The sequence below is a fragment of the Mesomycoplasma molare genome, from assembly GCF_024918955.1.
Lineage (GTDB): Bacteria > Bacillota_I > Bacilli_A > Mycoplasmatales > Metamycoplasmataceae > Mesomycoplasma_A > Mesomycoplasma_A molare.
Window position 1 is genome coordinate 288358 of record NZ_CP103423.1, and the last position, 57671, is coordinate 346028.

A 57671-nucleotide genomic window follows, 5' to 3' on the forward strand; every position below is an offset into this window, starting at 1 on the left:
AAGATTCAAATATAATGGTTTCCACATTAAATGAAATTAAAATAATAGATTTAGGTATAGCAATAGATAATGAGTCGGAAAGATTAACGCAAGAAAATAAAGTTATAGGATCCGTTCATTATATGCCAGGTGAAATTGCAGATTATAAAGAAAAAGGATCAGAAAAGATAGATATATACTCTGTTGGAATAGTTATGTATCAAATGCTAATTGGATCAGTGCCTTTTACTGGCTATTCACATGTTAAAATTATAAGTAAACATAAATATAATCCTGTTCCTAAAATTCAAGTTTTAAAACAAACAACTTCTCATGGTTTAATCAATATTATTAATAGATGTTTAGCAAAAAATCCTGATAATAGATATAGAGATATGAGTGAATTATATAGAGATTTATCCACTTGTTTAAGACCAGATCGTTTAGCTGAAAAAATAATTGATTATAATAAACCTGAAAAGAAAACTTTTTTAGATTTTTGAACTGGAAAAATGGGTAATTTTATACTTTACACATCATTAGTTATTGTTTTAATTTTATTAATCATTGTTATAATTTTATTATTAATAGAATAGATGGGAAGTTATGGAAAAAGGAAAAGTAATAAGAATAATTGCGGGTTTTTATGACATTTTAGATCAAAATAATAATGTTATCAGATTAAGAGGGAGTGGAAAATTAAGAAATTCCGATGTATTACCCGTTGTTGGTGATATTGTAGAATACGAAAAAAATGGAATGGTAAATAAAATTTTAGAAAGAAAAAACTTTTTTATTAGACCTAAAATTGCAAACATTGATCAAGTTATAGTTGTTATCTCGCTTAAAGAACCTGACTTTAGTTCTTTTCTTTTAGATAAATTTTTATTAATTATAGAATCTAAAAAAATAAAGCCCATAATAATTTTTACAAAAGTAGATTTATTTTTAGATTTTGATCTTATTGCAAAAGACTATAAAAAAATGAATTATGATTTTTTCTTTATAAATAACAAAGAAAAAGAAAGTGAAAACATAAAAAAACTTAAGCCATTATTTAAGAACAAAATTTCAGTTTTTATGGGCCAAACAGGAGTTGGCAAAACAAGTTTAATTAATAATTTATCAGATCAAGATTTTCAAACACAAGAAATATCGAAATCTTTAAACAGAGGAAAACACACTACTAGAGTTGTTCAAATGATTGAATGAAATGGTGGATTTTTGATAGACACTCCCGGGTTTTCTTCTTTTTCGCTAGATATTAATAAAGAAGAAATAAATCAATCTTTTGCTATATTTAGAGAAAATTTTATTTATTGCAAATATAGAAGTTGCCTACATTACAAAGAAAACGAAGAAGATTGTAAAATTAAATTAATGGTAAAACAAGAAGAAATACCTTTATTCAGGTACGAAAATTACATAAATTTATTAAAGGAATTTTTGAAAGGTAAAAATGAAAAAAATTAGTCCATCATTATTAAGCATCGAAAAAGAAAAAAGGTTAGATATGACTCATACACTTTTAAATATGGGTATTGATTGAATTCATTATGATTACATGGATGCTAAATTTGTAGAAAATAGAGCTATTGAAATAAAAGAAATAAAAGAAATAAAAAATAATTCCCAAAATCATATTATGGATATTCATATAATGGCCTATGAGCCAAAAAAAATAGTTGAGCAAGTGATCGGTGTAGTTGATTATGCAACTGTTCATTATGAAGTTTTTAAAGATCAAAATGAATTATTGGATTTTGTAAAAGAATATCAAAATAAAATTAAATTAGGTTTATCAATAAAACCTAATACAGATTTTTTAGAAGTACAAAATATTTTAAAACATTTTGATTTATTACTAATAATGTCTGTAGAACCAGGAAAAGGCGGACAAACTTTTATTGAACATTCGCTAGATAAAATTAAATCAGCTAGAGATTTTATAAACAAAAATAATTTAGATATTTTGATACAAGTAGATGGTGGAATAAATAATTTCACAGCTTCTAAGTGTTTTAATGCAGGAGCTGATGTTTTAGTATCGGGTTCATATTTAACTTTAGAACCATCAGTCCAAAAACTTAAAAATTTACTTGATTAGCATAAAATATTTTTTAATATATCAAAGAAATAATTTTTTTTCGATACACTCGGGTAAGTTGTTATATAATTAATAAGCTTAATTTATCCTATAATATAAATTTTGTAAATTAAGAGATAAAATTTTAATTATTTTTAAATAAGAAAGGAATAAGAATGCCTACAATAGCACAATTAGTTAGCCAAGGGCGTGTAAATAAAGTTAGAAAAACTAAAGCTCCTGCGCTAATCGTTGGTTACAACTCTTTACAAAAAAAAGAGACAAAATTGCCTTCTCCATTTAAACGTGGAGTATGTACAAGGGTAGCAACAATGACACCTAAAAAACCTAACTCAGCTTTAAGAAAATATGCAAGGGTTAAATTATCAAACGGAATGGAAGTAACAGCTTATATTCCAGGAGAGGGTCATAATTTACAAGAACACTCAGTAGTTTTAATTCGTGGAGGTAAAGTAAAAGACTTACCAGGGGTTAGATATCACATTGTTAGAGGTACACAAGATACAGCTGGAGTTAATAAGAGAAATCAAGCTAGATCAAAATATGGTGCCAAAAAACCTAAAAAATAATTTTTAATATAAAATAAAGGAGAAAAATATGTCAAGAAGAAAACAAGCACCTATTCGTGATGTTTTAGCAGATCCAATTTTTAACTCAAAATTAGTTACTAAATTAGTTAATGCTATTATGTTAGATGGTAAAAAATCAACAGCTCAAACAATTTTATATTCAGCTTTTGATATTGTTAAAGAAAAAACAGGAAAAGATCCATTAGAAGTTTTTCAACAAGCAATTAATAATATAACTCCACAACTTGAAATTAGATCAAGACGTGTTGGAGGAACAAACTACCAAGTTCCAATGGAAGTTTCAGCTAGAAGAAAACAAACATTATCTTTAAGATGATTAATAAATTACTCAAGATTAAGAGCTGAAAAAACAATGGATTTAAGATTAGCTAATGAAATCATTGATGCATCAAATAATACAGGTGGAGCAATTAAGAAGAAAGAAGATACACACAAAATGGCAGAAGCTAATAAAGCATTTGCTCATTTTAGATGATAATTATGGCAAGAAAATTCGACTTAAAAGATTATCGTAATATCGGTATAATGGCTCACATTGATGCAGGTAAAACTACTACCACAGAAAGAATCTTATTTCATACAGGAAAAATACATAAAATAGGTGAAACACACGATGGTGGTTCACAAATGGACTGAATGGAACAAGAAAAAGAAAGAGGTATCACTATAACCTCTGCTGCTACAACAGCGTTTTGAAAAGATAAAAGAATTAATATAATCGATACTCCAGGGCACGTTGACTTTACTGTTGAAGTTGAACGTTCACTAAGAGTTTTAGATGGAGCAGTTGCTGTTCTAGATGCTCAATCTGGTGTTGAACCACAAACAGAAACAGTTTGAAGACAAGCGACAAATTACAAAGTACCTAGAATTGTTTACGTAAACAAAATGGACAAAGCAGGAGCTGATTTTGAAGCTTCAATTCGTTCAGTTAAAGAAAGATTAGGTGGAAATGCGGTTGCTATCCAATTAAATATTGGAGCAGAATCTGATTATAGAGGACTAATCGATTTAGTTGAAATGAAAGCTTTCGAATACGATGGTGAAAAAGAAGAAAACGCAAAGGAAATTGAAATTCCTGCTGAATTATTAGATAAAGCTAAATTAATGAGAAATCAATTAGTAGAAGCTGTGGCAGATTTTGATGAAGATGTTATGATGATGGCTTTAGATGGATCTGAAGTAGATTCAGAAACATTAAGAGCAGCTATTAGAAAAGCAACTTTAACTTCAGAATTTTTCCCTGTAGTTTGTGGTACATCATTTAAAAATAAAGGTGTTAAAAAAATGATAGATGCAGTTGTGGACTATCTACCTTCACCATTAGATGTTCCAGCTATAAAAGGTTATGCAGATGATGAATCAGTTATTGAAGTTCCTGCTTCAGATGATTTTGATTTTTCAGCGTTAGCTTTTAAAATAATGAACGATCCATTTGTTGGTACATTAACATTTTTTAGGGTTTATTCAGGAGTTTTACAAAAAGGTTCCTATGTTTATAACTCTACCAAAGATAAAAAAGAAAGAGTTGGGCGTATTTTGGAAATGCACGCTAATTCAAGAGAAGAAATTGATGAAGTTAGAGCAGGAGATATTGGTGCAGCTGTTGGGTTAAAAGATACAATTACAGGAGATACTCTAATTTCAGAAAAAGCTAAACGTTTTGTTTTAGAAAGAATGGTTTTTCCAGAACCTGTTATTTCTCAAGCTTTAGAACCAGCTTCTAAAGCAGCTACTGAAAAATTATCTTTAGGTTTACAAAAATTAGCAAATGAAGATCCTACATTTAAAACATGAACAGATGAAGAAACAGGACAAACTATAATTGCAGGTATGGGTGAATTACATCTAGATATTATTGTTGATCGTTTAAAAAGAGAATTTGGTGTAGAAGCAACTGTTGGAGCTCCTCAAGTTTCATATCGTGAAACAATAACTAAATCTGCTGAAGTTGAAGGTAAACATATTAAACAATCTGGTGGTAAAGGACAATATGGTCATGTGTGAATTAAATTTGAACCAAATCCAGATGGTGGTTTTGAATTTGTTGATAAAATTGTTGGTGGTAAAATTCCAAAAGAGTATATAAAATCAATTCAAAAAGGTCTTGAAGATAAAATGGCAGCAGGTATATTAGCCGGATATCCTATGATTAATATTAAAGCTACATTATTTGATGGATCATACCATGATGTTGACTCCTCAGAAATGGCTTATAAAATTGCGGCATCAAAAGCATTAACAAAAGCTAAAGATGCTATAGGAACTGTTTTATTAGAACCAATTATGGATGTTTCTGTTGTTGTTCCAGCAGATTATTCTGGTGATGTAATGGGAGATTTATCACGTAGAAGAGGGCAAGTTAAAGAGCAAGAAACAAGAAGTGATGGAGCTAATATTATAAGAGCCGATGTTCCATTATCAGAAATGTTTGGTTACTCAACACAATTAAGATCTATGACTTCAGGTCGTGGAACATATCAAATGCAATTCGATCATTATGAAGTAACTCCAAAACAAATCGCTGATGTTATTATTAAAAAACGTGCTATTAAAGTTGATGAAGAATAGCATTTATAATGCATAGAATTATTAATTTTTTAAATTAAAATTCTATGTTTTTTTAACACTAAATTAAAGGGGAAATTTATGAAATTAAAAAAATTAAAGCTAAAATTATTAGGAACTATTTCTTCACTAACATTATTTTCTTTAATTTCTTGTCAAAGCGGAGAAGTTATAGCGGCAGATCAAGAAAATAGTACTGAAAAAGAAGTTAAAAATACAGAAAAAGAAAGTAATATAGTTGAAGCAAGTTACGATGCTAATTTTGATTATTCAAATGCTTTAGTTTTTAAAGACGAAAATTCTCAAACAAAATTCTATGATTTGATTAATTCAAGAGGGTTTACGGGAATTCAATTTTATGAAACTAATAATTTCTTTGGATTATTAGGAATAGGAAGAGATAATAATGATATATTTATTACTAAAGAAGGACTTGATTCTAAATTAATTAGACAAATCACTATCCCTAGTGATACAAGAGATATAAAAAGATATAGAGATGCCGAATGAAAAGAAGAAACTAGAACTTTAGTTTTTAAATATAAAATTAAAGGAGATCCAACAGATAAAGATTATACACAGGAAATAATTTTTACTAAAGAAAATAAAAAAGCAGAAATTGATGAAACATTGTATGAAAATATTCTTGTACCTGCTTCAAGCGAATGAAAAACTTTATTTAAAAATAAAGTAGATAGTAAAGGTGATTTTTACGGTTTACAATTTTATCCTAAACAAAATTTCATTGGTATTATAAGTGGAAATTCTAAAGATGACAATAAAATTTTTGTTGCAAAAGAAGGAACAGATTTTAAAAATATTTCCCGTGTTTCAGAAATAGATAAAAGCGATAAGTTTGATAGCTCTAATAAATTTCCTACAAAAACATTAGACACCATATATGATTCAGTGACGGGTAATTTAACATTTAAATATAAAATAAAGAATTCAGTAAGTAATAAAGTATTTTCTCAAACAATTAATGTAAAATTAGAAACTAGCTCTGCAGCTTCAGAGTCAGAAAGTGCAAGTGGTTCAAATGATTCTGTAAGTAGTGTTTCTTCTGGTGAATCAAATAATATGGATAATAGCACTTCTATGTCAGATGATGATCAAAATCTTTTTGAAAATGCTTTTAAACCCGCTAGTGATAACTGAAAAGAATTATTTCATGCAAAACTAGCTAAATTAAAAAATGGTTTTAGAGGAATGCAATATTATAAAAGAGCAAAATTTATTGGATTGTTAGGAGGAAATTCTAAAGATGATAATAAAATCTTAGTCTTAAAAGATGGTTTAAATTTTACCCAAATACAGACCGTTAATAATCATGAAACAAACTTTTCTGATGCAACCTACTCTGAAGAAACAAAAATTCTAACTATTAAATATAAATCTAAATCAAATACCGAAAGAATTTATACACAGACCTTTGATTTAAACTAAAAAACATCAACTTTCTAATTACTAGTTGATGTTTTTTTTATATTCTTCTTTTAATAATTCTTTAGGTATACTATAAAGATTAATATGACAATATCCAAGAGGATTTTTTTCTAAATATTTTTGGTGATATTCTTCAGCTTTAGTTTGATCATATACAGGTAAAAATTCTAAAAAATTATTTTTATTTTCTTTTTTAACAAATTGAGAGTTTAATTTTTTGTACTTATCAAGTAGTTCTTCATCATTAGAATATATTCCAACTCTATATTGGGTTCCTATATCATTACCTTGTTTATTTAAAGAATAAGGATCCACAATATTTAAATAAAGATTTCATATTATTTCTTCTGAAATTTGACTATCTTCATATATGATTTTCACTGCTTCTGCATGTTTTGTAGTAGTGCACACTTCTTTATAAGTAACGCCTTCAAAACCTCCATTTATATAAAAAGATTCAGCTTTTTCTATACCTAATACTCTAGAAAAATAAGCTTCCACACCTCAAAAACAACCTCCAGCAATAAAAATTTCTTTTTTCATTTTTTTCTCCTTCAGATAAAAATTATGTCTAATAAATAAATGATATATGACAAAATGAAATTTTACAAAAATTAATTAACAAAATCCAAAAATATACTTTTTTTGTTATAATTTAAATTATATTTAAATTAAAGTAAGCGATGAGGTAACCATGTTTTTTGATGAAGAAGATAAAAAAGATGACTTAAAAAAATATTTAGTTGAAGATGAAGAAATAAAAACAGTTTTTCAAAAAGAAGAAAAAAAAGAAGAGGAAGATGAGGAAGAAATTGCTCCTCAAGATAAAGAGGAATATGTAGTTTCTTCTCAATTAATCGAATCAGAGACTTCGGGTATTATACCTAAAGCAATATCAGATGAAATGCGTAATTCTTTTTTAGAATATGCTATGTCTGTTATTGTTTCAAGAGCATTACCGGATGCAAGAGACGGTTTAAAACCCGTTCATAGAAGAATTTTATATGGAATGAGTGAATTAGGTATTACTCATTCTGTAGCGCATAAAAAATCTGCTAGAATAGTTGGTGATGTTTTAGGTAAATATCACCCACATGGAGACTCATCAGTTTATGATGCTATGGTTCGTATGGCTCAAGATTTTTCATTAAGATATCCATTAATTGATGGTCATGGTAATTTCGGTTCAATCGATGGTGACGAAGCTGCAGCTATGCGTTATACAGAAGCAAGAATGTCTAAAATCGCTTCATTAATGGTAGAAAGTATTAAAAAAGACACTGTTGATTTTATACCTAATTATGATGGTTCAGAAGTAGAGCCAAGTATTTTACCTTCAAAAATACCTAATCTTTTAGTTTCGGGTGTTACAGGTATTGCAGTTGGTATGGCAACAACAATACCACCTCACAATTTAGGTGAAGTTATTGATGCAACAATTGCATTAGCTAAAAATCCTGATATTACAATAAATGAATTAATGGAATATATCAAAGGTCCTGATTTCCCTACTGGAGCAATGATTTTAGGGAAAAGTGGAGTTTTAAAAGCTTATGAAACAGGTAGAGGTTCTTTTATTTTAAGATCAAAGGTTAGAATTGAAGAATTTAAAAACGGAAAAAGTAAAATAATAGTTTACGAAATACCTTATGAAGTAAAAAAACCTGTATTAATAGAAAAAATAGTTCAATTAATAAAAGAAAAGAAAATTGAAGGAATTTCTGATATCAGAGATGAAACTTCAAGAGAAGGAATCAGGGTTGTATTTGACATTAAAAAAGGATTTATTCCTGAAGTTGTATTAAATAATCTCTATAAATTAACATCATTACAAATAAGTTATTCTATCAATATGATCGCTTTGGTTAAAGGTGAACCTAAATTATTAAATTTAAAACAAGCATTAGAAGTTTATTTAGAACACCAAGTAGATGTTTTTACAAGAAGGTTACAGTTTGATTTAAAAAAAGCCGAAGAAAGAGTTCGTATTCTTGAAGGTTTAAAAATAGCCATTGAAAATATAGACGAAGTTATTCAAATAATTAAAACTTCTAAATCTGACGCCGAGGCTCAAGGAAAATTAGCAGATAGATTTAAATTAACACAAATCCAAACAAAAGCAATTATTGAAATGAGATTAAGTAGATTAACAGGATTAGCTGTTGAAAAATTAATTTCTGAAATGGATGAACTATATCAAAAAATAAAAGAACTAAAAGAAATTTTAGACTCAAAAAATAAACTAATAGAATTGATAATTAAAGAATTAAATGAAGTTAAAGAAAATTTCGCAGATAAGCGTAAAACAGAAATTAGTTCTACAGAAATCGGGACTATTAATGATGAAGATTTAATACCATCCAATGATGTAGCAATAACATTAACAACAAATGGTTACGTAAAAAGAATTAATATTGATGAGTATAAAACCCAAAATAGAGGTGGTGTTGGTTCTAACACAGCTACAACATATCAAGATGATGATTTAAGTTCAATATTAATTACTAATACGCACACAGATTTATTAATATTTACAAGCTTAGCAAAAGTTTATAGATTAAGAGCTTATGAAATTCCTGAACAATCTAAACTAGGAAAAGGAATTCCTTTTATTAATTTAATATCAATACAAAAAGATGAAAAAGTTATTTCTATGCTATCTGTTTCGGAATATAAAACAGGAAATTATTTAGTTACAGTATCCAAAAAAGGAATAATTAAAAAAACAGATATAATTCATTATCAAAGAATTAATTCAAACGGTAAAATTGCTTTAGGTCTAAAAGATGGCGATGAATTACAAAGAGCCTTTATTGTAAAAGATGGTGATGAAATTATTATTGGTGCATCTAATGGTCATGTTGTAAGATTTTTAAGCGACGAATTAAGAACCTTATCAAGAATATCAGAAGGTGTTAAAGCAATTAAATTAGAACCAAAGGATGAAGTTGTAGGAGCTTCTACAACTTCAGAAGGTAATTATATATTAGCTCTAGGAGAGTTTGGATTTGGAAAAAAAACATTAATTGATGAATACAGAATTACATCACGTGGAGCTAAGGGTGTTAAAACAATAAATAGTGAAAAAGCCGGAAGATTAACTTATATAGGTAATGTAAAAGGGACAGAAGAAATTCTAATTTTAACTAAACAAGGTGTAGCAATAAGAACGCCTTTAAGTCAAATTGCTGAAACTTCCAGAAATACTAAAGGAGTAAAAATTATTTCTTTAAAAGAAAAAGATTCTATTAAAGCGATTGCAAAAATAGAAGGTATAGCTGAAAATTAATAAAAATTTAGAAGTAAAATTTTACTTCTTTTTTTATTTTTCTAAAATAAGTTATTAAATCTAATATAATTTAAAACATTATGTTAGATTTTTTAGGTAAAAGATTGCAAAAAGCAATGGAAAAAGCGAATAAAAAAACAGTTTTAAAAGAGGAAGACTTACTAGAAATAACAAGAGAAATTAAAATTGCTTTATTAGATGCTGACGTAAATTTACTTGTTGTTAAAGATTTTATTAAAGAAGTAAAAGAAAAAGCGATTGGATCCGAAATAATTGGCAAATTAAACGCAGGACAACAAATGATAAAAATAGTTAATGATGAATTAACTAGAGTTTTAGGTGGTAAAACAAAAGAAATAAAGTTACAAAATAATAGAACAGTTTTTATGATGACAGGTTTACAAGGATCTGGTAAAACAACTTCAACAGCAAAACTTACTAGTTATTTTTTAAGAAAAAAATTAATTAAAAAACCTTTAATGATAGCTGCTGATATATACAGACCTGCAGCTATTGAACAATTAAAAGTTTTAGGTAAACAATTGAACATAGATGTTTATTTTGAAAATGATTCCAAAGTTGAAGATATTGTGAAAAATGGAATGGAAAAAGCTAGAACTGAATTTTATGATTTTGTTATTATTGATACTGCAGGACGTTTATCGATTGATGAAGTACTAATGCAAGAACTAGTTAATGTTAAACAAATCGCAAGACCAGATGAGATATTATTTGTAGCAGATGCTCTTTCTGGACAAGATATAATAAATGTAGCAACCACTTTTAATGAATATTTAAATTTAACTTCTTCTATTATTACTAAGTTAGATTCTGATGCAAGAGGTGGAGCCGCACTTTCTATAACTAAATTACTAAATATTCCTATAGCTTTTATTGGTACAGGTGAAAAAACTAACAATTTTGATTTATTTCACCCTGATAGAATGGCTGATAGAATACTAGGAATGGGTGATGTTTTATCTTTAATTGAAAAAGCAGAGGAAGTAATAGATAAAGATAAAGCTGAAAAATTAGGTAAAAGAATGTTTTCGGGTAATTTTAATTTAGACGATTTATTAAATTCATTACATCAGATGAAAAAAATGGGTAAATTTTCAAAAATAATAAAATTAATTCCAGGATTAGAAAGCAAAATAGATATATCTCAAGTTGAAGGAGTTGATGAAAAAATAAAACTTTATGAAATAATTATCTCTTCTATGACTATGGAAGAAAGAAAAAATCCTAAACTTTTAAAAATTAATTCTAGAAAAGAAAGAATAATTAAAGGTTCTGGTAGAACAGCACAAGAATACAATAAATTGATTAACGAATTCGATTCTTTATCTAAAAAAATGAAAGAAATATCCAAAAACGGAATGGGAGGATTTGCAAATTTATTTAACAAATAAATTTGAAATTTATGACTTTTCAAACGACTTCATTAGCTATAATTTTTGCATTAGCTAGCTTATCTTTATTTATATTTTCAACTAAAAAATTATCAACTAGTTTGAAAAATATTGGTGATAATAAATTTAAAAAAGTAATTAAAATTATTTCCAAAAATAATTTTATATCATTATTATTTGGTGTATTTTTTACTACATTAATACAATCATCTGATGGTGCAATGGCGCTAATAATGGGACTTTTAGCTGCTAAATTTATTGGTTTAAAAGTTGCTATAGCGTTTTTATTGGGAGCTAATATAGGAACTGCTACCACATCTCTTATTGTTTCATTTCAATCTGCGTTTCAATTTACTGAATACTTTATTTTATTTATGTTTATTGGGGTATTTGGTTCTTTACTAACTAAAAAAGAAAGAGCATCTCATATATTTTTAATTCTTTTATCAATAGGTATGGTGTTTTTTTCCTTAAAAATTATGTCCGGTGCAGCAAAACAAATCGTTAAAGAAGATTTTTTTAAAAATTCTTTATCTTTTGTAGCTATAAATCCTTGATCTTCTTTTGGTTTTTCTTTCATATTAACAGGAATAATGCAATCTTCAAGTGCAACCGTTACACTTTATCAAGTTGTTTTTAATGAAGCTGATTTTGTTTTAGAACTTCCTTCAGCTATCGCACTGGTTTTTGGAGCAAATTTAGGTACAACAGTTACTGGTTTAATAGTTTCACTAACTTCAAGAAACGAAAATTCTAAAAAAATAGCAATTATTTGAGGATTCACTAATTTATCAATTTCGTTACTACTATTGCCTTTTCTTTATCCTTTTACTTTTTATGCGGATTTTATTAAAATTTTAGTTCCATCACAAAAAGCATTACAACTATCTATTGCTCATTTATTCTTTAATTTTATATTAGTATTTATTTACTTTTGAAATATTAAATATCTAGAAAAATTAGTTAACTTAATTATTAAAACAAAGGAAACAAATTCTGAATTTAATATCATTTTACCAGAGGAATTATTAGGACAAAATGCCTCATTAGCATTAAAAGTAGCTAAAAAAGCACTTTATTCACAAGGTCAAATTTCGTTAGAGGGAATAAAAATATTAAATAAATATATATCTGAAGGAGATCAAAAAGAACTCAAAAGATATGAAGACTTAGAAAATATCATTGATGACACAAGGACATCAATTTATAATTATTTAATTAGAATAAGCTCTGAAAATTTAACTAAAGAAGAAGCGAAAACACATCTTTCATTAATACTTTCTTCTCGTTCTATTGATAAAATTATGGGATTAGGTAATTCTATAATTACAGAAATGAATAAAATTTATAGTTCCAAAAATGATAATTTCTTTAATATTAATGCAGATATTTTGGTCGAAATTAAAGAACTAACCAATTTAATTACTCAACTTTTAAAAAATTCAATTGATCAATTAGAAGAAAATAATAAAGAAAGAAGTCAATTTATTGATAAATTAGCAGCAAATATTAATGCTCTTACTTTTAATTTTGCTAAATCAAATGTTGATAGATTAAAAACAAACGAAGGAAAAGAACAATTAGAATTAGACTTTGATTACAGCATATTATTAAGAACTATTGAAAGAATCGCTCACCACTGTCAAAGAATAAACCATTACATCAAAAATTCTAGATTAAAAGTAAAAAGAATTTCAGAAAAAGAACACACCACATTTATTGAATTAGATAAATAAAAAAACAGTTGTTAAAAAACATCTGTTTTTTCCCTGAATGCAAAATCAAGTGCACCACTATAATGTAAAATTAAAAAGTGGTTGCACTTGATTTTTTAAATAAAAAACAGCTCTATAAAAATTTAAGACAACATACTTTTTATTGAAAGGACCATATGAATTATAATACAACAAAGCATTATTCGCATTTAAATGCTGAAAAAGATTTTTAATAGAGAAATTGTTTTATAAAAATATTCAATTAGACAAATTGCTAATTTTCTTAATGTCAATCACTCAACAGTGTCAAGAGAATTAAAAGAAATTCAAATTTTTACGGATTTTATGATCATTTGATAGCAAATGAAAAAGCTAAAATAAGACATAAACATAAAAGATTGTTTTTCTTTTCTCAAATGGATGATTATAAAGAATTTAGCAAACTTATTAAAGATAATTTTAACAAAGCAACATGCGGAATAAAAATGACTTACAACTTAATAAAAGAAGGTATTAAAAATATTAAAATCCCTTCGCTAAGGACTGTTTTTAATTGGATTAATACAGGAAAATGAGTATTAACTAATAAAGATAGATTAAGAAAGCACTATACAAAAGGCGGAAAAAGAAAAAATAACGTTATTGAAAGACTTGTGCAGTCAAATTATGTTTTTCCTATTTGAGCTAGACCAAAACATATTGATTTAAGAGAAACATTTGGGCATTGAGAGGGTGATTTAGTTATAGGTAAAAAATCCGCAGGGCATTCTAGTCTTTTAACTTTAGTGGAGAGAAAAGCAGATTAGGAATAATTGTAAAAGTTTCAAGTAAAAATCCTTTTACATTAATAAAGTCCTTTATGAAAGAATAAATACACTAGAATTACCTGTTGAAAGTATTACTTTTGATAATGGAATTGAATTTAATGCGGTTGGAATATTAGCAAAAAAATTAGGAATTAAAATTTATAAAACCGATAAGTACGCTTCTTTTCAAAGAGGAACTAATGAAAATTTTAACGGACTTATAAGAAGAGTTTATAAAAAAGGGACTGATTTTAATAAAGTCTCTCGAGAAGAAATATTAAATCTTGAAAAAAGAATAAATTTTATGAATAGAGACATACTAGAAGGAAAATGCGCTTTTGACATATATGAAGAAGAAATAGAAAAATTAAATAAATATGGGTCAGTTTAAAATTCTGGGGTTGTTGTTCCCAACTCTAACTTAATTGTATCATATTTTTAGATTTTGTTAATTGTCATTTTTATTTTTTCTCAACCTTCTCACGCGCACATGTGTGCCCGAAAAGCTTTAAAGCAGGAAAAGAGTGTCATAATTTGTTAAACACAAAGACACTTTTTCCTTTAGTAATATTTTATAAATAAAATATTAAAAATTACATTTTTTGTCATAACTTTTTATGTTGCATTTTAAAATTTGGCAATTTGTATTGCCATTTTTTAAAAATTAAAATTTTATATATTACGTAGTAATATATATATTTATCAAAATTTGTATGACAAAAATTGCCATTTACATTTTTTTAGTAAAAAACGATAGATTATAGAAAAACTAAATTCTCATTAGAATTCAATCTAAAACTAAGTAAATTTCTGAATGAATATATACCAAAAACACTTGATTTTTTAGTAAATTTAGACTTAGTAATTTGTCTTATCAGTGTTTCTGTATGACTTCCAATATCAAAATCTTTATCATAATTTACTAGTCCAAAAGTGTTATTTTGAATGTAGTCTAGGAACCTGAAATACTCTCATTTTTTACTATCAGGCATTCATAAACCAAGCTTTTCTTGAATATAATTAAATATATTTTTAAGTAATTTTATTGCTTGTTTATACTTGTTTTTACAAATCAAATCATAAATTTTTAATCATAAATTTGTTCCATTTTTTGATTTATATCAATTAAAAAGTTGAAAATTTAAACCTCTATTTGATTTAAAACCTACTAGGTTTTTTATCGCTTTTAGCACATGAAATCTATCTAAAATATACTTAGCCTTTAGTTCTTTTGCTATTACTTTTATAAAATTTGCACCATCTCCATAGACTACAATTTTACGTTTTTTATCTCCATAAACATTCGCGATTATGCGTCTAATTTTAGTTAAAATTTCAGAAGTTTTTAGCATGGATTTACCAGTAATTTTTTGCTCTAAAACTATTGTTTTTTTGATCATTTTTTTATTAGAATCTAACCCTAAATGCATGACGATTAATCTATTTGTAGTTTTAACTTTTTTATGATTTTTTCATTTTATACTACTATAAGAATCGTCAATTTCAATATAAATATAATCACCATTATCAATTGATTCAATATTATTTATTTTAGAATTTTGATCATTTTTCTTATTAATAATTCCGCTTATAGTACCTATAGAAATAGTATTTTTTGGAAACATTTTTACTATACTTCTATAATCAGAACCGGAAGCTACAAGCTCAAAAATTTTATTTTTAAAATTGGAACAAATACTCTTAAATTTAGATACTGTATCAAATTTATTGTCAAAATATACATATTTAAATCGGTTATTTTTCAATATTTGTTTATATCTAATTTTTGTTATTTGAATTATTCCATATTCTGTTTTATAATGTCTTTTTAAATAATCTTTCACAACTAATTTTTTATTTTTTCTTTCAATAGAATCTCTAAATTTTATTTCTTCCTTTAAGTGTTCTTTAGCATATAAATCTAAAACATTTACATTTTTAATATAATCATTTATTGATATTTTTTTTAATTTTTCCATAAAAAAATAGTAGCAATATTTTGCTACTAAACTCCTTTTTTAATTTACTACTATTGCAATATTATTTTAAAACCCTTCATAAGTTTTAAATGCTAATTTGTATAATGATTTCAATATGTCTTTGTCAATAGTTTCTAATTCATCAAATACAGTATCTTTCTCAATCTTAAATTTCGAATCATTAGTTATTATTTTTTCTATTGTTTTTGGTAATTGAGTACATAAATTTTTAAATGAATTCTTATCTCCTGTCACGATTTCATAAAATTTGTCTATGGATATTTTTCTTATTCTTTTATTTGGTAATTGTTTCTCTTTTTCTAGCGTTATAACCCACTCTGAATCATCTGATTTTTTAGAAATTATTTCAACTAAGGCACATATACTTTTTTCCTTATCTTTAGAATTTAATAAGTGATTTTGCATTCTTATATATGTACTTTTAGCAGAAGAAGAATTCATTGTATTATGCTTGTTTTTCATTTCAATATAATAAACAGTTTTTGAAATCTCATCTTCATATATAATATCTCAACCTTCTTTTGGAATTTTGCAGTTTTTTATATATTTAAAAATATTTTGATGAAAATATCCTATTGCATTATTATTTGATTTATCTCTTTGTCTATGTAATTCCAATTCAATAATTTCTTTATAAGTTTTATTCAAAATATTTTTGTCAAATAACAATTTAATTGGATCAATTATGTTTTTATTAAATTTCTTTAAATTTATTTTTTTTAATATTTCTCCATATTCCATAATTGTCTTTTTTACATGATATTCAAAATCTTCTTCTTTTATAAATTTTAAATTATATTTCATAAAACTATCCCTTTAAACTTTTAAATATTTCACTACCTATTGCATAAGCTAAATTGCAAGGAACTGCATTTCCAATTTGTTTATATTTATTTGCCATACTTCCGAAGAATTCTCAATCATCCGGGAAAGATTGGATTCTTGCGCTCTCTCTGATTGTAAAAGGTCTATTTTCAAACGGGTGACATCTATCAGTTTGTTTCATTTGCGGGGTTGTTAATATAGTTAAAGATGGTTCATCTAAACTTAATTTTCTTAATATACCAGTTCTTCCGCCGCCCATATATCAACAACTTTTCATATACTCTTTTGCTTGATTTTCCGGTATATCCTTTCAATATCCTCCTGGGGGAACTAATTCAAATAATTTTTCTTTATATTTTGAATATTTTGCACCTTCACTATTTGGTACATTTATTAAAATATCTCTTAAATTCAATTTATATGCATATTCTTTAGGAAATTCAAATTTAATATTATTCTTTAAGTCCTCTCTGATTCCGATAACTATCAGTCTTTCTCTTTTTTGTGCAACTCCATAATTTACTGCATTTAAAACCTTAAATTGAGTATAATAGCCCTGCTCTTTGAAGATATTTAAAATTGTTTTAAATGTTTTTCCTTCATCATGAGACAATAATCCTTTAACATTTTCGAATAAAAACATTTTAGGTTGTAATTTATTTAAAAATTTAGCATAATGATAAAACATAGTTCCTCTAACATCTTCCAAACCCAGTTTCTTTCCTGCGTAACTAAAACTTTGACAAGGAGCCCCACCGGAAATTAAATCTAATTCATATTTTTTTACATTAAATTCTTTTTCTAAATTTCTATCTGCTACTTTTTCGATATCTTCTTCTAAAACATTTCAATTTTTTCTGTTTATTCTAAGTGTTTTTGCTGCATATTTATCAATTTCTATCAAAGCTACATGATTAAAACCTGCTTTTTCTAATCCTAACGCCATACCACCTGCTCCAGCAAATAATTCTATACTCTTCATATGTTTCCTCCAATTAATTTATTCTACTTTTGAATATTTTTGTTGTTATTTATATCAAAATTATATTATAAAAACAAAAATGGTAACCATTTTGGTTACCAATTTGGTTACCATTTTGGTAACCACTTTTTTTATAAAATAATAAGAGTTGTTAAACTCTTTATTTATTATTTTTTTACATTGTCATTCCAAAGTCTTCTTCGGATTCTTGCTCTAGCTCTAATTTTTTCTTTTCTTCTAAATTTTCACGAATTTCACGCATTTCTTTTCAACTTAAATTAGGATCTAAATACAGAAAAATATTTATTTTGTTTTTTATCCCTTCAATTATTTGTCGCATTTGCGGAGATTGAAATTTTACATCTGTATAAATTAAAACTTCATTTTTGCTCAATCCTTCTTCAAAACCTCTAATAATTTCATTTTGTTGTGCTAAATTATATTCTTTAATATTTATATTGTTTTTAGTTATAAAATCTAAATAATCTGTCTTAAATAATTTTTCATTTCTTTTAATATTATCTAAACGAATTAAAAATAAATCTTTACTATGTCTTAAACCTGCATTAATATCTTTTATTTCGAATAAAGTCTTTTCTTCTTTATTTCTCAAATCTAATATTTCTTTTTTAAGTCTATTATCTTTTAAGTTATGAATTTTTTCTATATCTAATAGATCTTTGTGAGAATATAAAGTTTTAGCTTTTACTTCATTAGATGTTTCATTTACTGTAATATGACTTAAAGAAATAAATGGAGGAACTTCTTTAAAATTATTTTGTAATTTATCATAAATTTGAATAATTTCATTTACATTAAAAAAATCAGTATTTAAAAATAATGTATTTTTTTTATTAAATACCTTTTCCATATCTTTTTCTGAAATTTTATATATTTGAGTTGTATCTATTAAACTATCTTTTGTTAATAAACCTTGCTTTTTGGCAGCTATTTCAACTTCACCTTTAAATACAGTTTTAAAATTTCCTTCGCTATCATATAAACTTCTACATTTTAAATAGTAATAACTTTCATAATAATCACTATGAAATATAACTACAGGATGATTATTTATGTTTCTTTCTAATCTGTCAAATGTAATTGAAGTATCAGTAAAAAATGGTTTCATTTTTTCTAATTCTTTATTTTCCATATTGATAATATCCTTTAAAATTTTATAATTTAATTTTATTAAATTATAAACTATATTTTAAAAATTAAAATCGGATAAAAAAAGTTTCCGCGAAAAGCGAAAACAAATGACCAATTAAATTTTATCACATTTTTAAAATAATTTCAAAAAAGGAATGTGATATGGAAAAAATTTTAAGCAGAAGGAAAAAATGATTTTACTTAGATAATAAAGAGAATAAAAATGGTAACCATTTTGGTTACCAATTTGGTTACCATTTTGGTAACCACTTTTTTATTTTAATTTTGCCCCTTTACCAAAACGATAATATAACCATACACCTAGTAATCCTAGCAAAATTGTAGGAAATACAATTACTAAAGGTATAAATCAATATAAATTTTCTTTTTTAGAAAAAAAGCTTTTATTTTCTTTATTTTCATCCTTATTTATACTATCTATAGAATCATTTTCCCTTAAAGAATTTTCTTTTTCTTTACTTTTTTCTTCTTCGGAACGTAAATCATTAGAAATATTTATAGTTTTTGAACCGCTCAAAAGAAAGTTTTTAGGAATTAAATTAATTTCTACTTGATTAAAAGTGTTAATTTTTAGTAATTCCAATAATTTAACTTCATTTTCAAAAATTAAATAATCTTCAAAGTTAATTCCTATTTCTCTTAAATCATTATCTATTCTTTTTATAATTTCTTTTCTTAAATCTTTAAAATTAGAAATATTTTCCAATTCGATATCATTGATGTTGTAATTAATAATATTTTTTTCTGGTGGAATATAAGTATTATTTACCAAATTAAAGATATCTATCAATTTGTACCCCAAGTAGTATTTATCGGGCGTAGCAACACTACTATCTAATTCTAGCTTACGTTTTTTGTATAAAGGATTATCAAATGTAGAAGCTCCTTCAATAAGTAATTCTCTCAATACAGTATCTAAATTGCTAATAGTATAATCAACTCCATAAACAAATTTAGAATTCATATTGTTAATAACTAAATCTGTTACTATTTTTTTAGCTAATTCTAAATTTTCTAAACCCGATAATCCTTTTAAATTTATTTCTTTTAAATTAAAATTTTTAAAGATATCCTGATATTTTTCTCTTGAAAAAGGACTAGCAAATACTAATTTATAATTTTTTATTCTATTTAATACTTTTATATAATGTGTGTCTCTAAATTCTGGTTTAACTTCTCATTCGATTCTTAATCAATTATCTTCAGATAAAGAATAAGAAAAGTTAACTTTATCTTTATTTTCAAAAACACTATATTGTTCGATTTTGCTATCAAGATCAAAATAATTTTTCTCTGTATTTTTAGCGCCTTCTTTAATAATTTCTATATTTATTTCTGGAACTATGTCGATTTTATTTTTATTTAATTCATCTTCTTCATGTTGTGATTTTCAAATTACATTTACAATAATAGAATCTGGATCAATGGTATAAATGTTATTTCCTGTTGTAGATTCATTTATTTCAAATTTAAAGGTTAAACTATTTTCTAAAATCTCTATCTCTGTTCTTACTTTATCTTTATTTTCAAAATCAGCTAAAAAGGAATTAATTATTTCTTCATTAAGGACAAAATCTTCTTTTTCTATTTTTCTTGTTGTTTCCAATATTTTTTGAATATTAACTACTGGTTTAATTTTTATGCTAATTGTTTAATTATTAATTTTGCCGACATATGCTTCATTTATATATAATTTCCAATAATTTAGAATTTCTTCATAAGATAATTTAAAAATTTGACTATTATCTATGTTTAAAACTTGATTTAAATAACTATATAAATGCTTACCTTTTATTGAGCTTCAAAAAGGGGTTATACTTTCATTCGGGAAAGTATTAGTAAATAAATCTTTTGGTGAATTTTCACCTATTAAAAACATTTTATATGCATCTATTCCCTTTTCAGTTCTAGAAGTAAATAGTCAAATCCCTGAAGAAGAAAAATAGTTATTTTCTTGTGAAGTTAAAGTAATATCATTTCCTGTATTGACAGTAGGTTGAACCAATTCATCATTAATTAATTCTATGATTTCATTATTATTTTTATTTATTAAAAATCTTTTGGCAACATTCGAATTGTTAATATCATCTAAAACTAAATTAATTCCTTTACCAACAACAGAAGCTTCCGCAATAAAACCTCAAGTTATATCTTCATTATTATCTAATAATTCATTTCTTTCGTTTAAAGGATCTTGTATAAATCTTGTATTATTAGGCAATTTTAAGTCGCTATTTTTAAATTCTACTCAAACAATTTGTTTTTTAGTTCCTGTTTTTTTATCAATTAAAGGGTCAAATTTAGGGTTATTAATCTTGTTTCCATTTTTATCTAAAATAAAATTATTATCTTTATCTACTAAAAATTCTTCTATTAGTTCTTTTTGTTTAGGATTGTTTTCAGGATCTCAAGCAAATCATTTACCATTTACAATATTATTAGCAGATTGTATGATAATAAATATCGTATATCTACTTACCTCTTCTCTATTTTCTTCATTAGCATTGGTTTTATTGTATTTCACAACACTAATTTCATATTCATTAGTTCCTGAAGTTTCTTGACCGTTATTTTCAGTTTTTTCTAATCTTAAATCAGCTAAATTAAATTGAAAATTCCTATCTAAAACATCTACTTTTTGGTTATTAACAAATAACACTTCATCTTCTCTAATGGTTGTAGTAAATTGAAGTTTAGCGGGTGCATTATATAGTCATTTTCCACCATAAGTTCTTGAAACAGGTTTATTTGATTCTTGTATTAAAACTGGTTTATCATCAACTAATTCTAAACTATATGGATTGGTTAAATCTAAATATTTTCCCGGTGTAATTTTTAGCCTGGAACTTATATCTTTATTTCTAAATTTATCAGTTGGATTATATTTTACTGAAATGTTTTCTGAAATCAAAAAATGTTCTGTTCTATTATTAAAGGGATTATGATATCTGATAAAGAATCTTAATTTTTCTCCATCTTGATAAGTTTCCATTTTGAGTTGTGAACTAAAGTTAGAATCACTTTGAAAGTTATATCCATTAAGTTTATTGATGGCATATTCTCAGTTAGATGTATCGTCAACTGCTATTTTTTCAGTATTTAATCCTCTTTCAAAACCAGTATCTGTTGGTATTTCAAAAACTCCATTTTCTAAAAAGTCAGAACTTAAAAATAATCTTTTAGAATTATTTAAATGATTATATAAGTTTTGTTTGGTTATAGTTTCGCTATCATTTTTTGTTTCATATGCAAAATCTATATTTACAGCAATTTTAAATTTTTCTATTTTATTATTAAGACGATAGTGAAAGTTTAAAGCTCCACCCGTTATACCTTCTTCAGCAAATTTAAAATTTATTTTAAACTCTAAATTTTTAACTTCAAATTTAGTAATTCTAAAATTCGAAGCAATACTTCTTTTTATCTCGTTATATTTTCTTTTTATTGCTTCTTTTAAAGCGTTTCTTATACTACTATTATCGTCTAGTAGTGATTTTGAATTATAAAAATAGCTATTTCTAAATTGATCAGCAAAATCACTAGAATTTCCATTTTCTATACTAATATTCATGGAATTAATTCAATTATTTAATTTACTTTCGGTCGAAATGTCCAGATTAAGATTATTAAAAGAATGTTTTGCAAAATCTCCATTGTCTACTAAAGCTTGTCTACTTCCTGCTTCTCTACCAGCATCGTATATACCTTTATAAAGATTTTTATCAGCTCCAAATCACGCTTGTTCTTTTATTCTATCTAAATTTGTATTGTATTTCCAAACTTCATATGGTTCAGGGTTTAGATATGATGCAGTTCCTCTATGATTTTCACTTTTTCAAATTTGCGTTCCTGAATATGTATCATTTGCTATTTTGATTATAGAATTTTGACCACTTATACCATTGTTATAAGTTATTCTAGGAAAAGCTCTCGAATTTCTAGTTCTAATTTTAGTTGCAGCAGTATTGAATCAAGAATCTTGAGGATAAAACAAATTAGTAAAAAAAGTATATCCTTCCGTTTCTATTATTTTAGTAGTACCATTGAATAATCTATCTAAACCATTTGCACTAAAAGTGGTTTCAAAATTTAATTTATTAGTATAACTTCTTCTTGTTTCTAAATCTTTAACATAACGGGGTTCATCAATATATCTACTTCCTGCTGAAAGACTTAAAATTATTGGTAGTGAAAATAAAGGCATTGTTGCCAATGCCGAATAAGGTATTTTATTCTTTAAATTCTTCCTCTTCATCGTATTTCTCCAAATCGTCTAATCAAAATTCTTTAAATTTTTCAAATCTTTCTCTATCCTTTATTTCTTCTAATAAGGTTTTTTCTCTATTTGCATGTACCTTTTTAATATATCTATCTCTTTCTTCTATAAAGTCAAGAGGTTCTTGTAATCATAAAGAATTAGGTTTATTATAGTTGTGACGTTCATCCTTAATGTCAGCCATATTAAATAAAACTTGAATTATTCAATTAAGTTTTTTATTAAGTATACCTATTTCAAAAGTAGTAATTTGTTGTAATTCATTTATTTTATTATGTATAGGTTTATCATTAGTTCAAAGCGCCTTTTTTAAAGCATAAAATAAATCATCTTTTACGTCTCTTACTTGCGCTTTCGCTTTTAAGTTTTTATATTTATCTAAAATAGCTTTATTTACAAAGTCAGACACTGGTATGTTTTTTAAACGTAATTCTTCTTTTAATTGATTAAAAAGCACAGCATCTTCTTTTCTATTAAATCTACCGCTATAACGTGGTTGTAAAATGTTTTTATCTCTTATCTTTTTTTGTTGTTGTTTTTTGTTTTCCTTATTCGCTCCCATTCTATCTTCTTAAATCCCCTTTGTCAAAATAAATTTCTTTTTCTAATAAGTTGTAATAAGAGTCAATTTCTAAACGTTTTGTTTCACTAACAGTTAAAATACATTTTCCAGTTAGTGCCAAAGCTAAAAATCTTTTTTCACTTTCAGTTAAACCGCCTAAATTTGAATATAGATTATTTATAGCTTCAATGTCTTGTGATTTTAATTTAAAGATAGCAGAATACTGACAATTACCTATAATTGCCCTTCCTTTATTGGCTATTTTTTCTGTTTTTACAAAGTCTGAAGGGTTTTGTGTAGTAAGTGTTGTTCCACAGTTATATTTTCTTCCCTCTTTTACTGTTGAAAATACAAAATCCAAGGTTGATATATTTTCTTCATCAATAAACTTATGCGCCTCATCAATATAAATTCAAATATGATAGTTTTTATTATATGTATTTGAAATACGTCCTTGAATAAAACTTATAATTAAATAAAATGAAGCATTAAAAATGTTTTTAGATAAATTCATCAATGATGAAACGTTAAATAAAGTCATTTTATTATTAATATCAACATTAGAGTGATTATTATAAATTTCTTTAAATCTTCCATTTTCTAAAAAGTCATCACTCAAAATGAAAAGAACATTATTTTTAATTTCATTGTTAAAAAAATCTTTTGATTTATCTTCTTTCATAAATTCAATTAAATCACTGAAAATTGGATATTTATCATTAGCTAATTCACTTATATCTTCTTTCATATCATAAAAACCTAGTTTTTGATACAACTTTTTCAAACTATAAATTATGTATCTAATATGGCTATCTAGGAATTCAGGATATAGAATTTTTAATCATTCTCTTAAAAAGTTTTCATGTAAAATAAATAATTCTGAATTTGTACTTTTTGTATTTTCCTCATTTTTTGGATTAAATAACTTTCTAATTTGTAAAGGATTAAAAACTTTATTAGAAGAAGAACCTAAATTAATGATTTCTCCGTTCATTTTATTAGTAAATTTAGTAAATTCGCCTTGCGGATCTAAAATTATGATTTCATCATTTTTCATTAATTTTTCCACAATAGCTTTTTTAGTAAAAGTAGTTTTTCCAGCCCCTGAAGTTCCGACAATAAACATATTAAAATTTTGTCTTTTATCATTTTTTAAGCTTTGATCAAAAAATACCGGACTTTTATCATATTCACTAAAACCCACTAAATTATGGTTATAATCATTATTTTCTGATAAAGCAAATGGTCAAGCAAAAGAAATGTTAGATGCTATTTGTTCTTGTGCTTCTTTAATATTATCGCTTCATTTTAATAACGTTGAAGAATAACCTTCAAATTGCCTATAAGTTAAATTGTTAATTTTTGCATTTCAACCTTCTAGATTTTTTTTGTTAGTTTTTTCTAACTCTTTTAATTCTTCTAAACTTAAAGCTCTATTAAAAAGAATAATAGTCGAATATACAATTGCCTCTTGATCTTGCGCTGCAACTTCTGCCAATTCATTTAAAGATTCATATTCTTTTTGAAGTTTTCTACTTTCAAAACGATTTTGTTCTTCTAAATAATTAACTTCCATATTTTTTTCTGTATTATCTAGTATTTTTGAAATTTTTTCCTTTTTTAAAGGTGTTATATGTCAAAACACTACACTATCGCTATCAAATGTTCTTTGAACTCAACTCTGATTCAAACTTAATGGAAATTCCGAAATTGTTTGTGTAGAATAAAAGGCATCTTTGGATTTTATATAACTTGCTTTAAATTCTATTTCCGAAAATGCAAAAAACTCATCTATTTTTTGCGCGTTTTTAATTTCCTCTAACTCTTCATTTGAAAAATTTGTATGTGGAAATTGGATTTCATTAATTAAATTTAACAAACTATCTATTTTTAACTTTTCATAATTTAATCCAATGTTATAAAGCTCATCAGAAATATTTTTAATTTCTTCATCTAAACTTTTTACGTCATTAGCATAAATGACTAAAAAGTATTTATCAGTTTGACGATTTTGATTTTTATCATTTAAATCTTTTTCAAAATAATCGAACATTTCTTTCGATATATTTATATTATTTTTATTTTTTAAATTATTGAAAGTTTCAATATTTTTATTTAAATTTATTAATTTGGGCAACTTAATGATAGTTGCTTTAGTATTTATTTTAGAAAATAAAAGTGTTAATTTTTCAATTAAAATAAACATATCGTCGTTATGCTCTTTTGAAATATCTCTACCCTCAATTTCAATAGCTCCGAAATATCGCATTGCATAACTAATATTTTTATTTTTAATATAATCGTTTTCTACTTTTTCATATGGAACTAAAAATTTGGTTTTTGCACTTGTTTTACTATTCATAGAATATTTTTTTGGTCTTAATAGAAATCTAATCATTCTTCCAAAAACAATATACCCTTTTGCTCCATGGCTAGAAATAGGTATTAACAATGTCATTTCTAAAGCTAATACTGATATAAATAGTATGAATTTTACTAAATTAGGAGCAAAACTAAATGCAAAAAAAGATAATCCATATGAAATAAAAATAAATACAAACAGTAAAGCGGTATCAATTAATGTAAATTTTTTTCAAATAAAAATCGTTGAAGAATGTTTTAGTTTTTTACTTTGTAACTTTGCCATTTTATTTCCTTTTATTTTCTCTTTTTCTTAAATTTACCTGCTAGACTTTTTTTCTGTGAATTTAATTGACTAGATAAGTCTCTAGCACTCATTCTATTTTTAATAGTTTCATTATTAAATTTAGCACCATAATATTCACTTCTATTTTGGCTGGTATTTGCAAACACACCTTTATCAAATTGCTCAATAATATTATTGTTTTTTTGTAATTTTTGATTATCTACAAAATCTCTTATATTACGAGACACTTTATTATTAAATAAAATTCCATTTCTTGTGTCACTTCATTTGATACCCTTATCTTTACGATCCTGTTTTAAATCTAATAATTGTTTTTTATATTCTGTTCTAGAAATTTGACCTGAATTATATTGTTGTTTCAAGGAGTTTTTTGCTAAATCAGCTCCAATTACTTTTTTTCCTAATTTTGATGCTCCAACAGCTAAACCACCAACAGAACCTGCTACCATAGCAGTTTTAGCAACTCCGCCAAACCCTGTTTTTAGTTTATCTCTAACATTTTTAATTCCACTTTTAAATGATGCCTCTAAACCTAAAATACTACTTAAAAAGTCCATTAATTTATCCTTAAAAGTAGTAACTGCAATTAATATTATGAATTTAATTAAAATCGAAGCAATAAAACCTGTAGGTGTTTGATCCTCTGGTATAAAATCTAATTTTAAACTTATTTTTACCATTAATAAAAATATATTTAAAGCTATAAAATAAAAAAGAATTATTATCATTTGCCCTATAAATTGTCTTCTTCATTTTGCTAAAACTTTTCCGTTGTCTACTACTGAATAAACGGCAAACCCTGGAGCTAAAATAAATAGACCCGCTACCATAAAACCTTCTGTCGCTAATGAAATAACAATTGAACCAATGCTATATATTAAAATTATAGATATCGCACCATAAAATAATAAAAGCATTAATCCTTGTCCAGAAGCTAATTTATTAAATTCATCTTTTAAAGGGTTAACAGAAAAATTGTTTTCTATAACTTCTTTTCAAGTATTTTCACTAAAAAACTCACTCGGTCTTAAACTGCTAAATAAAGATATTGCAAAATTCTGTTTATCTCCATTTGTAAAAGCTAATTCTAGTAAATCAAATAATACTGTTAAAAGAAAAAAACCTATAAACGTTACAATTGGTAATATTAAAAATATACTAATCGCAGGTAAAATATTTTTAGATAATGTCTTGATGATTTCGGTTTTTTTCTCATGTTTCATAACAAAAAAGTATCTTATTATTGTTATTAATACAAGTATTACCAAAAACACTATTGAAGCAAGGGCAAATGTTCCTGCTTCAACAGGAATTTTCAAACCTGTTTCAGGAGAAGAATTAGAAAATATTAAATATTTTGCAAAATCTAATCCAAATAATTTGAAAATGTCATAAATAATACTAATTATTTGCATTGGTAATTGAACAACCAAAAACCATATCATACTAAAAAATAATCAAGCTAATTCATTAAAAATTAAACCAAACATAAATTATTATCCTCCAGTAATTTCTAGTGCAGAATTTTTATAAATTCCATAAATTGAACCAAATAATACAAGTACTGTTGCTAAAATTCCAAGCATAACTAATAAAATAATTCTAATTTGCTTTTTAATTTGTTCTTTTTGTTCCGGATTTTTTGATATTGCTAATCTGATAAACTCAATTATTAAAGCACCTACTAAAATAAATGCAACTATACCCGAAGATCATCCTCAAATTTGTTGTAAAAGTTTTTCAGTTTTATTTGAAACATTTGTTATTGCATTATTTAAACTATTAGAATCAAAATTAACTAATCACATATTTAACCTCCCTTTTTATCATATTCATATTATTCCTTTGGTATAAATTTCACTTATAGCTAAAATTATTCCACCAGCTATTAAAGAGCTAAATAAAAGTATGGCTTTTTGAAAAATTGTCATTCTACCATTTATTCATGGTATTCCGTTTCTTCTTCTTTTAATTCAACTTCTTATTAAAAAAAAGAATCAAAAGAATGCAAATAAAAATAAAGTAATAATTAATGATATTCTCATATTTCTCCATTAAAGTAATTAAAAAATCCACCTTACTAATTCGTAAAGCGTTTTTATTTTTTATTAACTCGTTCTATATGTTATAATTTTATTGCATAAGTATATAGAGATTAATTCGAAACAGTTCTACATACTTAATTTAGAGCAAAGAACAAAACCACGTTCTTTGTTTTTTATTTAGATTTAAACATCTTCAGTAAAGTCATATTCAAAGTTATATTTAACCCTACCATTAATTTTAAAATCTTTTATTAGTTTTTTAATCTCTTCTTCACTATAATCAATCTTTAACTCTCTCCCCTCTAGAAGTGGATAAAAGTATTTTTTAATAAGTGTTTTATTTCCGATATCTTCTAAAGGACTACTATCATAATCCCCGTACTTGATTAATAAAGGTGCGATTTCTTTATTCATTAGATCTAATAATTCTTTATACATTTCTTTATCACCTAATTCTGGCAATGGTGAAAAGACGGTGTTCTTATCTTTAGAATAATGAGTTATTGGGTTTAAAAATATATTAATATGTGTTGCTAATTTCTCTGCTTGAGTTAATGCACTTTCTAAAGTTTTTATTTCTTTATCTAACTTCAAATGATCGAATTTTAATTGTTCTTCAAATGATTTATTTCTATTGGAAAAACTTGTATAAAGTGCGATTTGATAATTAATATAAGTTTTCATTAACTCTAATTGTTTTTCAGAATACGCTAATAAATGATATGGGGTCATTAAAAATATTTCTAACTCATTAGTTGAACTAATTAGTGAAGAATCCTCATTGATTTTTCATTCTCACCTTTTATTTTCCGGTTTCTCTAAATTGAATAATCTTTGATCTGCTTGATTTCAATAATAATTTAATTGCTCTAATCCACGATTTCCAAAAATACTTTTATCACTATATTTTGCATTGTTAATTTGTCCAAAAAGAGAATCTCCAAAATCTTTTCTATTAATATCTTGTGAAGCGGAATTTGTTCCTATTTTTTCCTTTACCTCATTATATTTTTCAATTAATTTTTGATTTAAAAGATTTTTATTTAAAGAATTAATTTCCCCTAATTCCTCTTTTACATTTTGTGGAATTTGTTTAATATATAGTCATAAACGATAAAATCCCTTTTGGTCTCTAGCGATATCAAATTTAGGCATTTCTCTAAATCTTTTTGAACTCAATTCATTAGTATTAAATACAATATCTGAATTATTCCCATCGCTAGAGCTATTAGAATTATTGGAACCTGAACTAGAAGAATCAGAGGAGTTGGAACCATTTTCTGTTTCACTATTAGGTTTTTTAGTTTGATTATTATAAGAATCTTTTAGTTTATTAGAAAGTAAACTAGAAAAACTACAAGAATTAGCAATTAGTGGCACTAGTGCTATTGAACATAAAAGCATACTATTTAATATTTTTCTCTGTTTCATAAATTACATCTCCGTTTTATTTTTCTACATTGTCATTCCAAAATCTTCTTCGGATTCTTGCTCTAAACTTTCTTCTTCGTTTTCCGAATCATCTCATGAGCTTTGCTCAAATAATTCGTCCCTCACACCTAATTTTAAATTTTTAAACAATGCTTTTAAATCAAAATCATTATTTCTATTTTCCAATATTTCTTTTTCTAAAAATTCTATTTTCGTTTGTTCAGAAATATCTAATTTACTCTTATCATAAAATCATAAATCTTTATGACAATACAAAGTTGTTCCTTTAAAATTTTCACCTTCTTTTTCAACATTAACAAGAGAAACTTTAGGCGGTTCATATGATAAGTTCTTTTCAACTTCTAAAAGAATTGTTCTAACTATATCTCATTGAAAATAATAAGTGTTTAAATATAAAACATTTTTAGTGTTAACAATACTTTCCAATTCTTGCGCTTTAATTTGAAATAATTGAGTAGTATCGATGTAACTATCATTTTTCAATAAAGAACCTTTTTGAGTTGATTTTTTAATTAATACTTCACCTGGTGTTTTCTTTTTTAGACCTATCCCGTTAGGTTTTGAAATAGTTGCTGTTCTTAGTTTTAAATAAAAGTAAGAATCTCTATAACAATCATAAAAAATTACAACGGGTCTATGACTAATTGTATTTTCAAATCTATCAAAAGTAATTAATTTTTCATTTTCAGTAAAAAACGGTTTAAATTTATCTATTTTACTCATAGTGACACCTTCTATTTTTTTTATAAATAAATTATATCATTTTTTAATATTTTATATTAAAAAATAACTAACTTTTTTCATTAAAATACTTTTTCAAAATAAACTCTAAAATATCACTTTTTTTAACACCCATTTGTCTTGCTAACTTTGTTAATTTTCTATCAATATCAACTTCTAAATAGTATCCAAAAGTTTCTTTTTTTGACTTGAAACTAAAGTTATTTAATGAATAATCTACTAATATATCCATGTCTTTTTTAGGTTCTTGCACCTTTAAATCATCTCTATTTTCTAATTTATCATTTTGTTTTTTTAATAAAGAATTGATATCAAAATTAGTATCTTTTATAATCATCTCATTCTCCTTCAATATCGAATTCTAGTAAATCTACTAATTGCTCATATGCTTTTGCTAGTTTGTTTTTCGAAGTTAAAACAATAGGTAAATTTTTTAATGTAACTGAAGAAGCGCCAGTTACAGAATTAGGAATACTTACTGGGCATAATTTAGGTTCTGGCAATTTTTCTGCCTGTTCTTTAATTATGTTTTCTAATTTAGATCTTTTCACTGTTTTAGTTGCAACTAAAGCTTTAATATTTAGTTTTGTATTAGATTCTTTAGCTTGCATTACGTAATCATACATTTCAACTAGCGCCTGAATTCCAAAACTTTCTAAAGTAAAAGGAATAATAACTTCTTCTGAAGCTAATAATACTCCAAATGTATTTGCTGATTTTTTAGGTTCTGTATCAATTAGTACATAATCATATCTATTTAATTTTTTTATTTCTTGAATCAATTGTTTAAAATGTTTAAACTTTTTTCCATAAACAAAACATTTAGTCATTTCACTATCAGCTTCTCGTCATTCTGTTCCTGAATTTATGATATCGATATTTTGATATACGTTATAAATAGCTTTTTCTATTTTTTGATTTTTAAAAATAATATCGTACATATTATATTCAATGGTATTTGGGTCAATATTTCTAAATGAAGACAATACATTCGATTGACTATCAGTATCTATTATTAGAACTTTATAACCTTTTTAGATAATACGCCAGCATAATTAACTGTTAAAGAAGTTTTTAAAACTCCGCCTTTATTATTACTAAAAGTAATAACTTTCATATTTTCTCCTTAATGTATTTTTGGTAACCATTTTGGTTACCAATTTGGTTACCATTTTGGTAACCACTTTTTTTATAAAATAATAAGAGTTGTTAAACTCTTGAATTATTAATTGGGATTTTCTGTTTTTTCTTTTTTTAGTAGTTTTTCTAGATTAGATTTTAATTTTTCTAATTCATCACTATATTCAACTTCTTCATCCATATTATCATTATCAATTGCACTTCTTATTCTTTCCTCAACAAATTGAATTTGTTTTAACAATCTTTCTTTTTCTACTTCTTTATTTGCTTCTAATGTTGTTGAATTATTAGGTTTAATTTCAACCAGTTCCTCTTCGTTTTCTTCTTCTGTTTTATTTATTTTTAGTTTCATTAATTCTTTGAAATTTTTAGCATTTTCATCATTACTTGAATTAGTGTTATCTATTTTTTTAGAACTTAAATTAACAATAGAATTAGCATTTTCGAAATTGAAAAAATAATCCTCATCTTTAAATGGTTTTATTGCTCCTGGTGGTTGAATTGTTCTATCTAAATCTCAAACTGTATATGAATATGTTGATTTGAGTTTTAAAGGTAAACTTTGAATTTTAAAAATTAAATGTTGATTTTTAGGCATTGTTTTAATTTCATTAATTTCCATTACTGGCTTTTCACTTATACTTTCAGAAGAATTTGAACTAGTATTTTGACCATTGGAACTATAAGAACGTTTGATTATTTTTTTATTCCCTAAAGATTTGGATATTGATTGAATGGTATCATCATTATCACTATTTATAAAAGCACTTAACCCTGTGTTTTCTAAAATAATTTCCTTTTGATTTTTCTGATATTTCCCCAATTGAGCATAAGATTGTATGATAATCATAAAGGCAACTTTTCTAGAAAGGGCGATCGATAGTTTAGAACCAAAATTAGGAACATTAGGTAAATTACCAAACTCATCAAAAATGTTCAAGAATCAACGATATAATTCTGCTCCTTTAGATTCATTAGCAATTTCAATTGCTTGTTTATAAATTTGATCAATTAAAATACTTACAATTTGGTTTCTACTACTTAAATGATCCGGAAATCTTATTAATAATGCAAAGGGTTTTACTTCTTCGGAAAAGTTTTCGATTAGTCTTTGATATTTTTGAATTTCAATTTTAAGTTTTTCATAAATTTTCAATTTTTCTAGATTTTCCCCCGAAAAACCTTTTATTTCTTTTTCTGTGTTATTTAATAGATCTTCAAAAGTTTTATAATAAAAATCTTCTTGATCTAACTTCTCCAAATCGTTAATAGTTTTATCCCTAAGCTTAATTGTATTTAAAATATTTATAAAATTTTTATCTGCTTCTAATTCTGCTGTTTTTGAACTTAATTTTTCGATTCTTTTTTGATATTCTTGTTTTGCAAACAAATTAGAATTAGGATCGGATTGTATAAATAAATCTTTAATAGATATTTCAGAACGTGAAGAAAATGATTTAACTTCTGCTTGTTGCGAAAAAGGAGAAATAGCAATTGTTGCGTTTGCTAAATAACCTGATAGTGTATTTACAGCAATACCAGAATAGGCTCTTACTTGTTGATTAAATAAATTAACCAATTCTTGCTCTACTGGATCTAATTTTTCTTTTTTATTTAAATTATTTAAAAATTTTATTCATTTTCCATGTTGAAAAATATCTGTTGCCAAAAAAGGAGCAAAAGTAGCTAGATTAAAATGTTCCCTTCTAACATTTAGATCATATTTTGAAAAAATAAGCATAAACTTTCCGATAATATTTAAAATATCTTGAGCTCCTTTATCTCAAACCGCACTTTCTCCATTTTCATTTCACTCCTTTAAAGAAGCGATAACTTCTGCTAAAAGCGAAAACGCTTCTGCTTCATTTTGTTTTTTATCACCTTTATCGGAATGAAACTTATCTCACACCATATTTAAAAAGTTAAAACCTGTTGAACTTAAAGGATTAGCAATATCAAATACTACTTTCCTATAATTATTTCTTTCTAAGTCTTTTTTAATAGCAGAGTGCAATTCTCCTTTAGGGTCAACAATTAGTAAATTAGGTTTTTTGTGTTGTTCTGGAACATTAATGTTATATTTTAAGTTAGGAATAACAAATTTTTGAGTTTTACCACTTCTTGAACCACCTAAAATTTTAAAACTTAACGCTTGTTTACTTAAATCATTTCCATATCATTCTATTAATTTTTTAGTTTTAAAAAACTTATAACCAATAATTCAAGCTGGTTCCTTAGAATTTAACAAGAAATTATTTTTATATTCACTTTCGCTTCCTTTATTTAAAATTTCATCATATAAAAATGAATTTTCCTCAAATTCTTCTTCAAATTTTTGCTTACTTTTATTAAAAAATAAAACTAAGTAAATAAAACTAACTAATACTGAAAAAAAGAAAATTAGTAAAAATTTATCATAATAATTTTCAAATGCATTTAGCATTTTCAAAATAAAATATGAATAACTAGTTCCTTGTTTATTTTTAACATTTTCATATAAGACTGTACCAATAAGCAAAAATAGTACAAGTATTATCCCAAAACCTAATGATGCTATTAAACTTAAAATGACTCTTTTTTTGGTAGGTTTTATTTTTTTAAAAAATAGATCCATCTTATTCATTTTGCTCCTTAATTTTGGTAACCATTTTGGTTACCAATTTGGTTACCATTTTGGTAACCACTTTTTTTATAAAATAATAAGAGTTGTTAAACTTTTAATTTATTAAATTTTTACATTGTCATTCCAAAATCTTCTTCGGATTCTTGTTCAAGTTCTGATTCTAGTTCTTCAGTTGGAATTTCGAAACTTTGAGCATTAGCAAGTTGTTTTTTGTATTCGCTGAAACCTTGAGTATAAAAACCGTGGAATTTTGGATATTCAAAAAAATCTTTCGCTTTTTCATTATATTCAGCAAATGTTCAAAAACTATAATAGTAACCTTTTGTTTTTTCTATAAAATACATCAATTGTTCTATTGTTAAATTATTTTTTAGTCAAGTTTTACCCGTATCTTCATTATGATTAAAAAATTCATTAAATTCTTTGTCATCTGCGTTATAAAAATAATTTCATTCTTGTTCATTCGCTAATTCATATAATTGTTCTTTTAAAGTTTTTAGATCTATATCGTTTTTATAAAAGTTGTTGTAATTTGTTAAATCTATTTTATTCATTTTTCTCCTTAATTTTGGTAACCATTTTGGTAACCACTTTTTTTATAAAATAATAAGAGTTGTTAAACTCTTTATCTATTAATTTTTTACATTGTCATTCCAAAATCTTCTTCGGATTCTTGTTTTAGTTCTTTTTCTAAATTTAACATATCTTTTAACTCAGAAACACCTATATGAGATTTTATAAATGAAAATACTACTTCTTGGTTTGTTTTAATATCAAATTCATTTTTATATTGATGACGTTTTATATAATTAGGAGTTCCGTTTTGGTTTTTTAATTTTTTTATTTCAACCATTTTATCCAATAAAGATTCACACCTTGAATATGATTCATCATCTTTCTTTAAATCATTTTTTAAAAATTTTTTAAATGATTCCAATTTAAAAAAATTGGAAGATAGTATATATTTATTAAAATCATCTCTATTTTCTACTGTTTCAATTAAACGTTCTATAACTTCCTTATTTCCTTCTTCAACCAGTTTTTCTATCATTCCTGCCGAAGTTTCCTTATAGTAAATAAATTTATGTTTATGATTATTTATTACGTCCTGAACTTGATTTGTAAAGCTTTCATCATTCTCTTTTATTGAAGGTGTATAAGTATCAGAATTTAATAAAGATTCCTCAAATAAACCATAGAATATTTCATCTAAATTTTTAAAACTAGGTGTTTTAACTTTTAAAACATCGCCTGGATTGATTTTTAGTGAAGCAGTATTATAAATACCTTTAATTGAAAAGGATTTATTGTCTAAATATTGATAATTAAATCTATAATTATCTAATTTAGGTTTGGGACTTTCTAACTTATCTAAAAAATTATGAACTAAAAATAAATACTTAGTTTCATTTTCGACATAATTTTGTTCTGTCGCTCCTAATTCAATTTTTTTAAATATATTAAATAAATTAGTTGCCCAAGTATCGATATTATCTGCTCTAAATTTATATGTATATCTAATAGTTACACCACTTGTGCTTGTTTTTTCTATAACTATTGATTTAATATCGCTTTTATCCATGTTTTTCACCTTTTTTCCTTTTTTTGTTCATTATTATTTAAAAACGTTGTATTAAATTGAGCTCAATCAATTGTTTTAACATTATATTTAGACGCTTTTTCTAATGAATTTTTCCCCGGTTTTTCTCCTATTATTAAATAAGAAGTCGAAGCTTTGATTTTTAAATCAAAACTATAACCTTTTTCAAGTAGAATTTCTGCTATTCCATATCTAGTATAATCTTCAATTGAACCAGTAACAGCAATAGAAATTTCTGGATCTTTCATTATTTTTTTATTTTTCTTTTTTAATTTTTCTGTATATTTTTCTAAAGTTATATATTTCTTTGTTCTATATTTATTTGCTAAAAAATATTTATCTTCTAATTCCATTATTTTATTTTTCGCTTCCAATAATATTTTGCAATCCTCTAGCGATCTATGAGCAGCTTTATAATCGATATTTAATTTTTCACTTAAATATCCTAAAGATCAACGATTACTTTCAATATCAATTTTTCTCTTTATATGTTCCTGAAAAAAATCTTTAGAATCTAAAATTTTATTATTTTCTATTAAATCCCATTGTAGTTTTTCAAGTGTATATTCTAAAACTGGAATATCAGCTTTTTCTGCGTTATGCGCAACCAAGTCTAAATCTTCTATAAAATTGATAAATTGTTCCATTGCTTTAGCGGTTGGAATTCCTTTTTCTTTGATTTCTGAACTTTTGATTTTATTAAATCTAGCATAAACATTTTTTACAAAATTATCTGGTAAAACTAAAGTTGAAAAAGTATCAATAATTTCTCCGTTTTTAATTTTTAAAGCACCAATTTCTATAATATCTTTTTCTGAATACTCTAAATCAAATATAACACAATTATCTCAATCGATTTCATGACCTCAAGCACACTCTAATTTCATATTTTGCTCCTTAATTTTGGTAACCATTTTGGTTACCAATTTGGTTACCATTTTGGTAACCACTTTTTTTATAAAATAATAAGAGTTGTTAAACTCTTGAATTATTAAATTGGATTATCAAATTAATTTAGTTTTTTTAGTTTAGTTTTTAATGTTAATAGTTCTGAAAAATATTTTGCTACTTTTTCAACTTCTCCATTTTCATTAGCTTTTTGTCACTCTAGTTTTAAAAAAGTTATTTTTTCTAACAATCTATTTCTTTCTAAATTTATATCCAAATCTATTTAAATACCTTTCTATTTTCTAAGCTGTCATTTCTAAATCTTCTTCAGATTCTAATTCATCCTCAAAATCATCAACATAATTTTCAATTAAATTAAGTAAATCGTCTTCATCGCAATTTTCTTCTAAATAACTAAATACTACTTCTTCGTAATTTTTAATTTCAAAATCATTTGCATATGCATTGATTTCTATATATTCTGAATTTCTAATATCATTTTCAAAATTAGATACCTTAGATGCTAAATAAATGTATTCTGAATCTAATCCTTTTTCTCTTAGATTATCATCTAAAACTTCTAAAAAATTTTCGGAATGATAAATATTATTATCGTATAAATAATTATCAAAATCCTTTGTTTGTGTTACTTCCATAGCAACTTCTTTTAGTAAACTTCTATTTGTTGATAATAAATTTAATATTTTTTGTTTTTTCATTATTTCTCCTTAATATCAAATCTTGGATTTTATAAAAAATATGAATATTATTTAAATCTATTGCTTTAAGATATTCTGATATTGTATTTTTTATTAATTACATAATTATTCTTTTTTTAAAATTAATATTTTTTCTACCTGTGTAGCTTTTCCTTTTTTACTATTCATAGACCTTAATGATTTTTTGTTTTCACTTACTTCTTGAATTATTAGGTCTATTTTTTCATAATTTACTTCTTCTTTTATTTCTTGTCAAGTTTCTTCAATCAAGTTTGTATTATAAACATCGCCGACCACAAGGCAAACTTTAGAGCCTGTTTTCAATTTAGGATAAATGTTGTTTAAATAAGACTTTATAAATTCAATGTATTCATTCATTTTTAATTTATCTTTTAATTTAATTTCTTTAGAAACGTTTTTTCTATCATAACCCAATAATCAAAGTTTTATTCAATTAGATTTTGTATAATCAACTATAGATAAATAAGGAGGAGAAGTAATAACTAAATTTACTGAATTATCTTTTACAAAGTTCAAAGGTTTTAAAGAATCGTGGTATTTAAAACTTGAATTATATTCTTTTGTTAATAAATCAAAAAATTTAGTTTCAATTCTGTTTTTAAGCTTTTTAAAAATATTTATTTCTTTAGTTTTTAAGTTATGTTTTTGCTTATAATTTTCTACATAATTAGGGGACATTGAAATCATATTAGACATAGACACAGAAAAATAAATAGTTTCACCGTTTTTTCTTTCTGGTCCATGCATTAATCCTAATGCAAAAGCTAAAATAGCGTTAATATATTTACCATTAGTTTTTCATTGTTTTCCTATTCTATTTCTTAAAAATATTAATTGTTTAAGTGTATACTCAGAATAGTAAATAAGCATTTCCTCAAATCCATTAGTACTTATTTCATCTTTTATATTTTCATATTCTCTTTCTAATTTTCTTAATTTAAGAAAAATTCTATTTTTGCAAAGTTTTGAAATTTTAAATTTTGATAAAACATAACTATAAGGGTTTAAATCATTACCTACAAATCTTCTATTTAAAAATCTAGAGCTAATGGCAGTGGTTCCTCTTCCGGAGAAGTTATCCATTATTAAATCATTTTCAGTTGAATATTTTTTAATTAAATCTAAAGGAACACTAACAGGAAACATAGCTAAATAAGAAGAAATTGAATTAATTTGTATTAGTTCTTTTTTGTCTAAAAATTCTTTTTCTTTTAACATAGAGACTTCCTAATATTTATTTTTCCATTTGATATAATCACATTTTCCTATACTTTTTTTAGTTTTAACGTCATAGAAATAATTTTCACAACTTATTAATTTTTCTTTATTAATTAATTTTGAATTACATTTTGGACAAAAGGCATTTTCAAGATATTCTATTTCATAACCTTTGGGAAAACTAATATTTTCAAGTTCCTTATCTACTATGTTTTTTAGTTCAATTAAAGAATCTTTTCAATTTAAATGACCTTTAGAAATACCATCTAACTTTTCTTCCATATCTTTTGTAAACGTTTCTGAAATAGTGTTAGAAAATTTTTCAATTTCAAATTTAGCAGTATCCCTTCCGGCTATATTCAAAAATAGTTTATTTGTTTTTTTATCTTCAAAAACATATCCATTTTTAATATTAATTTGTGCCATTGTTGCATAAGTAGAAGGACGTCCTATTCCCTTTCTTTCTAAATAAGCAATTAATGTGGCTTGAGTAAAATTTTCCGGTGGTTTTGTTGTATGTTTTACAATTCAATTTTCATTTTTGCTTAAAAAATACTCTTTATTTACTTCTCAATCATTTATATCTATTTTGTTCTCTTCTTCTGTTTTATTTTTTAAAATTTCAAATCCTTTAAAAATTCTACTTTTTGTTTCACTTTTAAAAATATGACTATTATTTTCAAATTTAAAAGTTGTTTTTTTATAAACAGAAAATGCCAAGTAACACTCTAGTGTTTTTTCATAAATTAAAGAATAAATATTAAACTCTTCTTCTGTTAAAAACTCTTTAATTTCATTAGGTTTAATATTAAAATCAATGGGTCTAAGCGCTTCATGTCCGTCTTGTGCCGAATCTTTTTGTTTAATTTGATTAAATCAATAACTATCATTCCAAAATTCTTTTTCAAAGTTATTATGAACAAATTCACTAGCTTTTAAATTAAATTCATCACTTATTCTTGTAGAATCAGTCCTTGGATAAGAAATTAAAGCTTTTTGAATTCCGTTAATTGTCACACCTTGATATAAATTTTGTAAAGTCTTTTCTATTGTTTCAGCATTTAATTTAAACTTTTTACCAGCTGTTTTTTGAAGTTCACTTGTTGTAAATGGCTTTAATGGTTTCTTAATCGAATTATCATTTGTTTCTAATGATTTTAAAATGAATTTTTCTGATAAAAGATTATAAATTTCTTTCGCTTCTTGATCTTTATTAAATATCATGCCTATTTCAAAGTCTTTATCTATTAGCTTAAGTTTTAAATTATTTAATTCAGGCTCAAGTGTTCATGAATTAGTTTCGACAAATTTTTCAATTTCTTGTTGTCTTTTTTCTAAAATAGTTAAAGCAACGGATTGAACTCGACCTGCAGACTTTTGCTTTAAAACTTTTTGAACAACATTTGAAGCTTTAAAACCAAAATATCTATCATAAATTCGTCTTACAAATTGAGCATTTACTAAATTTTGATTAATATTAGTTTTATTTAAAATCGAATTTAATATTGCTTCTTTTGTTATTTCATTAAAACAAACCCTACTTACTTTGTTTTTTAAACTAGAATCTAAAACTTCTGATATATGCCACGCTATTGCTTCCCCTTCTCTATCAGGGTCAGTTGCGATATAAATATTATCTACTTGTTTTCCGTATTGATTTATTTCTTTGATAATCTTTTTTTTATTACTATCAATTACTGATCAATTTGCTTGAAAATTATTAAAATTAAAGCCTAAATTATTTTCCTTGCTAATTGTTAAGTCTCTTAAATGACCACCAGTAGCTATAACTTTAAAATCTTTACCTAAATAAGAAGATATTGTTTTAAGTTTTCCTAATCCTTCAATTATAAATAAATTCATGATCTATAGTAAATTCTCTATTTCAAATTCTGTTAATTGCAACTCTTCTTCTTTTTTCGAATTTTCTTCTTCTAAAAATGAATTTCATTCGGTATCAGATATAGCTTGTTCTTGTTTATTAAATTGAGAATAATCAAATTTTTGATCATTTATACTAATAATATTGGTTGAAGTAACTTTAAATTCTGGAAATTTATCGAATATGTTTTTGGCTTCTCTAGATTTAGTTGTTATTGATCCCTCTAGTTCGATAATATCTCCTTTTTTAGCAACTTCAGCAAAAGTACGAACCATTTTATCTCCAAAAATCCTAATAGGAAATATATTTTTGTTTTGCACTATATAGATAGTTGAATATGCTTTTTTATTTTTTTCTGTTTCATTAACGAAAACAGGAGCAATCAGTTTACCTTTTAAAATCAATTTATTAAATGTATTAATTTCTTTGTTGTTCATAATATTTTTTAGTTCCTTTCAAATAGTGTTGATGTAGTGTTAAATCCTTTTTCTCATGAATTTTTGATTTTATAAATATGATATGGAAGTTTATGTTTTTGTTTTTTAATAAAATTCTCGCTTGAAAAATTATTATTTTGCATTTGTAAATGTTTTAAATGGGTTAAATGATTTAAAGAATTATTATTTTTTTGTAATTCTCAATATTCATTTGATAATTCTTTAATTGTAAAATTGGCGATTTGATTATTTAATGAATCAATTTCCTTGTTTAAGAAAAGTTGTTTTTCTTCTTCTGAAACTAAAAGTTGATCAATCTTTTTAAAAAATAAATTTTTTAATTCTTCTAATTCTGAACTATTTTTTGTTAATTCTTGCGTTAGTTGATCTATAAATTTTTTTTCTGATTCATCCAATCTAACATATGATTTATTTTTCTTTGAAGCTATTTGTTTAAGTATTTTTAAATTGTCTCTAGCTAAATCAAGTTTCAATATATTTTTAAAATCATTTTTATAAATTAAACGATAATCATTTTTAATATCTCAAATATCTTTTTTTTGCTTATAAATAATTTCTTTATTATTTTTTTCATTCATTTTGGTTTCTAAATATTTTCCAAAACTTCTGATTTCATCAAATTTTATTTTTCCTTGTTGTCTTCATCGTAGTTCAAACTCATTAGTTTGTTTGTTTTTTACTAATCTAGTTTTTTCTTTTTCAGCAAAAACTAGATGAATATGTGGATTTTTAGTATTTACATGAACTGAAGCAAATAAATTTACTTTTTCAATTTCTAAACCTTGTCTTTTTAAAAAGTCTGGAAAGTATTCGCTAACAACTTCCATAAAATTATTTTGGGAAAAAATCTTATGTTTTTCTAAAAAAGTGCTTTCAAACGATAATTCCATATCTCAAACAATTTGTTCTTCTTCTAAGTTTTGCATTATTTTTATCGCATCTTTATTATCAATATTTTTAAATTTATTTTTAGCCAAAATTCAAAATAAGCCGGAATTATCATTTTCATTAGCTTTTAAACCATTATTTAATATTTCGCTATAAACTTTACCATTTGCTAATTCTTGATTAAAATAAACTTCATTTAGATCATGACGATAAGACGCACTTTCTCTTGTAATGTAATTAATAATATTTTTCTTAGTTTTACAAAAATAATAATTCTTTTCTTTTGATCGTTTTATAGAATAAAACTTTTTAAACACTAATAAAGCACTCTTAGACATCACTCCCCAATCTATTTCAATTAAATATTTGTCCTATCTTACTGTTAAACTTTAAATGTAATAAACTTATATATAAATAACGAAAATATCTATTATTATTTATTCTTACCGAATAAATAATATTTATGCAACATGTTTTGGACTATATAAAAACCAATATGCAAAATAGGACTAATATTTAATTAAAATCGAATATTAAAAAATACTAATTTCAAATTAGCTTAATAATTCTTGCATTTAAAAACAAAATACTTTAACTTATTCTTACCGAAGCTTTAACTTATACATTTCCAAATTAGCTTATATTACAAACTAAAAGTTTGAACTGTTTTTTTGTTAATTAAATGATAAGTTTTAAAAATCCCTCTATTAGTAACTTTTCTAAAAAAGGTTATTGAAATATTAAAAAAAGTTAATAGAAAATTTTTCAATTTTAAATTTTTAATCATTCTAGATATTAAACTTTTTTTCAAATTAAATGAATAAAAAAAGTTAAATGTGAAAGATGCTTGCTTTTCTTTTTCAATAGTTAAAATAGTGCACTCTTGTTCTATCCAATTAGAATCAGTTGTTTTTAATTGTCATGCACATATCTCATTTATTTTTTTAGTTTTTTTGTAACTAATATTTTTTGAATTTTTAGAACTCAAAAAAATTATTGAGCGTATAAATAAAATTTGGTTTGCACTAAATTTATCATTTTGGAAAAAATGTAAAATTTCATTTTTGTGAATTTTGGAATATTGATTTTTACCAGAATTAAATATTTTAACTTTCACAAAAATTTCATTATTTTCTACTTTTATAAATTTCATTTTTTTCAAGTCATTTATCGCTTGATAAAAACTTGATTTAGCTAAATTAATCCCTTCGTCATTTAATAGTTTTCAAATTGTAAAGATTGAACATTTTTTAGATTTTATTTTTCTTAAAATTTCAACAATTAAAATTAGTAAAACTCAGCTATTTTTCTTAGAACTAATTTTTTGTAAAATTCAATTATCTAAGTAAAATCATTTTTTCCTTCTGCTTAAAATTTTTTCCATATCACATTCCTTTTTTGAAATTATTTTAAAAATGTGATAAAATTTAATTGGTCATTTGTTTTCGCTTTTCGCGGAAACTTTTTTTTATCCCATTTTTAATTTTGATTAAAATGAAATTTTGATTAAGTTAGATTTTTATTTTTAGAACGAGTTAATAAAAAATTCCAACCCTTTACGAGTTGGAATTTTTCGACTCCAGAATTTTGAACTGACTCAATAAATATTAATTAAAACTATTAAAAATTACAAGATTATTACAAGAAAATAATGAAAGGGTCGAAAAATTTCGCCCCATAATTTTTATTAACTTCATTAATAAAAACCGCTTTACAAGCGGAATTAAAAGAAGGGGATATCCCCTTCACTCCTTTAATAGTAAACAGGGAGTATAAAATATTATAAATTGTAGTACAATGTTTTTATAATAAAAACTACTGGTGCACTTCAATTTGCATTTTAGGAAAAAACAGATGTTAAAAAACATCTGTTTTTTTACAACTAAAAGTTGTTTGTGCATCTATAAGCCGCGTTCTGTACTTTAAAAAAGCGTCAATTATTTATCTAGATTTATAAAAATCTCTCTATTTTTATTCATTTCTAAAAATAAAGTTCCCCTACCTTTATTTGGGTTTCTAGCTCATGGAGTTTACCGCGTTTCACCTTAATTAAATAAGCTCGTCTCTGTGGCACTTGTCGTCTAGGCTTGGATTTATTAGATCCAACATGAACACTACTATCATCTCAGATAGTGCTAGCGCGGACTTTCCTCTACAATTTAATTGCAGCAATTGACCGATGCATATTTTATTTTAACAAATAAAGAGAAAAAACCTATTTTTTTCTTTTCTGTAAAAATAAAAAGAAAAAAGAAATATTAAATATAAAAATGATTAAAAAAATAAAATTAATAATATTTATTTTACTTATTGTGTCAATTTCTAGTGGAGCTTTTTTATTTTTTAAACAAGAACAAAAACAAATTGAACAATCACAAACTATTTTTATAAAAGTATCAGGGGCTGTAAATTATAGTGGAGTTTTACCTTTTAAAAAAGGAGTTAAGTTAAGGGAAGTATTTTTCAAATTTTTCCTTAAATCAAATGCTGATATTTCTTCTTTTGACTTGGAAGAAAAAATATTTGAAAATAAAAATTTTTTTATTCAAGAAAAGAAAGAAAATAAGAAAAGTATTCTTGATGTAAATGAAAAAGATCTAGAAAAAATTTCAATCAGAGAAAAGATTATTGTTAAATTAATGGAATTTATTTTAAAAAACAAAGGAAATAAAGTAACATGAGAGGATTTTTTAAAAATACCAGGAATTGGGGAAAAAACTTTAAACCTTTTAAAGAAAGAATTCACTATTTAATTTGTTATATAATTTATTTTATCTTTTCAATTTTAACTTTTTTATTTAAGATATACTCTTTTTCTTTAGTGAATTTTTCGATACTTATCCTTTTCTTGATAAAGAGAGAATACAAAAAAATTTGAATTCTAATTATTATTAGTTGTTTTTCTTTTTTAAAAATATATATGGATGAACAAATTCTAGAAAACGAGGAAATTGATATTAGTAATATAAAGTTTACTAAAGTCGCAAAAAATAATTATATATTTTTAATTAATGGAAAAAATGTATTAATACAAAATTACAATATAGAAGAAAATTATAGTTATATTTTAAAAGGAAAAATATCAAAAATTGAATATAAAAATTACAAATTATCATGATATTTGTTTTTAAAATCTAAAAATATTGTTTATGAAATGAAGTCAATAGAATTTATAAATAAATTTAGTAGAATAGATAATATTTTGTTTAGGATTAAAAATTTTATTTCTTCAGGTAAAGAAAATTATAAAAAAATTATTCCTTTACTACTTATATCGGAAAACAATTATGATCAAAGTTCAGTTGTTGAAAAATTAAAGTCAATATCTATTTATCATCTTTTTGTTATATCAGGCTTTCACATCACTTTAATTAGTAAATTACTTAAAAAAATACTCACTTTTATAAAACTAGATTTTTTTTATAGTCTTTTTATTTGAATCTTATTTGTTTTATTTTACTTACTCATTTTAAACTTTGCTATTTCTGCACTTAGGGCATTTATTTTTCTTTTATTTTTAGAAATAAACGGAAAATTGTTAAAAAATAAATTCTCAAAAATAGAAATTTTACTTTTTACAGCTTTATTATTTATATTTGTAAATTTTTATATCATATTTTCCTTCTCTTTTATTTTAACTTTTTTGATAACTTTGAACATTTTATATATACTAGAGTTTAATATAAAATCAAAATTATTAAATACCTTTTTTATAAGTTTTACTTCTAGCTTTTTGAGTTATTTTATTTTAAATCTAACTAAAAAATACGATTACAATGTTTTATCAACTTTTAATTCCATTATTTTCTCATGAATAGTTTCTTTATTTTATGCTATTTCAATTTTTTTAATCTTTTGAAAAGATTTTTTAAATTATTTAAGTTGACTTTTTTTAAAATTAATAGATTATTACATTAACTTCCAAGTTTTTTTGAAAATAAATTTAGATTTTTTATTTTTTTTAAATATAATTTTTATATATTTTGTTAGCTTAGAATCTATAAGAATAAAAATTTTTAATAACTATAAAATTTTTACATATAAGGAGTAAAGTGTATTTTTTTTACGGAAATGAAGAATTTTTAATAAATAAAGAAATTAAAAAAATAATTAATAAAAATAAAAATTATAAAGTAATTTACTTAAATGATAGTAGTGAAGAAGAAATTATAGAAAAAATTAATGAAAAAAATTTATTTTCCGAAAAAGAAATAATAGTTATAAAAAATAAGGATTTTTTTTTAAAAAATAGCCCTAATTTTAATAATCATATAAATGATTTTATAAACGAAAATAACAATAAAGATAAAATAGTAATTTTTTATTTAAACGTAGAAAAAACAGAGAAAAAAGTTTTTTCTAGTCACTTATTTAAACTTCTTATTTCTTTACCGAATCGAAAACAATTTAATAAAATTAGTGATAAGGAAAAATCTGAATACATTAAAAAGATTGTTCAATTTAAAAATGGGAAAATAAGCGAAATTGATGCTATTAAACTTTCTTTAATTTTACCCAATGATCTTTATACAATTTCGTATGAAATAGATAAATTATTAAACTATGACAGTGAAATTAATTCAGAAAATATTGATAATTTAGCATATCATTTTAACCTTGAAAGCGATTTTGCTATAATAGATTCTCTTTTAAAAATGGATTATTTCGAAATGAAAAGTACTTTTTTAAAAAAAATTTCACAAGGAATAGGTGTTAATAATTTGATATCACAAATATTTTCGTTTTTAAACATAATTTTTGCATCTAATTTGTATAAAGATAAAAAAATGGATGATAAAACTTTATCGGAAATAATAAACGTTCATCCATTTAGATTAAAGAAAGCGAAAGAATTTTTAAAGAAAAATAATATAGAAATAATAAATAAAATGATATCAAAATTATCAGAAATAGATTTCAATATAAAAAATGGTACATTAAAAGAAGAAGAGGGGTTTGAAAAATTTTTGTTTTTAATTTTTGAATTAAATAACAAATTTTAATTAATATGAAAAAAAATTATTATGAATTATTAACTAATAGATTTTATGATTCTAATAGTTCAGGAGTGGGTGATTACTTAGGAGTTGCTCTAAAAGAAGAATATTTTAATAATTTGGAAATAGATGAACTAATAATTCCGTCATTTTTAGATAATTATTCTGAAATAAAAGACAAAAAATTTATTAAACATCATTATGGAAGCATAGAAGATTTAAAAAATATGATTATGTTTTTTCATAAAAAAAGAAAAAAAGTGAATATGATTTTTGATTTTAAAAAATCTGATCTTTATTTTAAAAACTTAAAAAACTATGAAATAATATCAAATTTAGAAGATAATTATCCTTTAGAAAATATAAATAATACTTTTTCCTTTTTTGTTGACAGTGAAGTAACTAAAATTATTGACTTAAAATGATTAAGATCTGAAAAAAAAGATAATTTTTTAAAAATAATAGAAATATATTTATCTTTAGGTATTGATGGAATAGTATTTAAAAACATTTTGTATACAAATGAACCTAATTTAAAATTCGATACTAATTCACATATAATTATGAATAATTTAATAGAAAAAATAAAATATTTAGATAATAAGATTAAGTTATACGGAGTTTTAGATTTTTCATTTTTTAAACATTATCAGAAAAATAATTTTAAAAAATTTAAATTTGATGATTTTTTCTTCGATTTTTACTCTAATTATTGAATTGAAAAAAAATTTGATAATGAATTTAATAAAAAATATTCAGTCATTAGAAATTGAGTTTTTATTAGAAAAATGCTTTTATATAAAGAGAATTATGCCTTTATATTAAACAACGAACAATACGGGAGAATTTCTTCAAGATTGGCAGAAAATAGAGAAGATATAAACTTATTTAAAAAAATGCTTTTCGCAATTTTTATTTTAAATAATAAAAATGACTATTTTTTTCAAGGAGATGAAATAGGTCAAGAAAATATTCATTTTCTTTCGCAGGAAGATTTGGGTGAAGATTTATTTAGTTACAAAAAAAGGTTATTAGAAGAAAAAGGTATAAATAAAGAGAATTTCTTTGCGAATAGAAGTAAATTATCTAAAAACAATAATATGACTTCTTTTGCTTGAAATTCCGAAAAAGGAATGGGGTTTAATAAACAAGAAAAAAATTATTTCAAAAAACCTATAGAATTTAAAAGTAATAATCTTACAAAAAATTTTAAAGATCCAAATTCTTTATTCAATTGAATCAAGGAATTACTATATTTTAAAAAAATGTTTTTCGAAGAAAGCGAAAAAATAAAGTGTACAAAAATTAATTTAAATTTTCCTAACCTTTCTGTATTAAAATACAAAATAATATTTTCTAAATGTGAATTTTTAATTTTTATAAATTTATCAAAAAAAACTAAAAAAATATATGTTAATAGAAACAAATTTGAATTAAAAATAAATAGCTTAAAAGATAAAATAGAAGATAAAAGTATTTTAGAAATTTCTAAATATCAAGTTCTTTTGTTTCAAAAAAAATAATTTTTTATTTATAACTAAATAATTAAAAAAATGCTATAATTTTTAACGTTACTTATGTAACCATTCTAAAAAGGTTTAAAAACATTTATCTAATAAATGTACCTCAAAGATGAGCCAATATAAGGAGGACAACATGTTTGCAATTATTAAAACTGGTGGAAAACAATTGATTGTTAAATCAGGAGATACTATTTTCATCGAAAAAATTAATGGAAACGAAGGTGATGTAGTTTCATTCGATGAAGTTCTTGTTTTAGATAACAAAGTAGGAACACCTTTTGTAAAAGGGGCAAAAGTTTCAGGTGTTATTGAAAAGCAAGGTAGAGCAAAAAAAATAGTTGTTTATCGTCATAACGCTAAGTCAACTCATAAAAGAAAACTTGGTCACCGTCAACCATATACTCGTGTAAAAATTACTGAATTGAAAGGATAATTTAAAATGGCAAAAACCAAAGCAGGTGGTTCTACAAGAAACGGTAGAGATTCCATAGGTAGACGTCTAGGTGTTAAACTAAGTGATGGTCAGTTTGCAACCGCAGGAGCAATTATTTTTAGACAAAGAGGAACAAAAATTTTTCCTGGAAATAATGTTGGTCGTGGAAATGATGATACACTATTTGCATTAATAGATGGATATGTTAAATTTGAAAACAAAAGAAACAGAAAAGTAGCTTCTGTTTATGAAACAAAAAACTAAAAAACAAAATCTAAGATAACTAGATTATTAATCTAGTTATTGTTTTTATTTATTTTTTTACATTAAATGGTATAATTCCATAACTATTTATATATTAAAAATATATAAAAAGTTAAATTGCTTATTTAAATTAAAGGGGAAAAATGGAAAGTAAATTTAAAATTCGAAAATTTGGTCCAGTTACAGAAAGAAGAGACTATTCAAAAACAAAAAGAACATTGGAAACTCCTGATTTTTTAGAAATACAAAGAAACTCTTTTAATTGATTTTTAAAAGAAGGGTTAGATGAGTCTTTAAATAAAATTTATCCTATAGTTTCTACAAATGGTAAGATTGAAATTCAATATATACCAGGTTCTGTTAGAGTGGAAATACCTAAAGATGAATTTAAAGCTATAAAAGAAGCTAAACAAAAAGGTACTTCTTTTACTGGAAAAATTATAGCTTCATTAAGAAAGCACACTGTAGAAACGGGAGAAATTGATGAAAGCTCCGATATTATTTACGGTGACATTCCTTTAATGACTAGTGGTGGAACCTTTATAATTAACGGATCAGAAAAGGTTATTGTTGCTCAATTGATAAGATCAGCCGGTGCTTATTTTGGAAGAAATGTTCGTAATAAACAAGCTGATGATTTGTTCAATAAAGTTGAAATAATTCCTCAACTAGGATCATGAATTGAAATTTTCCATAGGGTAACAGGGAATAGTGTCGATACTGTAAAAATCAGAATAGATAAACATAAGAACATAGGTCTTATTACTTTTTTAAATGCTTTAGGTTTACAAAAAGAAACCATAACTAAATTATTTGGAAAATCATCAGTTTTAGAAGAATCATTAAGAAAAGAAAAAACTTTTTCAACAAAAGAAAATTCCGAATTAATATATAGAATAATTAGAAGAGGGGATAGAATTACAGAAGAAGCTATCAATAATTTAATTCCTTTAACTCTATTTAATGATAGAAGATATAACTTGTCTAAAACTGGTAGATATATGATAAATAGAAAGTTAAATCTTGTGGAAAGAATTTTAGAAACATATCTAGCAGAAGATTTGATTTCAAAAGAAGGGCAAGTTTTATATAAAAAAGAAACATTTATTACACCAAAAATTGCACTTGAAATTCAGTCACAATTTGATAAGGGGATTTTGGAAACAGTTGATATTCCAGATATAACTGAAGAAGTTTACGGAAAACAACTAGAAAACAACAAAGAATTATATAAAAGAACAAAAGTTGCAATGGTTAAGGTTTGACCAAATAAAAGATCAATGGAATTAGAGAAAGAACCTAATTTAATAATAGCTAATGATCCTACCTCAACAGAAATGCATCTATTAATTTCTGATATAATTGCAACCATTTCATATTATTTTAATTTAATTGATAATTTAGGTAAAGAAGATGATCCAGATTCACTTGTAAATAAAAGAGTGGTTGGAGTTGGAGAATTATTACAAAACAAATTTATCATTGGGTTAACAAAACTAGAAAAACATGCTAAAGAAAAATTATCCACAAAAGAAATGGATAAAATTACACCTAAAAGCATTAATAATAACAAACCTATATATAACCAATTTAAAACATTTTTCAACTCTTCAAAATTATCACAATTTATGGATCAAATAAATCCTTTAGCGGAAATAGCTAATAAAAGAAGAGTAACTTCTTTAGGACCTGGTGGTCTTAATAGAGATACAGCGCAATTTGAAGTGCGTGATGTTCATGCAACACATTACGGAAGAATTTGTCCTATTGAAACACCAGAAGGGCAAAATATTGGGTTGATTTTAAATTTAGCTTCATATTCTAAAGTTGATGACTATGGTTTTATTCAAACACCTTATTATGCAGTTGAAGATGGTATTGTAAATTACGATAAAGTTCATTGAATGACAGCTGTTCAAGAATACGGATTTAAATTCGCACAATCTTCAATAACAGTTGATGATGATAATAGAATTATAGATGAGACTATAACAGTAAGAAAAGATCATGAATTTTTAATTGTAAAACCAGAAGAAGTTGATTATATCGAAGTTTCTTCAAAACAAATGACTTCTATTGCATCTAGCACAATTCCTTTTCTAGAAAATGACGATGCGAACCGTGCATTGATGGGTGCTAACATGCAAAGACAAGCTGTTCCTTTAATTGAATCTGAATCTCCTTTTGTTGGAACAGGAAGTGAGTATGATGTAGCAAAATATGCTGCAACTAATTTAAGAGCAAAAAAATCTGGTGAAGTTATTTTCGTTGATTCACAACAAATAAAAATAAAAAGTGAAGACAAAAATGAAATAATTACTTACAATTTAAGAATTTTTGAAAGATCAAATCAAGGTACAGTAATTAATCAAAAACCAATAGTGAAACTTGGTGAAAAAGTTTATCAAGGCCAATTAATTTGTGATGGTCCATCAACAAAAAATGGTGAATTAGCTTTAGGTAAAAATATTCTAGTTGCATTTACAACATGACAAGGATATAACTTTGAGGATGCTATTATAATAAGTGAAAAACTTGTTAAAGATGATGTATTTACTTCTATTCATATTGAAGAACAAACAATTCAATTTAGAGCTTCAAAAGCGGGAGATGATATTTTAACGACAGATATACCAAATGCTTCAGCTCGTTCTAAAAGACACTTGGATGAAAACGGAATTGTAAGAATAGGTTCTGAAGTTAATACTGGTGATATATTAGTTGGTAGAACAAGTCCAAAAGGAGAAGATAATCCTACTCCAGAAGAAAAATTAATGAATGCAATCTTCGGAAATAAAGCATCTAATCAAAAAGATACTTCATTAAAAGTAAAAAATGGAGAAGGTGGAACAGTTATTGATGTTCAAATTTTATCTCGTTCACAAGGTGATAGTTTAGAAGACGGTATTGATAAAATTGTAAAAGTATTTATCGCTCAAAAGAGAAAAATTAAAGTCGGTGATAAAATGGCTGGTCGTCATGGTAATAAAGGTGTTATTTCTTTAGTTTTACCAGTTGAAGATATGCCTTATTTAGAAGATGGTACACCAATAGATATCTTATTAAATCCGCAGGGTGTTCCTTCACGTATGAATATTGGACAAGTTTTAGAATTACATTTAGGAATGGCTGCTAAAAAGTTAAATGTAAAATTTGTAACACCTGTTTTTGATGGTGTAAAAAATAAAGATATAACTGCAGTTTTAGAAGAAGCAGGTTTACCTACTTCAGGTAAATTTAAATTATTTGATGGTATAACAGGGTTACCATTTGATAATGAAGTTTCTGTCGGTGTTATGTATATGCTAAAATTACAACACATGGTTGATGATAAAATAAACGCACGTAGTGTTGGGCCTTATTCATTAATAACTCAACAACCACTTGGTGGTAAATCACAAAATGGTGGACAAAGATTTGGGGAAATGGAAACATGAGCATTAGAGGCGTTTGGAGCTTCTACTGTTTTACAAGAATTATTAACTTATAAATCCGATAATATTCAAGGAAGAAATATCCTTTACAACGTTTTAGCAACAGGTGGAAAAATCCCAAGACCTGGAATGCCTGAATCATTTAACGTTTTAGCTTATGAATTAAGAGGTTTAGGAATTAAGTTAGAAGTTCATAAAAAACAAAACTATAAAGACGAAGAAGAATTCGAACAAGAGGAAATTAAAACTGTCGAAAATAATAGTAATGATATTAGTATAGAAGATGAATTTTCACCTGAAATTATTAATGACTATAATTTACACGGAAGTTCTAAAAAAGAAGATTCAGAACATTTAAACATATTAAATGAAGAATATGAAGAAGGAGAATATTAATGAGTGATTCAAATAAAATTACAAGAAAATATGCAAGCATAGATGAAAATTCAATAGACAAAATATCTCTTTCACTTGCTACTTCTGAAGATGTTCTTGAATGATCACACGGAGAAGTTACTAAACCAGAAACAATCAACTATAAAACATATAAACCAGAAAGAGAAGGTTTATTTGATGAATTGATTTTTGGACCAATTATTGATTATAAATGTTCTATTTGTGGTAGAAAATATAAAAAATCTAATGAAGGTACTTTTTGTTCTGCAACCGATCAATGTAAAAATTTAAAATCAGAAATTTTACCTAAAATTTCTAGAAGATCAAGAATGGGGCATATAGAATTAGGTTCACCTGTAGTTCACTTTTGATTTTTTAGAATCGATCATTCTATAATTTCAAAATTACTAGGAATTAAAACAGAAGATAGAAATAAAGCAGTTTCTAAATCATCTTTAGAGTCTTTAATTTATTATAAGTCACACATTATTTTAGAATCAGGAGGAATTAAAGCTCTTCCTAAAAATCAAATTATTGAATTAAATGAAGCTGGTGTTATTTATAGAGATGCTTTAATAGAAATTAGATCAAAATATGATGAGAATAGTGAAGCATATGAAGAACTAACAGAAGCTCTTAAAGACTTAACTGAATTAACTTCTTCTAAAATTGGTAAAGAATACGGAATCGATTTTTATGAATTAAATGAAATTATAGAAGAATATTCAGATGCTAGAATTTCTACAGGATCAGCAGCTATAGAATATTTACTTGAAAATATCGATTTAGAAGCAGAAGCGAAAAAAATTCATGAGGAAATTGATGAAATTCAAAATTTAAGTCCAGAAAAACAAACTTCTACTAAAATTCAAGAAAGAGATAAATTATACAAAAGATTACAAGTTATTAACTCTTTTATTAGTTCTGGTCAAAAACCAACTTCTATGTTGATCAAACACTTACCAGTTATACCAGCTGATTTAAGACCTTTAATTCAATTAGATGGTGGTAGACATTCAACAAGTGATATAAACGAACTATATCGTCGTATTATAATTAGAAATAACCGTTTAAAAGATTGAAAAGAAAAAGATGCTCCTGTTTTAATTATTCAAAACGAATTAAGAATGATACAAGAAGCAGTTGACGCTTTAATTGATAATCAAATAAGAAGTCCATCCCCAGTTGCTGCTAAAGATGGTAGACCTTTAAAATCTATTTCAGATGCTTTAACAGGGAAAAAAGGAAGATTTAGACAAAATCTTTTAGGTAAAAGGGTTGATTATTCTGGACGTAGTGTTATTGTTGTTGGACCTAACTTAAAAATGAATCAAGTGGGTATACCAAGGGAAATGGCTGCTAAATTATTTGAACCTTGAATAATAAGAAGATTAATGGAACAAGAATTAGCTTCTTCAATTAAAAGTGCTAGAAAAATGATTGAAGAACTAAATCCAATAATTTGACCTCATGTTGCTAAGGTTATAGAAGGTAAATTAGTGTTATTAAATAGAGCTCCTTCTTTACATAGACTTTCAATTAGAGCTTTTGAACCTGTATTAGTAAGAGGGCGTGCTATTAAATTACATCCATTAGTAACTGCTGGATTTAATGCTGACTTTGATGGTGACCAAATGGCTGTGCATGTACCTATTTCTCCAAAAGCTATTAGAGAAGCTAGAGAATTAATGTTTGCAAGTAAAAATATTTTAGGACCAAAAGATGGTGAACCTATAGTAAACCCTTCTCAAGATATGATTCTAGGGTTATATTACTTAACCAAAGAAGAGAAAGATGAGACATTAAGAAAAGGTGAAGGTAGATATTTCTCAAATTATGATGAAATGTTAAGAGCTCATGAAGTTGGTGTTGTTTCACTTCATGCCAGAGTTGCATTACCTTTTTCAGAAGTAAAAAAATCTGTTGAAACCTCTTATAAAGGATTTATTATTTCAACTGTTGGAAAATTTATATTCAATAATTGCTTCCCTGATAATTTTCCATTTGTTTTTGATACAAATGTAGATAATCTTTACAGTAATCAAGAAACACAATTACAAAAATATATGGTTCCAAAAGGCGCTTCAATTCCTGAATTTATTAAAAAATTACCACTAAATGAACCTTTAAATAAAAAACATATAGCAAAAATTATTAGACAAACATATGATAATTTTGATATAGTGGTATCAATGGAAGATGTGGCTTCAGTTATTAAAGAAATTAATTATGAAAATTATAAAAATTCATTTGAACTTTATTCAACATTAATTGATTATAAAGAGGAAAAAATTTCTGTAAAGCATGCTTCTAATTTAGCTAAATTTACTATTAAAGAATTTGAAAATATTTATAAGAAAATAAAAGCAAGAAATAATAATTTTGATAGAGAGTTAGAAAAAGAAGAAAAAGTAGAATTGCTTGAAAAAATTTGATTTAAATATACTAACTTAGTTGCTGATATTCTTGATGAAATTAAAGATTTAGGGTTTAAATATTCTATGATTTCTGGAACATCTATTTCTATCGGTGATATTAAGTTAGCTCCAAGAAAAGATCAATTTATTAAAGAAGGTGAAGAATATACTTCTAAACTCAATAATTTCTTTAAAATGGGGATGTTAACTGACGATGAAAGATATATATTAACAGTTAACAAATGAACAAGAATTAAAGATGAAATACAAAATGATTTAATAAATATAACTAACGAAGAAACTAATAACCCTATTTTTATGATGATGAAATCAGGAGCTAGAGGAAATATTTCTAACTTCGTACAATTAGCTGGTATGCGTGGATTGATGGCTAATAACGTTAAAACCTTGAAAGCCGATGCTGAAAACGAACGTGTTGTTCGTTCTATCGTTGAGGTTCCGGTTAAAAGTTCTTTCTTAGAAGGACTAACATCATATGAATTCTATTCTTCAACACATGGAGCTAGAAAGGGAGGTACTGATACAGCCCTTAACACAGCTAAATCAGGATATTTAACTAGACGTTTAGTGGATGTTGCGCAAAATATTGTAGTAACACAAAATGATTGTGGTTCTGATTTTGGATTTTTAGTTAAAGAAATTGTTGATACTAAAACTAATTCAAGTATTGTTTCATTGTTCGAAAGAATCGAAGGAAGATATACAAACTCAGAAATAGTACATCCAGAAACAGGTGAAATAATTTTAGAAGCAAATAAATTTATTACTCCAGAATTAGCTACAAAAATTATTGATTCAGGTATAAAAGAAGTAGAAATTCGTTCTATATTAAGTTGCCATACAAGAAATGGTGTATGTAAAAAATGTTACGGAAAAGATTTAGCAACAAATAGAATAGTTGCCATAGGGGAAGCTGTTGGTATAATAGCTGCTCAATCAATTGGTGAACCTGGTACTCAATTAACAATGCGTACTTTCCATACAGGAGGGGTTGCCGGAGTTGAAGATATAACTGGAGGTTTTGCAAGATTAATAGAATTAATTGATGCTTATGATAGACCTTGAGGTAAACCTGCGCAAATTTCACCAGTTGAAGGTATAGTTTATTCTATTGAAGAACAACATGATAAAGAAAATAATTTAACAGGTGATAAACTTGTAAAAATTAAATATTTTGATAATGAAGCTAAAGAACATGATAAAGTATTTTATGTTCAGTCAAATAGAAAATTAAGAGTTAAAGTTGGGGATAAAGTTATACCTGGTCAAAAGATTACTGAAGGACCAATTATATTAAAAGAATTATTGAATTACACTGATGCACGTAAAGTTCAAAACTACTTGTTAAAAGAAGTGCAAAGACTATATAGAATGCAAGGTATTTCGATAAGTGATAAATATATTGAAATAATTATTCGTCAAATGCTTTCAAAAATTTTAATAACAGAAGCTGGTGATTCAGATTTATTTGTTGGATCATTAGTAGATGTATTTGAATATCAAGAAGTAAATGGTAAACTATTAAGTGAAGGTAAAAAACCTGCTTTTGGACAAATTGTTATTAAAGGTGCTAAACAAACACCACTACTATCAGATTCTTTCTTAGCAGCTGCTTCATATCAAGAAACTTCTAAAATATTAGTTCATGCTTCTATTTCTTCTCAAGTTGATAAATTAGAAGGTTTAAAAGAAAATATTATAGTTGGTCATAAAATACCAGCAGGAACTAATTCTAAATATGAAGAAAAATCTAAATATGATATTCAAGATCCTTTAAATTATTTTAAAGATTAATATTTTTTAAATTTAATAATAATTATGGAAGTAAAATTTCGCGCCATTTTTAATGGTATATAAACAAAACTAAAAATAAAAATACTTTGTTAGAAGTATTTTTATTTTTTTATTGTAAAATATTATTTATAAATGGGGGTGTAAAGGCTTCGACATATATGGGTAATATTAGGATTCAGTGGTGTAGTAGACCATAATTACTTCTAGGCTTTTTCAAACGGAAAAGAAGAAAAAACAGAAGTTTCATTTAATATGTTAGCTTCAAATAACTCAAACCTAGTTTTTGCTTAGTATAAACTAGTTGATAATAAAAAATTCC

The 57671-nt window shown here is 24.9% G+C and carries 47 protein-coding genes, 2 other RNA genes and 1 pseudogene (2 of these 50 only partly in view); 22 read left to right on the forward strand and 28 right to left on the reverse strand.

What is annotated here, in order from left to right:
* The 7 genes from NX772_RS01380 to NX772_RS01410 all read left to right on the forward strand — a co-directional run.
* On the forward strand, positions 1–575 hold the 3' portion of the coding sequence (locus NX772_RS01380; protein ID WP_027123193.1) for a serine/threonine-protein kinase. It extends 418 nt beyond the left edge of the window; 575 of the gene's 993 nt are visible here — the last part of the coding sequence; its start codon lies off the left edge, out of view; the stop codon is at positions 573–575.
* Positions 576–585: 10 nt separating this feature from the next.
* Positions 586–1452 (forward strand): ribosome small subunit-dependent GTPase A, encoded by an 867-nt coding sequence (gene rsgA / locus NX772_RS01385; protein WP_027123192.1) that lies wholly within the window; start codon positions 586–588, stop codon positions 1450–1452.
* Positions 1439–2086: a ribulose-phosphate 3-epimerase gene (locus NX772_RS01390; RefSeq protein WP_027123191.1), complete on the forward strand. Its 648-nt coding sequence runs from the start codon at positions 1439–1441 to the stop codon at positions 2084–2086. Before rsgA ends, NX772_RS01390 begins: the two co-directional genes overlap by 14 nt.
* A 155-nt stretch (positions 2087–2241) precedes the next feature.
* A complete protein-coding gene (rpsL, locus tag NX772_RS01395) occupies positions 2242–2655 on the forward strand; it encodes a 30S ribosomal protein S12 (RefSeq protein WP_027123190.1) in 414 nt (137 codons plus the stop codon).
* Between the two features lie 28 nt (positions 2656–2683).
* Entirely contained in the window at positions 2684–3154 is a 471-nt protein-coding gene (rpsG, locus tag NX772_RS01400; protein ID WP_027123189.1) for a 30S ribosomal protein S7, read from the forward strand.
* Positions 3155–3156: 2 nt separating this feature from the next.
* Entirely contained in the window at positions 3157–5247 is a 2091-nt protein-coding gene (gene fusA, locus NX772_RS01405; protein WP_027123188.1) for an elongation factor G, read from the forward strand.
* A gap of 78 nt (positions 5248–5325) precedes the next feature.
* On the forward strand, positions 5326–6690 hold the full coding sequence (locus NX772_RS01410) for a hypothetical protein (RefSeq protein ID WP_027123187.1): 1365 nt from the start codon (positions 5326–5328) through the stop codon (positions 6688–6690).
* Between the two features lie 21 nt (positions 6691–6711).
* Here the strand turns inward: NX772_RS01410 and msrA are convergent, their stop codons facing one another.
* Positions 6712–7233, reverse strand: a complete 522-nt coding sequence (gene msrA, locus NX772_RS01415) for a peptide-methionine (S)-S-oxide reductase MsrA (RefSeq protein ID WP_027123186.1) — start codon at positions 7231–7233, stop codon at positions 6712–6714.
* Positions 7234–7384: 151 nt separating this feature from the next.
* On the opposite strand from msrA, the gene gyrA reads away from it, so the two are divergent.
* The 6 genes from gyrA (at position 7385) to NX772_RS03980 (ending at position 14303) form a co-directional block, all read left to right on the forward strand.
* Positions 7385–9979: a DNA gyrase subunit A gene (gene gyrA, locus NX772_RS01420; RefSeq protein WP_027123185.1), complete on the forward strand. Its 2595-nt coding sequence runs from the start codon at positions 7385–7387 to the stop codon at positions 9977–9979.
* Positions 9980–10059: 80 nt separating this feature from the next.
* Positions 10060–11391: a signal recognition particle protein gene (gene ffh / locus NX772_RS01425; RefSeq protein ID WP_027123184.1), complete on the forward strand. Its 1332-nt coding sequence runs from the start codon at positions 10060–10062 to the stop codon at positions 11389–11391.
* Between the two features lie 11 nt (positions 11392–11402).
* Positions 11403–13127: a Na/Pi cotransporter family protein gene (locus tag NX772_RS01430; protein WP_084477565.1), complete on the forward strand. Its 1725-nt coding sequence runs from the start codon at positions 11403–11405 to the stop codon at positions 13125–13127.
* Positions 13128–13376: 249 nt separating this feature from the next.
* Complete coding sequence (locus NX772_RS03975) at positions 13377–13466, forward strand: hypothetical protein (RefSeq protein WP_465223508.1); 90 nt, start codon at positions 13377–13379, stop codon at positions 13464–13466.
* 56 nt (positions 13467–13522) lie between these two features.
* Positions 13523–13912: a hypothetical protein gene (locus NX772_RS01435; RefSeq protein WP_259429392.1), complete on the forward strand. Its 390-nt coding sequence runs from the start codon at positions 13523–13525 to the stop codon at positions 13910–13912.
* Between the two features lie 91 nt (positions 13913–14003).
* Positions 14004–14303, forward strand: coding sequence for an IS30 family transposase (locus NX772_RS03980; RefSeq protein ID WP_465223509.1), 300 nt, complete (start codon positions 14004–14006; stop codon positions 14301–14303).
* 367 nt (positions 14304–14670) lie between these two features.
* Here NX772_RS03980 and NX772_RS01440 read toward each other — a convergent pair whose 3' ends face one another.
* The 27 genes and pseudogenes from NX772_RS01440 to rnpB all read right to left on the reverse strand — a co-directional run bounded on the left by NX772_RS01440 (position 14671) and on the right by rnpB (position 44257).
* Entirely contained in the window at positions 14671–15891 is a 1221-nt protein-coding gene (locus NX772_RS01440) for an Mbov_0401 family ICE element transposase-like protein (protein WP_027123570.1), read from the reverse strand.
* A gap of 66 nt (positions 15892–15957) precedes the next feature.
* Positions 15958–16716: an Eco47II family restriction endonuclease gene (locus tag NX772_RS01445; RefSeq protein ID WP_027123569.1), complete on the reverse strand. Its 759-nt coding sequence runs from the start codon at positions 16714–16716 to the stop codon at positions 15958–15960.
* Between the two features lie 4 nt (positions 16717–16720).
* Positions 16721–17719, reverse strand: a complete 999-nt coding sequence (locus NX772_RS01450; protein WP_036450324.1) for a DNA cytosine methyltransferase — start codon at positions 17717–17719, stop codon at positions 16721–16723.
* A 175-nt stretch (positions 17720–17894) separates the two neighbouring features.
* Positions 17895–18872: an Mbov_0400 family ICE element protein gene (locus tag NX772_RS01455; protein ID WP_027123578.1), complete on the reverse strand. Its 978-nt coding sequence runs from the start codon at positions 18870–18872 to the stop codon at positions 17895–17897.
* A gap of 273 nt (positions 18873–19145) precedes the next feature.
* Positions 19146–23147 (reverse strand): annotated as a pseudogene (locus NX772_RS01465) (Mbov_0399 family ICE element protein).
* Positions 23122–23730, reverse strand: coding sequence for an Mbov_0398 family ICE element protein (locus NX772_RS01470; RefSeq protein WP_027123559.1), 609 nt, complete (start codon positions 23728–23730; stop codon positions 23122–23124). Before NX772_RS01470 ends, NX772_RS01465 begins: the two are co-directional and overlap by 26 nt.
* Position 23731: 1 nt before the next feature.
* A complete protein-coding gene (locus tag NX772_RS01475) occupies positions 23732–26377 on the reverse strand; it encodes an Mbov_0397 family ICE element conjugal transfer ATPase (protein ID WP_027123558.1) in 2646 nt (881 codons plus the stop codon).
* Between the two features lie 11 nt (positions 26378–26388).
* A complete protein-coding gene (locus NX772_RS01480; protein WP_027123557.1) occupies positions 26389–27888 on the reverse strand; it encodes an Mbov_0396 family ICE element transmembrane protein in 1500 nt (499 codons plus the stop codon).
* 6 nt (positions 27889–27894) lie between these two features.
* The gene (locus NX772_RS01485; RefSeq protein ID WP_027123556.1) at positions 27895–28206 is read right to left on the reverse strand and encodes an Mbov_0395 family pilin-like conjugal transfer protein; all 312 of its coding nucleotides are present in this window, start codon (positions 28204–28206) and stop codon (positions 27895–27897) included.
* Positions 28207–28221: 15 nt separating this feature from the next.
* Positions 28222–28443: a hypothetical protein gene (locus NX772_RS01490; protein WP_027123555.1), complete on the reverse strand. Its 222-nt coding sequence runs from the start codon at positions 28441–28443 to the stop codon at positions 28222–28224.
* Positions 28444–28626: 183 nt separating this feature from the next.
* The gene (locus tag NX772_RS01495; RefSeq protein WP_027123554.1) at positions 28627–29874 is read right to left on the reverse strand and encodes a hypothetical protein; all 1248 of its coding nucleotides are present in this window, start codon (positions 29872–29874) and stop codon (positions 28627–28629) included.
* Positions 29875–29898: 24 nt separating this feature from the next.
* Positions 29899–30618, reverse strand: coding sequence for an Mbov_0400 family ICE element protein (locus NX772_RS01500; protein ID WP_027123576.1), 720 nt, complete (start codon positions 30616–30618; stop codon positions 29899–29901).
* Positions 30619–30685: 67 nt separating this feature from the next.
* A complete protein-coding gene (locus tag NX772_RS01505) occupies positions 30686–30973 on the reverse strand; it encodes a hypothetical protein (RefSeq protein WP_027123575.1) in 288 nt (95 codons plus the stop codon).
* Positions 30954–31622 carry a ParA family protein gene (locus tag NX772_RS01510; protein ID WP_259429395.1) on the reverse strand — a complete coding sequence of 223 codons (669 nt, stop codon included), beginning with the start codon at positions 31620–31622 and terminating at the stop codon, positions 30954–30956. The genes NX772_RS01505 and NX772_RS01510 overlap by 20 nt, the downstream gene beginning before the upstream one ends.
* A gap of 29 nt (positions 31623–31651) precedes the next feature.
* Positions 31652–31753 (reverse strand): ParA family protein, encoded by a 102-nt coding sequence (locus NX772_RS01515; RefSeq protein ID WP_259429396.1) that lies wholly within the window; start codon positions 31751–31753, stop codon positions 31652–31654.
* A gap of 108 nt (positions 31754–31861) precedes the next feature.
* The gene (locus tag NX772_RS01520; RefSeq protein WP_027123571.1) at positions 31862–34399 is read right to left on the reverse strand and encodes a type IV secretory system conjugative DNA transfer family protein; all 2538 of its coding nucleotides are present in this window, start codon (positions 34397–34399) and stop codon (positions 31862–31864) included.
* A 110-nt stretch (positions 34400–34509) separates the two neighbouring features.
* Entirely contained in the window at positions 34510–34953 is a 444-nt protein-coding gene (locus tag NX772_RS01525; RefSeq protein WP_259429397.1) for a hypothetical protein, read from the reverse strand.
* Positions 34954–35039: 86 nt separating this feature from the next.
* Positions 35040–35981: a hypothetical protein gene (locus tag NX772_RS01530; RefSeq protein ID WP_259429398.1), complete on the reverse strand. Its 942-nt coding sequence runs from the start codon at positions 35979–35981 to the stop codon at positions 35040–35042.
* On the reverse strand, positions 35954–36886 hold the full coding sequence (locus tag NX772_RS01535; RefSeq protein WP_027123577.1) for an exonuclease domain-containing protein: 933 nt from the start codon (positions 36884–36886) through the stop codon (positions 35954–35956). Before NX772_RS01535 ends, NX772_RS01530 begins: the two co-directional genes overlap by 28 nt.
* A 122-nt stretch (positions 36887–37008) precedes the next feature.
* Complete coding sequence (locus tag NX772_RS01540) at positions 37009–37164, reverse strand: hypothetical protein (RefSeq protein WP_259429399.1); 156 nt, start codon at positions 37162–37164, stop codon at positions 37009–37011.
* 25 nt (positions 37165–37189) lie between these two features.
* Positions 37190–37606 carry an Mbov_0392 family ICE element protein gene (locus NX772_RS01545; protein ID WP_027123676.1) on the reverse strand — a complete coding sequence of 139 codons (417 nt, stop codon included), beginning with the start codon at positions 37604–37606 and terminating at the stop codon, positions 37190–37192.
* 105 nt (positions 37607–37711) lie between these two features.
* Complete coding sequence (locus NX772_RS01550; protein WP_051542235.1) at positions 37712–38845, reverse strand: DNA methyltransferase; 1134 nt, start codon at positions 38843–38845, stop codon at positions 37712–37714.
* 9 nt (positions 38846–38854) lie between these two features.
* Positions 38855–40708, reverse strand: coding sequence for a type IA DNA topoisomerase (locus tag NX772_RS01555; protein ID WP_051542233.1), 1854 nt, complete (start codon positions 40706–40708; stop codon positions 38855–38857).
* A 3-nt stretch (positions 40709–40711) separates the two neighbouring features.
* On the reverse strand, positions 40712–41164 hold the full coding sequence (locus NX772_RS01560; RefSeq protein WP_027123675.1) for a hypothetical protein: 453 nt from the start codon (positions 41162–41164) through the stop codon (positions 40712–40714).
* Between the two features lie 8 nt (positions 41165–41172).
* Positions 41173–42411 (reverse strand): relaxase MobL, encoded by a 1239-nt coding sequence (gene mobL, locus NX772_RS01565; RefSeq protein WP_027123674.1) that lies wholly within the window; start codon positions 42409–42411, stop codon positions 41173–41175.
* A 305-nt stretch (positions 42412–42716) separates the two neighbouring features.
* Complete coding sequence (locus NX772_RS01570) at positions 42717–43457, reverse strand: hypothetical protein (protein ID WP_027123673.1); 741 nt, start codon at positions 43455–43457, stop codon at positions 42717–42719.
* Positions 43458–43972: 515 nt separating this feature from the next.
* Positions 43973–44257, reverse strand: an RNA gene (gene rnpB / locus NX772_RS01575) — RNase P RNA component class B.
* A gap of 86 nt (positions 44258–44343) precedes the next feature.
* Between rnpB and NX772_RS01580 the strand changes: the two genes are divergently transcribed.
* From NX772_RS01580 to ssrA, 9 genes are all read left to right on the forward strand, one after another.
* Positions 44344–44826: an MAG0490 family ComEA-like DNA-binding protein gene (locus tag NX772_RS01580; protein ID WP_027123672.1), complete on the forward strand. Its 483-nt coding sequence runs from the start codon at positions 44344–44346 to the stop codon at positions 44824–44826.
* Positions 44751–46124: an MAG0480 family ComEC-like protein gene (locus tag NX772_RS01585; RefSeq protein ID WP_027123671.1), complete on the forward strand. Its 1374-nt coding sequence runs from the start codon at positions 44751–44753 to the stop codon at positions 46122–46124. The genes NX772_RS01580 and NX772_RS01585 overlap by 76 nt, the downstream gene beginning before the upstream one ends.
* 1 nt (position 46125) lies before the next feature.
* Entirely contained in the window at positions 46126–47076 is a 951-nt protein-coding gene (gene holA / locus NX772_RS01590) for a DNA polymerase III subunit delta (RefSeq protein WP_027123670.1), read from the forward strand.
* Between the two features lie 5 nt (positions 47077–47081).
* On the forward strand, positions 47082–48593 hold the full coding sequence (locus tag NX772_RS01595) for an alpha-amylase family glycosyl hydrolase (protein WP_027123669.1): 1512 nt from the start codon (positions 47082–47084) through the stop codon (positions 48591–48593).
* Positions 48594–48726: 133 nt separating this feature from the next.
* On the forward strand, positions 48727–49026 hold the full coding sequence (gene rplU, locus NX772_RS01600; protein WP_027123668.1) for a 50S ribosomal protein L21: 300 nt from the start codon (positions 48727–48729) through the stop codon (positions 49024–49026).
* A gap of 6 nt (positions 49027–49032) precedes the next feature.
* On the forward strand, positions 49033–49290 hold the full coding sequence (gene rpmA, locus NX772_RS01605; protein WP_027123667.1) for a 50S ribosomal protein L27: 258 nt from the start codon (positions 49033–49035) through the stop codon (positions 49288–49290).
* A 143-nt stretch (positions 49291–49433) separates the two neighbouring features.
* Positions 49434–53120, forward strand: coding sequence for a DNA-directed RNA polymerase subunit beta (rpoB, locus tag NX772_RS01610; RefSeq protein WP_259429400.1), 3687 nt, complete (start codon positions 49434–49436; stop codon positions 53118–53120).
* Positions 53120–57352 (forward strand): DNA-directed RNA polymerase subunit beta', encoded by a 4233-nt coding sequence (gene rpoC, locus NX772_RS01615; protein WP_027123665.1) that lies wholly within the window; start codon positions 53120–53122, stop codon positions 57350–57352. Before rpoB ends, rpoC begins: the two co-directional genes overlap by 1 nt.
* A gap of 134 nt (positions 57353–57486) precedes the next feature.
* Positions 57487–57671, forward strand: a transfer-messenger RNA (tmRNA) gene (gene ssrA / locus NX772_RS01620) (it continues 194 nt past the right edge of the window).